The sequence below is a fragment of the Pseudomonas sp. R5(2019) genome, assembly GCF_009905435.1.
Taxonomy (GTDB): Bacteria; Pseudomonadota; Gammaproteobacteria; order Pseudomonadales; family Pseudomonadaceae; genus Aquipseudomonas.
In genome coordinates, this window is sequence record NZ_JAAAMT010000002.1 from 170,409 (window position 1) to 228,079 (window position 57,671).

At 60.6% G+C, this 57,671-nt stretch carries 48 protein-coding genes and 2 pseudogenes (2 of these 50 cut by a window edge); 29 read left to right on the plus strand and 21 right to left on the minus strand.

What is annotated here, in order from left to right:
• Nucleotides 1-425: the 5' portion of a transporter substrate-binding domain-containing protein gene (locus GUY40_RS02420; protein WP_166567337.1), read on the minus strand. It extends 418 nt beyond the left edge of the window; 425 of the gene's 843 nt are visible here — the first part of the coding sequence; it begins with the start codon at nt 423-425; its stop codon lies beyond the left edge, outside the window.
• Between the two features lie 314 nt (nt 426-739).
• Here GUY40_RS02420 and GUY40_RS02425 point away from each other — a divergent pair, with 314 nt between their 5' ends.
• A complete protein-coding gene (locus tag GUY40_RS02425) occupies nt 740-1,108 on the plus strand; it encodes a glycine zipper domain-containing protein (RefSeq protein ID WP_166567338.1) in 369 nt (122 codons plus the stop codon).
• A 562-nt stretch (nt 1,109-1,670) separates the two neighbouring features.
• On the opposite strand, the gene GUY40_RS02430 is transcribed toward GUY40_RS02425, so the two are convergent.
• The 8 genes from GUY40_RS02430 to GUY40_RS02465 form a co-directional block, all read right to left on the minus strand.
• Nucleotides 1,671-3,263: a malate:quinone oxidoreductase gene (locus GUY40_RS02430; protein WP_166567339.1), complete on the minus strand. Its 1,593-nt coding sequence runs from the start codon at nt 3,261-3,263 to the stop codon at nt 1,671-1,673.
• Nucleotides 3,264-3,460: 197 nt separating this feature from the next.
• Entirely contained in the window at nt 3,461-4,354 is an 894-nt protein-coding gene (locus tag GUY40_RS02435) for a pseudouridine synthase (RefSeq protein WP_166567340.1), read from the minus strand.
• Nucleotides 4,355-4,462: 108 nt separating this feature from the next.
• Nucleotides 4,463-4,894 (minus strand): D-Ala-D-Ala carboxypeptidase family metallohydrolase, encoded by a 432-nt coding sequence (locus GUY40_RS02440; RefSeq protein WP_166567341.1) that lies wholly within the window; start codon nt 4,892-4,894, stop codon nt 4,463-4,465.
• Nucleotides 4,895-5,046: 152 nt separating this feature from the next.
• Entirely contained in the window at nt 5,047-5,283 is a 237-nt protein-coding gene (locus GUY40_RS02445) for a glutaredoxin family protein (RefSeq protein ID WP_166567342.1), read from the minus strand.
• A 108-nt stretch (nt 5,284-5,391) separates the two neighbouring features.
• On the minus strand, nt 5,392-7,749 hold the full coding sequence (gene ligA, locus GUY40_RS02450; RefSeq protein WP_166567343.1) for an NAD-dependent DNA ligase LigA: 2,358 nt from the start codon (nt 7,747-7,749) through the stop codon (nt 5,392-5,394).
• Nucleotides 7,750-7,996: 247 nt separating this feature from the next.
• A complete protein-coding gene (gene zipA, locus GUY40_RS02455) occupies nt 7,997-8,851 on the minus strand; it encodes a cell division protein ZipA (protein ID WP_166567344.1) in 855 nt (284 codons plus the stop codon).
• A 202-nt stretch (nt 8,852-9,053) separates the two neighbouring features.
• Nucleotides 9,054-12,542: a chromosome segregation protein SMC gene (gene smc, locus GUY40_RS02460; RefSeq protein WP_166567345.1), complete on the minus strand. Its 3,489-nt coding sequence runs from the start codon at nt 12,540-12,542 to the stop codon at nt 9,054-9,056.
• Between the two features lie 2 nt (nt 12,543-12,544).
• Nucleotides 12,545-13,198 (minus strand): GntR family transcriptional regulator, encoded by a 654-nt coding sequence (locus GUY40_RS02465; RefSeq protein WP_166567346.1) that lies wholly within the window; start codon nt 13,196-13,198, stop codon nt 12,545-12,547.
• 289 nt (nt 13,199-13,487) lie between these two features.
• On the opposite strand from GUY40_RS02465, the gene xdhA reads away from it, so the two are divergent.
• Genes xdhA through guaD form a run of 4 tightly spaced genes read left to right on the plus strand, consistent with a single transcriptional unit; the run spans nt 13,488 to nt 19,499 of the window.
• Nucleotides 13,488-14,942: a xanthine dehydrogenase small subunit gene (gene xdhA / locus GUY40_RS02470; protein ID WP_166567347.1), complete on the plus strand. Its 1,455-nt coding sequence runs from the start codon at nt 13,488-13,490 to the stop codon at nt 14,940-14,942.
• A complete protein-coding gene (xdhB, locus tag GUY40_RS02475; RefSeq protein WP_166567348.1) occupies nt 14,935-17,331 on the plus strand; it encodes a xanthine dehydrogenase molybdopterin binding subunit in 2,397 nt (798 codons plus the stop codon). Before xdhA ends, xdhB begins: the two co-directional genes overlap by 8 nt.
• A 10-nt stretch (nt 17,332-17,341) precedes the next feature.
• Entirely contained in the window at nt 17,342-18,187 is an 846-nt protein-coding gene (gene xdhC / locus GUY40_RS02480; protein WP_166567349.1) for a xanthine dehydrogenase accessory protein XdhC, read from the plus strand.
• Between the two features lie 7 nt (nt 18,188-18,194).
• Complete coding sequence (gene guaD, locus GUY40_RS02485; protein WP_166567350.1) at nt 18,195-19,499, plus strand: guanine deaminase; 1,305 nt, start codon at nt 18,195-18,197, stop codon at nt 19,497-19,499.
• Here the strand turns inward: guaD and aqpZ are convergent.
• Complete coding sequence (gene aqpZ, locus GUY40_RS02490) at nt 19,458-20,198, minus strand: aquaporin Z (protein WP_371924692.1); 741 nt, start codon at nt 20,196-20,198, stop codon at nt 19,458-19,460. The genes guaD and aqpZ overlap by 42 nt on opposite strands.
• A gap of 257 nt (nt 20,199-20,455) precedes the next feature.
• Entirely contained in the window at nt 20,456-21,208 is a 753-nt protein-coding gene (locus GUY40_RS02495; RefSeq protein WP_166567352.1) for a GntR family transcriptional regulator, read from the minus strand.
• Between the two features lie 349 nt (nt 21,209-21,557).
• On the opposite strand from GUY40_RS02495, the gene GUY40_RS02500 reads away from it, so the two are divergent.
• Both GUY40_RS02500 and GUY40_RS02505 read left to right on the plus strand, forming a co-directional pair.
• Nucleotides 21,558-22,907, plus strand: coding sequence for an NCS2 family permease (locus tag GUY40_RS02500; RefSeq protein WP_166567353.1), 1,350 nt, complete (start codon nt 21,558-21,560; stop codon nt 22,905-22,907).
• Nucleotides 22,908-22,981: 74 nt separating this feature from the next.
• On the plus strand, nt 22,982-23,611 hold the full coding sequence (locus tag GUY40_RS02505) for a LysE family translocator (protein WP_166567354.1): 630 nt from the start codon (nt 22,982-22,984) through the stop codon (nt 23,609-23,611).
• Nucleotides 23,612-23,709: 98 nt separating this feature from the next.
• On the opposite strand, the gene GUY40_RS02510 is transcribed toward GUY40_RS02505, so the two are convergent.
• Together GUY40_RS02510 and uraH are read right to left on the minus strand one after the other, a co-directional pair.
• Nucleotides 23,710-26,124 carry a hypothetical protein gene (locus GUY40_RS02510; protein ID WP_166567355.1) on the minus strand — a complete coding sequence of 805 codons (2,415 nt, stop codon included), beginning with the start codon at nt 26,122-26,124 and terminating at the stop codon, nt 23,710-23,712.
• 262 nt (nt 26,125-26,386) lie between these two features.
• Entirely contained in the window at nt 26,387-26,740 is a 354-nt protein-coding gene (gene uraH, locus GUY40_RS02515; protein ID WP_166567356.1) for a hydroxyisourate hydrolase, read from the minus strand.
• Between the two features lie 385 nt (nt 26,741-27,125).
• On the opposite strand from uraH, the gene puuE reads away from it, so the two are divergent.
• From puuE to GUY40_RS02555, 8 genes are all read left to right on the plus strand, one after another.
• Nucleotides 27,126-28,055: an allantoinase PuuE gene (puuE, locus tag GUY40_RS02520; protein WP_166567357.1), complete on the plus strand. Its 930-nt coding sequence runs from the start codon at nt 27,126-27,128 to the stop codon at nt 28,053-28,055.
• On the plus strand, nt 28,052-28,567 hold the full coding sequence (uraD, locus tag GUY40_RS02525; protein ID WP_166567358.1) for a 2-oxo-4-hydroxy-4-carboxy-5-ureidoimidazoline decarboxylase: 516 nt from the start codon (nt 28,052-28,054) through the stop codon (nt 28,565-28,567). Before puuE ends, uraD begins: the two co-directional genes overlap by 4 nt.
• An 88-nt stretch (nt 28,568-28,655) precedes the next feature.
• Nucleotides 28,656-29,651 (plus strand): allantoicase, encoded by a 996-nt coding sequence (gene alc, locus GUY40_RS02530; protein ID WP_166567359.1) that lies wholly within the window; start codon nt 28,656-28,658, stop codon nt 29,649-29,651.
• Between the two features lie 73 nt (nt 29,652-29,724).
• Nucleotides 29,725-30,228 carry an ureidoglycolate lyase gene (locus GUY40_RS02535; protein WP_166567360.1) on the plus strand — a complete coding sequence of 168 codons (504 nt, stop codon included), beginning with the start codon at nt 29,725-29,727 and terminating at the stop codon, nt 30,226-30,228.
• 47 nt (nt 30,229-30,275) lie between these two features.
• Complete coding sequence (locus tag GUY40_RS02540) at nt 30,276-31,586, plus strand: urate hydroxylase PuuD (RefSeq protein WP_166567361.1); 1,311 nt, start codon at nt 30,276-30,278, stop codon at nt 31,584-31,586.
• Nucleotides 31,587-31,714: 128 nt separating this feature from the next.
• Nucleotides 31,715-33,064, plus strand: coding sequence for a nucleobase:cation symporter-2 family protein (locus tag GUY40_RS02545; RefSeq protein WP_166567362.1), 1,350 nt, complete (start codon nt 31,715-31,717; stop codon nt 33,062-33,064).
• A 136-nt stretch (nt 33,065-33,200) separates the two neighbouring features.
• A complete protein-coding gene (locus tag GUY40_RS02550; RefSeq protein ID WP_166567363.1) occupies nt 33,201-33,986 on the plus strand; it encodes an outer membrane protein OmpK in 786 nt (261 codons plus the stop codon).
• 363 nt (nt 33,987-34,349) lie between these two features.
• Nucleotides 34,350-35,135 (plus strand): outer membrane protein OmpK, encoded by a 786-nt coding sequence (locus GUY40_RS02555; RefSeq protein WP_166567364.1) that lies wholly within the window; start codon nt 34,350-34,352, stop codon nt 35,133-35,135.
• A gap of 42 nt (nt 35,136-35,177) precedes the next feature.
• Here the strand turns inward: GUY40_RS02555 and GUY40_RS02560 are convergent, their stop codons facing one another.
• On the minus strand, nt 35,178-36,089 hold the full coding sequence (locus GUY40_RS02560) for a DUF808 domain-containing protein (RefSeq protein WP_166567365.1): 912 nt from the start codon (nt 36,087-36,089) through the stop codon (nt 35,178-35,180).
• A 156-nt stretch (nt 36,090-36,245) separates the two neighbouring features.
• On the opposite strand from GUY40_RS02560, the gene GUY40_RS02565 reads away from it, so the two are divergent.
• Complete coding sequence (locus GUY40_RS02565) at nt 36,246-36,857, plus strand: TetR/AcrR family transcriptional regulator (RefSeq protein WP_166567366.1); 612 nt, start codon at nt 36,246-36,248, stop codon at nt 36,855-36,857.
• A gap of 98 nt (nt 36,858-36,955) precedes the next feature.
• On the opposite strand, the gene GUY40_RS02570 is transcribed toward GUY40_RS02565, so the two are convergent.
• Nucleotides 36,956-37,399, minus strand: coding sequence for a heme-binding protein (locus GUY40_RS02570; RefSeq protein ID WP_166567367.1), 444 nt, complete (start codon nt 37,397-37,399; stop codon nt 36,956-36,958).
• A gap of 254 nt (nt 37,400-37,653) precedes the next feature.
• Between GUY40_RS02570 and gcl the strand changes: the two genes are divergently transcribed.
• The 9 genes from gcl (at nt 37,654) to GUY40_RS02615 (ending at nt 47,468) form a co-directional block, all read left to right on the plus strand.
• On the plus strand, nt 37,654-39,429 hold the full coding sequence (gcl, locus tag GUY40_RS02575) for a glyoxylate carboligase (protein WP_166567368.1): 1,776 nt from the start codon (nt 37,654-37,656) through the stop codon (nt 39,427-39,429).
• Nucleotides 39,430-39,485: 56 nt separating this feature from the next.
• On the plus strand, nt 39,486-40,268 hold the full coding sequence (gene hyi / locus GUY40_RS02580; RefSeq protein ID WP_166567369.1) for a hydroxypyruvate isomerase: 783 nt from the start codon (nt 39,486-39,488) through the stop codon (nt 40,266-40,268).
• A 13-nt stretch (nt 40,269-40,281) separates the two neighbouring features.
• A complete protein-coding gene (locus GUY40_RS02585) occupies nt 40,282-41,175 on the plus strand; it encodes a 2-hydroxy-3-oxopropionate reductase (protein ID WP_166567370.1) in 894 nt (297 codons plus the stop codon).
• A 160-nt stretch (nt 41,176-41,335) separates the two neighbouring features.
• Entirely contained in the window at nt 41,336-42,616 is a 1,281-nt protein-coding gene (locus tag GUY40_RS02590; protein ID WP_166567371.1) for a glycerate kinase, read from the plus strand.
• Entirely contained in the window at nt 42,606-44,021 is a 1,416-nt protein-coding gene (pyk, locus tag GUY40_RS02595) for a pyruvate kinase (RefSeq protein ID WP_166567372.1), read from the plus strand. The genes GUY40_RS02590 and pyk overlap by 11 nt, the downstream gene beginning before the upstream one ends.
• 206 nt (nt 44,022-44,227) lie before the next feature.
• A complete protein-coding gene (locus GUY40_RS02600; protein WP_166567373.1) occupies nt 44,228-45,136 on the plus strand; it encodes an urea transporter in 909 nt (302 codons plus the stop codon).
• A gap of 79 nt (nt 45,137-45,215) precedes the next feature.
• On the plus strand, nt 45,216-45,518 hold the full coding sequence (locus GUY40_RS02605; protein ID WP_166567374.1) for a DUF3077 domain-containing protein: 303 nt from the start codon (nt 45,216-45,218) through the stop codon (nt 45,516-45,518).
• A gap of 178 nt (nt 45,519-45,696) precedes the next feature.
• Nucleotides 45,697-47,085, plus strand: a complete 1,389-nt coding sequence (locus tag GUY40_RS02610) for a Fic family protein (RefSeq protein ID WP_166567375.1) — start codon at nt 45,697-45,699, stop codon at nt 47,083-47,085.
• A gap of 80 nt (nt 47,086-47,165) precedes the next feature.
• Nucleotides 47,166-47,468, plus strand: a complete 303-nt coding sequence (locus GUY40_RS02615; RefSeq protein ID WP_166567376.1) for a DUF3077 domain-containing protein — start codon at nt 47,166-47,168, stop codon at nt 47,466-47,468.
• A gap of 240 nt (nt 47,469-47,708) precedes the next feature.
• Here the strand turns inward: GUY40_RS02615 and GUY40_RS28145 are convergent, their stop codons facing one another.
• The 3 genes and pseudogenes from GUY40_RS28145 to GUY40_RS28155 form a co-directional block, all read right to left on the minus strand.
• On the minus strand, nt 47,709-48,044 hold the full coding sequence (locus GUY40_RS28145) for a hypothetical protein (RefSeq protein WP_256675635.1): 336 nt from the start codon (nt 48,042-48,044) through the stop codon (nt 47,709-47,711).
• A gap of 141 nt (nt 48,045-48,185) precedes the next feature.
• Nucleotides 48,186-48,233: pseudogene (locus GUY40_RS28150) on the minus strand (hypothetical protein); the annotation flags it as partial.
• Nucleotides 48,233-48,463 carry a hypothetical protein gene (locus tag GUY40_RS28155; RefSeq protein WP_256675629.1) on the minus strand — a complete coding sequence of 77 codons (231 nt, stop codon included), beginning with the start codon at nt 48,461-48,463 and terminating at the stop codon, nt 48,233-48,235. The pseudogene GUY40_RS28150 and the gene GUY40_RS28155, both read right to left, overlap by 1 nt.
• A gap of 249 nt (nt 48,464-48,712) precedes the next feature.
• On the opposite strand from GUY40_RS28155, the pseudogene GUY40_RS28160 reads away from it, so the two are divergent.
• Nucleotides 48,713-48,802 (plus strand): annotated as a pseudogene (locus GUY40_RS28160) (ion transporter); the annotation flags it as partial.
• Nucleotides 48,803-48,846: 44 nt separating this feature from the next.
• Here GUY40_RS28160 and GUY40_RS02630 read toward each other — a convergent pair.
• Nucleotides 48,847-49,701 (minus strand): RHS repeat-associated core domain-containing protein, encoded by an 855-nt coding sequence (locus GUY40_RS02630; RefSeq protein ID WP_166567377.1) that lies wholly within the window; start codon nt 49,699-49,701, stop codon nt 48,847-48,849.
• Nucleotides 49,702-49,983: 282 nt separating this feature from the next.
• Here GUY40_RS02630 and GUY40_RS02635 point away from each other — a divergent pair, with 282 nt between their 5' ends.
• Together GUY40_RS02635 and GUY40_RS02640 are read left to right on the plus strand one after the other, a co-directional pair.
• Nucleotides 49,984-50,808 carry an ion transporter gene (locus GUY40_RS02635; protein WP_166567378.1) on the plus strand — a complete coding sequence of 275 codons (825 nt, stop codon included), beginning with the start codon at nt 49,984-49,986 and terminating at the stop codon, nt 50,806-50,808.
• Nucleotides 50,809-50,902: 94 nt separating this feature from the next.
• A complete protein-coding gene (locus tag GUY40_RS02640) occupies nt 50,903-51,901 on the plus strand; it encodes a sulfate ABC transporter substrate-binding protein (RefSeq protein ID WP_166567379.1) in 999 nt (332 codons plus the stop codon).
• Between the two features lie 268 nt (nt 51,902-52,169).
• On the opposite strand, the gene GUY40_RS02645 is transcribed toward GUY40_RS02640, so the two are convergent.
• Both GUY40_RS02645 and GUY40_RS02650 read right to left on the minus strand, forming a co-directional pair.
• The gene (locus GUY40_RS02645; protein WP_166567380.1) at nt 52,170-53,663 is read right to left on the minus strand and encodes an aldehyde dehydrogenase; all 1,494 of its coding nucleotides are present in this window, start codon (nt 53,661-53,663) and stop codon (nt 52,170-52,172) included.
• A 316-nt stretch (nt 53,664-53,979) separates the two neighbouring features.
• Nucleotides 53,980-57,006, minus strand: a complete 3,027-nt coding sequence (locus GUY40_RS02650; RefSeq protein WP_166567381.1) for an FAD-binding and (Fe-S)-binding domain-containing protein — start codon at nt 57,004-57,006, stop codon at nt 53,980-53,982.
• 161 nt (nt 57,007-57,167) lie between these two features.
• Here GUY40_RS02650 and GUY40_RS02655 point away from each other — a divergent pair, with 161 nt between their 5' ends.
• Nucleotides 57,168-57,671: the 5' portion of a LysR substrate-binding domain-containing protein gene (locus GUY40_RS02655; protein ID WP_166567382.1), read on the plus strand. It continues 381 nt past the right edge of the window; only the first 504 of its 885 coding nucleotides appear in the window; its start codon is at nt 57,168-57,170; its stop codon lies off the right edge, out of view.

Consider the following 57,671-nt stretch of genomic DNA (forward strand, 5'->3'; position numbering starts at 1 on the left):
AACTTGGGGTTGCTTTTGTTGACCAGCAATGAGACCTGATAGTCGGTGGCCGGTACCGAGAAACTCACCGCCAGGGCGCGCTCGGGCGTCTGGTTCAGGGCCATGGCCATGTCCCATTTGCCGCCTTGCAGCCCCGCCACCAGGTTGTCCCAGTTGGTGTCGACGAACTCGACCTTGACCTTGAGCACCTTCTCGCCGAAGTCACGGCACAGGTCCACGAAGTAACCGCTGTATTCCCCCGACCGTGCGTCGCGCATCACGTAGGGTGCCGCGACAGCCGCGCCGCAGCGCAGCACGCCTTGCTTCTGAACATCTTTCCACAGCGAGACATCCGCCGCCTGGGCTGGAACCTGGGCCAGCAACGCCCCAACGGCGGAGACACACACGAGCATGTTGCGAATGGAGCGAGGAAGGAACCGAGCCATTTTGACCTCTCCAATAATTCGTTCTTGTAGGCAGGAAGGTACAAATTACATCGTTGTGCGCCGTCATGTGTGCAGCGCTGTATGCAGATTAGATTTGAACGCAGCAGACTGTCAACAGGCGTCGAGATCAAATTTGGTGAAGGTGACACCGAGCGGTCGGGCGACCGCTGCTGGAAGGGAAGGCCTGGAGAGCTTGAGTGGCACAAAAAATTTTGTGTGCCCGCGAATAGAAGCGATTTCGCATTGTCTGAGGTTTGCTCCAAGCGTTTTCACCACTCACAATGCGCGCTCTTTCTATTTCGAGGTTCAGCAATATGCGTAAGACTCTTGCCGCTCTGGCTCTTGGCCTGCTGGTCGCACAAGGCGCAGTCGCCGGTGACGGCACTACCGCTATCGGTGGCGGTTTGGGCGGGGTACTGGGTAACGTCGTCGGCAAACAGTTGGGTGGCAGCACGGGCGCCGCCATTGGTGCCGGTATCGGCGGTGCTGCAGGCAGCGCCGTTGCCGCCAAGAAAGGCAACAAGACCAAGGCCGCCATCGGCGGTGGCCTGGGCTCGGCCGGCGGCTCGCTGATCGGCAACAAGCTGGGCGGCAGCACCGGTTCCACCATCGGCGCAGGCCTGGGTGGCGCAGCGGGCGGCGCGCTGGGCAACAACCTGGCAGACAAGCAAAGGCGTCACTGATCTACGCCGCTCAACCGGGCCTGGTGCCCAGGCCCCAAAGGCCAACAAAAAAGCCCCGACTCAACCGAGCCGGGGCTTTTTTGCCCCTGCACCACCGCGATCTCCCGCCCTACAAGCAAGGCTGACAACCCCAATCTCACAGACCATGGCACGTTGCAACAAATGTGGGAGCGGATTCATCCGCGATGCGCCGCGCGGGCGGCGCGCGGTCTCAAGAACAATGGAAAAACCAAGGTAGGCACCTCCCACGGCTCATGCGATCTGCTGGCAGCCCCCTCGCCTCCCCCATCAGGATGAAGAGGTTGCCTGAGGACCGTATCAAGGCTTCCAGGTGCTTGCCTTGGGTTTTGCGGCGCTGCCGAAATCGAGCGCCGCCCGCGCGGCGCATCGCGGATAAATCCGCTCCCACATTTGTTGCAACGTGCCATGGCCTATGAGATTGGAGTTGCCAGCCTTGTTTGTTCGGCTTTAGATCTGTGTGGTTTTCGCAATTGCGCGATGAACCACAAAAAAGCCCCGGCTCAACCGAGTCGGGGCTTTTTGTTTATTGCGCGGGGTTCGCTTAGTGAACCACCGCAGCCTGCGCAACGTCTTCCGGCAATACCGGTACGTAGGTCAGTTGCAGGCGCGAGCTGCTCCATTCGCGAACCTGGTTGGTCAGCTCCAGGTCGTTGTTCAGCTTGCGACCGTAGGACGGTACGATCTCCTTGAGCCTGGCTTGCCACTCAGGGGTCTTGATGCGGTCCTTGAAGGTTTTTTCCAGCACGCTGAGCATGATCGGCGCAGCGGTCGAGGCACCTGGGGATGCGCCCAGCAGGGCGGCGATAGTGCCGTCAGCCGAGGCAACGACTTCGGTACCGAACTGCAGAACACCGCCCTTCTCGGCATCCTTCTTGATGACCTGAACGCGCTGGCCAGCATTGATCAGCGACCAGTCTTCGTTTTTGGCTTCAGGGAAGTACTCACGCAGGGACGCCATGCGCTCGTCCATGCTCAACATCAACTGGCCCATCAGGTAGGTGCTCAGGTCCAGGTTGTCGATGCCAGCGTGGGTCATCGGCAGGATATTGTGGGTGGTCAAGGCGCTGAACATATCCAGCAGCGAACCGTGTTTCAGGAACTTGGTGGAGAAGGTCGCGAACGGACCGAACAGCAGGACTTCCTTGCCATCGATCACTCGGGTGTCCAGGTGAGGAACCGACATCGGCGGTGCGCCAACCGAGGCTTTGCCGTACAGCTTGGCCTTGTGACGAGCCACCACTTCAGGGTTGCGGGTGACCAGGAACTGGCCGCCAACCGGGAAGCCGGCATAGCCGTCAGCTTCCGGAATGCCGGACTTCTGCAGCAGTTTCAGGGCTCCACCGCCCGCGCCGATAAACACGAACCTGGCCTTGACGCTGGTTTCCACGCCTTTGTTGGCCAGGTCAGCGACGACCACGGTCCAGGTGTTGTCAGCATTGCGCACGATGTCGCGCACTTCGTGCTGTACATGCAGTTTTACGTTGTCGTTGCGGGTCAGCGAACCCACCAGCTGACGGGTGATTTCACCGAAGTTGACGTCGGTGCCGATCGACATGCGCGTGGCGGCGATTTTCTGGTCGGCAGCGCGGCCTTCCATGACCAGCGGCACCCACTTCTGGATCTGCGCGTGGTCTTCGGAATACTCCATGCCGCGGAACAGCGAGCTGTGCTGCAGGGCAGCATGACGCTTCTTGAGGAACTCGACGTTCTCGTCGCCCCAGACGAAGCTCATGTGCGGCACGTTGTTGATGAAGGTTTTCGGGTTGTTCAGAACCTTCCGATCGACCTGGTAGGCCCAGAACTGCTTGGAGATCTCGAACTGCTCGTTGACCGCCACCGCCTTGCTGATGTCGATGCCGCCATCGGCGGTTTCCGGCGTGTAGTTCAGTTCGCAGAACGCGGAGTGACCGGTACCGGCGTTGTTCCAGGCGTTGGAGCTTTCTTCGGCGACCTTGTCCAGGCGCTCGTAGATATCGATGGACCAGCTCGGTTCGAGCTCATTGAGGTAGGTACCCAGGCTTGCACTCATGATGCCGCCGCCGATCAGCAGCACATCCACGGTTTTTTCAGGCGCATTGGGTTTGGAGCAGCCAACGACACTCAGGCAGACGAGCATCAGCAGGAATTTTTTCATTGAATCGGTCCAATTAAGAAAGCTGTGGCGTGCTTAGCAAACAGTGTGCCGACTTGCCTGCGACCAACGGACGCTTGCCTTTGAGGCCGGCTCGTGGCAACCGAATGGCGGGTTTCCGCCAAAAATGAACAATATTTCATCTTCAGGTGGCGGATTTCCCCACTGCTGGCGTCGGGTGTGACCCGCTTAGTCACACTTCACGGCCAATCCAGTTCCAGCCGGCTTTCAAAACACCTCGACTCACCGGTCAACGGGTCGTTGAACGCCAGACGCTTGGCCAACAGCTTCAAGGGCCTTGAGTAATCGTCGTCGCCGGGCGGACTGACATCGGGGTAGAAGGGATCGTTGCAGATACTCGCCCCCAGGGCGGTCATGTGCACGCGCAGCTGGTGTGTTTTGCCCGTGACCGGCGAAAGCCCGTAACGCCACCAGCGGGGGGTTTTCTCCAACACTTGGGCAATGGTTTCACTGTTGCTGGGACCGTCCACTTCCTGCATGCGGAAAAATGGCTCGCCATGGACCAGGCGGCTCTTGTGTATCAATGGAAAGTCCAGATGCGGCAAGGGTGCGGCGATGGCTTGGTAGTGCTTGTCGATTTGCCGGCTGGGAAACAGTGACTGATAGGCCGAGCGCGTCTGCGGGTTGGCGGAGAACAACACCAGGCCGGCGGTGTGCCGATCGATACGGTGCAGGGGCACCAGGTGCGGGTTGTCGAGACGACGAATCAAGCGGCGCAGCAAGGTGTGCTCAACGTATTCACCGGTGGGCGTGACCGGCAAAAAGTGCGGTTTGTCCGCCACCACCAGATGCTCATCCACATGCAGGATGTTTTCCAGCACCGGGATGGCTTTTTCGTTGGGGACTTCGCGAAAGTAATGAATGCGCAACCCGACCTTGTAGGGTTGCGCAACATCAATCGGCTGCCCGGCGGCATCCAGCACCCGCCCACGGGCAATACGGTCGAGCCATTGTTCCCGGCCGATGGCCTTGAAATGATCACACAGGCAGTCCAGCACCGTTGCCCATTGCCCGGGCGGCAGGCAAACAGTGCTGGCCTGAAGACGGGCCGGATCGAAAGGAAGGCTGGACATGGACACACTCGCAAGGCAATTGCGCGCCATTATCCAGCAAGCGCCGACCCTCAGCCAGCCTGGACGACAATCGTCAATGCCCACGCCGTCCGGCAGGGCACACCCGGCTCACACCAGCCCCGCGCGATAGCCAAGACCCTTGCGTGCGGTAAGCACCTGCCGGCGCGCAGTGCCCTCGGCCAGGCCGACATGCACCCAGCGGTCAAACTCAAGAATGACCTGGTCGAATTCAAGGTCGCTATCGGCAATCAGCGCCGCCAACTCCCGGGGGCTGACGCCCGGGGCGCTGATATCGGCAGCCAGCCCGCTCATGTGCGCGCTTCTGGCAGCGCCGCCGATCAGGCGATTGAGTGAGGGTGATCGATAACCGCTGCTGACCAGGATGGGGCGCTTGACCAGCCCCCGGATCTCCTCGAGAAAGGCTGCCAGGCGCTTGAGCCGGGCAAGCACAAGGGCATCGGGTTGGTTGTCGATACCTTTTCGGGCCGCCGTTTCCGACACGGTCAGCTCATCGAGGGTAAAAAATTTCGTCAGATACATGGTCGCCACTCCTTGGCGCAGGCTGGGTTGAATGTTCGTCGTTGGCCGGCCTTGCAGGGAGCCAAGGCCGGCGCGAATCATTTTCCACAAACCGTTTGCGCGCGCAGCGACAGAAATGCTTCAACAGATGACACCAACAGCCAGAAGCGGCGTCAGCGCAAAAAAGCCACGACCTGGTCGCCATTGAATGGCCAGCTCAATTCCGCCCCGTTGTCGACCCGTCGCAACACGGGGATGCGTAAGGAGTAGGCGGCAAAATGGTGATCATCGTCGGCAATATCCACCAGTTCGACCAGCAATCCATGCTCGACCATCGGTATTAATTCGGCTTCCGCCAACTCGCAAAGATGGCAACCGAGGGTACCGAACAGTTGGCATTCAGGCAGCATGTTCAGGGTCCGTCCAGTGCAAGGGGAGGGAAAATATTCTAGGGCCAGAAAACAGCATCGTCGAGTCGGATAGGGCACCTGTCGATCGTCCAGGTGCCCTGCGTGCCATCAGACGTCGATACCCTGCTCTGCCAGGAAGCCGACAAACTGATCCTCATCCAACACCTTGAGCCCCAGCTCATTGGCCTTGGCGAGTTTCGACCCGGCACCGGGACCGGCCACCACGCAGTGGGTCTTGGCCGAGACGGAACCTGCGACCTTGGCCCCCAGGCCTTCGAGTTTTTCCTTGGCGACATCGCGACTCATGCGCTCCAGCGACCCGGTCAGCACCCAGGTCTGACCGGCCAGCGGCAAGCCTTCGACCACTTTCTTCTCGCTGCCCCAGTGCATGCCGAACTCACGCAGTTGCGCTTCGACCGCCCTCGCCCGCTCGGTGTTTTCAGGCACCGCGAAGAACTCCCGCACGGCGGTGGCTTGCTTGGTACTCAAGGCCTGGCGCAGGTCGATGCCATCGGCGGCGATGATCTTGTCGAGGCTGTCGAGCTTGTCCACCAGCTTCTGCGCGCCGGTCGGGCCAACAAAAGGAATATCGAGCTTGGCGATCATGCCCGCAAAGGTGGTGCTGGCAGCGAATTCGGCGCCCAGCTCACCCTGGTCCTGCAAGACCAGCCCACGCGCCAGCAATTGCTGGATGACGTTACGGTTGTGGTCATCCTCGAAGAACGCGTGAATTTCCGACGCCACTTCCAGGCCCACATCCGGCAGGTAGGTCAGCACCGCTGGCAGCGCCGCCATGATCCGCTCCAGCGAGCCCAGCGAGCGGGCCAGCACCTTGGCGGTTTCTTCGCCGACATCCGGGATACCCAGGGCATAGATAAAGCGCGCCAGCGTCGGCTGCTTGCTGTCCTCGATGGCCTTGAGCAGGTTGTTGCTCGAAAGCTCGGCGAAGCCTTCCAGCGCCACGACCTGTTCGAAGCGCAGCGTATAGAGATCGGCCGGTGAGCGGACCAGGCCTTCATCCACCAACTGCTCGACGCTCTTCTCGCCCAGCCCTTCGATATCCATCGCGCGGCGCGAGACAAAGTGGATGATCGCCTGCTTGAGCTGTGCGGCACAGGCCAGGCGACCGACGCAACGGTACACGGCACCTTCGCTGACGGTTTCCTTGCCCTTGCTGCGCTTGACCAGTTGCGTGCGCTCGACCTGCGAACCGCACACCGGGCACTGCTCGGGGATATGCACAGGCCGCGCATCATCAGGGCGACGCTCGAGCACCACCTGCATGACCTGCGGGATGACGTCACCCGCACGGCGGATAATCACGCTGTCGCCAATCATCAGCCCCAGGCGCGCCACTTCATCCATGTTATGCAGGGTCGCATTGGCGACCGTCACGCCGGCGACCTTGACCGGCTTGAGCCGCGCAACCGGCGTGACTGCCCCGGTGCGTCCGACCTGAAACTCCACATCCAGCAGCTCGGTGACTTCTTCCATGGCCGGGAATTTATGAGCGATGGCCCAGCGTGGCTCGCGGGCACGAAAGCCCAGTTCGCGCTGGGACGCCAGGTTGTCGACCTTGAACACCACGCCGTCGATTTCATAGGGCAAATCGTTGCGCCGTGCGCCGATATCCCGGTAGTAATCCAGGCAGTCTTGGATGCCGTCGGCGCGCTTGAGCTCACGGCTGATCGGCAAGCCCCAGGCCTTGAGTTGTTCCAGGGTGCCGATATGGGTGTCGGCGATGGCTGCCGACACTTGCCCCAGGCCATAGCAGCAAAACTCCAGCGGGCGGCTGGCGGTGATTTTCGAATCCAGCTGGCGCAGGCTGCCGGCCGCTGCGTTGCGCGGGTTGGCGAAGGTCTTGCCGCCGACTTCGATCTGCGTGGCGTTCAGGCGTTCGAAGCCGGCCTTGGACATGAACACTTCACCGCGCACTTCCAGTACTTCAGGCCAGCCACTGCCCTGCAGCTTGAGCGGAATATTGCGCACCGTGCGCACGTTGACGCTGATGTCTTCGCCGGTGGTGCCATCGCCACGGGTAGCGCCCTGCACCAGCTGGCCGTCACGGTACAGCAGGCTGACTGCCAGGCCGTCGAGCTTGGGCTCACAGCTATAGTTCACCGCCGCGCCAGCGCCAAACAGATCACCGGCCGGCAGGTCCAGGCCCTCGACCACACGGCGATCGAATTCGCGCAGGTCGGTCTCTTCGAAGGCGTTGCCAAGGCTGAGCATCGGTACTTCGTGACGCACCTGGGTAAAGGCGCTGAGCGCCGCGCCGCCGACCCGCTGGGTGGGCGAGTCGCTGCTGATCAGCTCGGGGTGCTGCGCTTCCAGGTCCTTGAGCTCGCGAAACAGGCGGTCGTACTCGGCATCCGGAATGCTCGGCTCGTCGAGCACGTAGTAGCGATAATTGTGCAGGTTGAGTTCAGCACGCAGCTCGAGGATCCGGTTCTGGGGGGCGGTCATGGTGATAGTCTCTCGAAAAGCAAGAGAGCAGCCTGGACTGCTCAGGTTGCTGACAACCCCTGTAGGAGCAAGGCTTGCCCGCGATGCAGGCGCCGCTGTGCTCCTGATACAACGCGGCGCCTGCATCGCGGGCAAGCCCGGCTCCTACAGTCGAATCCAGCAGGGAGATTTGGGTTTGTCAGCAGCCTGAGCAGCCTGGGCTGCTCTCTGTTGTGTCGGCGAACCGCGGGGCTGCAAGCCCCTGCGGTCAGCGTTTCTGAGTCAGGGCGCGGCGTTCGAATTCGACAATGCGCTGACGGTAGTGTTCGATGGTCTGGGCGGTCAGCACGCTGCGCTGGTCGTCCTTGAGCTCGCCGTTGAGCTCGTGGGACAGCTTGCGCGCCGCCGCCACCATGATGTCGAAGGCTTGCTTGGGATTGCGCGGCCCCGGCAGGCCAAGGAAGAAACTGACCGCACGGGTGCTGAAGTGGTCGATGTCGTCCAGGTCGAACACTCCAGGCTTGACCGCGTTGGCCATGGAGAACAGCACTTCGCCGTTGCCGGCCATGCTTTCGTGGCGGTGGAAAATGTCCATCTCGCCGAAGCGCAGGCCGCTTTCCAGAATGTTCTGCAGCAATGCCGGGCCCTTGAAGCCGCCTTCGTCGCGAGAGATGACGCTGATGACCAGGACTTCTTCGACCGGTGGCAAATCCTTGCTTTCGGTGACTGCACCGGTCGCGCTGAATGCAGGGGCCTTGTCATCCGGGAAGTCGTCGTTTCCAAGGCCCGAGAACAGGTCCGGCTCTCGGCTGGCCTTCATGCTCGATTCTTTCCTGGCGGTTTCGCCCTGGCGCTTGTCGCGCTTGGTCAGCGGCTCGCGCTCTGCGGACATCGACGGCAGGTCGTGCTCGTCCAGGCCCGGTTCCTTTTGGTCTTCCAGTACGCGCGGGGTGCCCAGTACTTCAGTGTTGGGCTCGTCGTCCGGAGCATTGGAAAAACTGCGGTCCAGACGGAACTTCAACTTGCCCTTGCCGCCACGCATGCGGCGCCAGCCGTCGAACAGTATCCCGGCAATGACAATAATGCCGATGACAATCAGCCACTCGCGCAGACCGATATCCATGTAATCCTGTGCCTCTATTCGAAAATTCTAAAAAAGAAGGGTCAAAAACCCCTTTAAAACGTGGCGCCAACTGTATGTTCTGTCAGGCGTTTCCCACGCACACGATAATGGGACACTAAGCTAGCACGACCTTGGTGAACTTTACACCGTCTGTCGCATCTGTCCCGGCCAATCCGTCCGATAGCGTGCCTGGGTTATCAGCTCAGGATTCGACCATCGCCAGCGCCTCTTCTACATCCACCGCCACCAACCGTGAGCAGCCGGGCTCATGCATGGTCACCCCCATCAGTTGATCGGCCATTTCCATGGCAATCTTGTTGTGGGTGATATAGATGAACTGCACAGTTTGTGACATTTCCTTCACCAACCGGGCATACCGTCCAACGTTAGCATCATCCAGTGGCGCATCCACTTCATCGAGCATGCAAAACGGCGCCGGATTCAATTTGAAGATGGCAAATACCAATGCCAACGCCGTCAGTGCCTTCTCGCCCCCCGAGAGCAAATGAATGGTGCTGTTCTTCTTCCCCGGCGGGCGCGCCATAATGGTTACCCCTGTATCGAGTAAATCTTCGCCCGTCAGTTCCAAATAAGCGCTGCCGCCACCGAAAACTTTTGGAAACAAGGCCTGCAAACCACCGTTTATCTGATCAAAGGTGTCCTTGAAGCGTGTTCGGGTTTCCTTGTCGATCTTGCGGATAACGTTTTCCAGGGTGTCCAGGGCTTCGACCAGGTCGGCATCCTGGGCATCAAGGTAACGCTTGCGCTCCGATTGCTGCTGGTACTCGTCGATAGCGGCCAGGTTGATGGCGCCCAGGCGCTGGATACGACCATCGATGCGTTCGAGTTCGAGTTCGGCCTCCTGTTCATTGGCCTCACCGCTGAGCGTCGCGAGGACGCCGTGCAGGTCATAACCGTCTTCGTGCAATTGGTCTTGCAGGGCCTTGCGTCGCACGCTCAAGGCCTGCCATTCCATCCGGTGCTGTTCCAGCTGGCCACGCAAGAGCTGGCTTTGCTGTTCGGCCTGGGTGCGGCGTTTTTCGGCCTCGCGCAATTCGCGGTCGGCTTCTTCCATGGTCATGCGTGCCTGGCGCATTTCTTCATCGACGACCATGCGCCGTTCAAGCAACTCTTCGAGCTTGATGCGCAACTCTTCCAGCGGCGCTGCGCCCTCCTCCAGGCTCAGACTCAACTGCTCCTGCTTTTCATTCAAACGGTCCGATTGCAACGCCAGCCGTTCCAGCGCCTGGCGGGTGGAGTCGTGCTGGGCGCGCAGGGAGCCCAGCCGGACCGCCAGCTGGTGAGCATGGTCCTTGTGCTGGCGGGCTTCCTGGCGGACCCGGTCCAGCCGCTCGCGCAGGCTGTCACGTCGGGCCAGCAGGGCTTCGCGCAGCGAAGTGTCCTGCGCCATGAGGTCCAGGGCGTCTTGCAGCACCAGCCGTGATTCGCCGAGTTGTTCCTGTTCCAGGGCACGCTGCTCGGCCAGTTCGGCCAGCTCTTCATCCAGGCGACGACGGCGCAAGGTCAGTTGCTCGACCTTGGCCTTGCCCGCCGAGAGCTGGGCCTTGAGCTCACCCTGCTGGCGCGACTCATCCTGGAGCCGTCGGCGCAATTGCTCGCGGTTGTCTTCCTGCAACAGCTGTTGCTCGCGCAACTGCTGCAACTGTTCGTCCAGCCCCGCAAGCGTGGCCTCACGGGCTTCGCGGTCCAGCTCCAACTGTTGCATCTCCTGACCGCGCGCGAGCATGCCGCTGTGGGCATCGCTGGCGCGGCAGACCCGCAGAAAATGGCGGCCGACCCAATAGCCGTCACGGCTGATCAGGCTTTGACCGAGGCTGAGTTGGCCGCGACGAGCCAGAGCGGTATCCAAATCTTCGACCGGGCTGACGGCCGCCAGCCAAGGCGCGAGATCGAAATGGCTCTGCACCTTGTCCAGCAGGCTACCGGGCGCGCGGGCCGAGTCGCGCCCCGGGTCGACCAGACGCAAGTCGCCCTGAGTGAAGCCCGCCAGGTCCAGCGGGCCGAAATCATCCACCAGCACGGCCTGCAAATCAGCGCCCAGCACCGTTTCGACCGCCAGTTCCCAACCCGGCTCAACCCGCAGCCCTTCGGCCAAGCGTGGCTTGTGCTCAAGGCCTTGCTCGCGCAACCACTGGGCGGTGCCGGTGCCAGGGTCGAGCGCGGCCTGCTGCAAGGCCTCAAGCGAAGCCAGGCGGCCGCTCAAGCGTTGCAGCTCACCCTGAGCCTGCTGTTGCGCCTGTGTGGCAGCCTGCAGATCGGTGCGCAGCTGCTCGAGTTTCTCGACCAGCTCAGCTTCACCCGCTTGCCATTCGTCAATGAGCAATTCGCTGCTCAGTACTTGCTCGCTGAGTTCGAGGATCGCGGCATCTTCCGGATCGGCCGCCAGCAACGCCAGCTCATCGCCCAGCCGGCGCTGGCGCTCGCTGAGTTTTTCAAGGCTCAGTTCCAGCTGCGCAATGCGCGACTGCTGCACTTCGGCCTGACGCCTGGGTTCGGCCGAACGGGTGTTGAAGCTGTCCCATTCCTCCTGCCAGCTGTGCATGGTGGTTTCCGACTCTTCCAGCGCGACGGCGGACTCCTCGGCCGAGGCGCTGGTGAGCGCCTGTTCCGGTTCCAGCATTGCCAACTCTTCGCCCAGGGTGGCGAGCAAGGTGCGGTCATGGCCCAGGTGGGATTCGGTTTCCAGCCGCGAGCGCTCGGCTTCCTTGAGGTCGTCTTGTAACTGGCGCAGACGCTGCTGGCCATGCTGAATGCTTTGTTCAACCCGGGCGATATCGCCGCCGACCGAATAGAAACGCCCCTGCACCAGATTGAAGCGCTCGGACAAATCATGATGACCGTCGCGCAGCCGCTCGATACTGGCATCGGCATTGCGCTGCTCGGCCACCAAGGCTTCGAAGCCGACCTCCTGATCGCCGATCACCGCCTCGCGCTGGGCGACCTGCTCGTTCAGCGCCTGCCAGCGCAGGGCCGACAGCTGGGCCTTGAGCTGGCGCTCCTCAGCCTTGTACTGCTGATACTTTTCGGCCGCCTGGGCCTGGCGGTGCAGGCGCTCGAGCTGACGCTCCAGCTCTTCACGCAGGTCGGTCAGGCGCTCGAGGTTTTCGTGAGTGCGGCGAATACGGTTTTCGGTTTCGCGACGGCGCTCCTTGTACTTGGAGATGCCGGCGGCTTCTTCGATGAAGTTGCGCAGCTCCTCTGGCTTGGCCTCGATCAGCTTGGAGATCATCCCCTGCTCGATGATCGAGTAGCTGCGCGGCCCAAGGCCGGTGCCAAGGAAAATATCGGTGATGTCCCGCCGACGGCACTTGGCGCCATTGAGGAAATAGCTGTTCTGGCCGTCGCGGGTCACCTTGCGGCGGATCGAAATCTCGGCGTAGCTGGCGTATTCGCCCACCAGCGTGGTTTCAGCATTATCGAAGATCAGTTCGATGCTCGCCTGGCTGACCGGTTTACGGCTGGTGGAGCCGTTGAAGATGACGTCGGTCATCGATTCGCCGCGCAGGTTCTTGGCCGAGCTTTCGCCCATCACCCAGCGCACCGCATCGATGATGTTGGACTTGCCGCAGCCATTGGGGCCGACCACGGCGGCCATGTTACTGGGGAAGTTCACGGTCGTCGGGTCGACGAAGGACTTGAACCCCGCCAGCTTGATGCATTTGAGGCGCATGTTTAAACCAGTGCCGCCAGCACTTGTTCGCAGCTGCGCTGTGCGTACTCGGCCAGCACGCTGCGGATGCGCGCCGGGTCGCGCGCCACCACTGCCTCAAGCAGTTTGGCGAACAGCGCCAGGTACTCGCTCATGTCCGCCTTGCGTTGGTCCAGCGCCAGATAATAGGTACGGCTCATGGCCGGCTGCAGGTTCTCGACGGTTTCCTGCAGGTACGGGTTATCGGCAAACGGATAGGCCGCGCGCATCACGTTGAAGCTGTCTTCGACAAAGGCCTTGATATCGCCACGGCCAAGGCTGTCGGTCAGGCGTTGCTGGATGTCGAGAAACGGGGCGAGATCAGCCGGTGTTTTCCAGTTCTGAGCAACGGCATTGCCGAGCAGGATGTACAACTCGCTCATCAACCCGCACAGGCTGCGCACGTTGTGCTCGTTAAGCTCGGTCACGTGGGCGCCACGGCGCGGCAGGATGGTCACCAGATGACGGCGCTCAAGGATCAGCAAGGCTTCGCGCACCGAACCGCGGCTGACATTCAGGGCGGCAGTGACCTTTTGCTCTTGTATGCGCTCGGCCGGCTGTAACTCGCCACGAATGATACGTTCGGCAAGGTAATGGGCGATTTGCTCGCAGAGGCTGTCCGGCGCCTTGAACGTCATGGTTTTCCTTCAAAAATCTCGAACTGTGCAGGCGGCGCAGTGTAACGCAATTGGCTTGTGCAAGCGCAGGGGCCAATGTGTCGAAACTGGCACGATTTACGCAAAAACATCCATCAACGCGAATCAAAGCGAAAGGTTCTACCCTTAACGTACCAGCTAGTTACACAGCCAGAACCACCGCCGGGGATTTTCTTGACCCATAAGTCAGAAAACCATTGACCCAAAAGTCAGAGCTGACTACATTCTGCACATGTCCGCTCAACAACAATAATTCGCTGTGAGGCCTTCCGTGATCCAGTTCTTACTTAACCAGACGTTGCGCACCGAGCACGCCCTGGACCCGAATCTGACGGTACTCGAGTATCTGCGCTCGCAGTGCGCCAAACCTGGCACCAAGGAAGGCTGCGCCAGTGGCGACTGCGGTGCCTGCACCGTGGTGGTCGGCGAGCTTGGCCAGGATGAAAACGGCCGCGACCGCATCCGCTATCGCAGCCTGAACTCCTGCCTGACCTTTGTGGCGTCGCTGCACGGCAAACAACTGATCAGCGTCGAAGACCTCAAGCATCAAGGCAAGCTGCACAGCGTCCAGCAGGCCATGGTCGAGTGTCACGGCTCCCAGTGCGGCTTCTGCACACCGGGCTTTGTGATGTCGCTGTTCGCCCTGCAAAAGAACAGCGATGCACCGGATCTGCACAAGGCCCAGGAAGCCCTGGCCGGTAACCTCTGCCGCTGCACCGGTTACCGCCCGATTCTGGCGGCTGCCGAACAGGCCTGCTGCCAGCGTGGCGGCGACCAGTTCGATGCCCGCGAAAGTGAAACCATCGCCCGCCTGAAGGCCATTGCCCCGCAAGAGATCGCCGAACTCAACAGCGGCGACAAACGCTGCATGGTGCCGCTGACCATCGCTGATCTGGCCGACCTGTACAGCTCGCACCCCGAAGCCCGGCTGCTGGCCGGTGGTACCGACCTGGCGCTGGAAGTCACCCAGTTCCACCGCGCCCTGCCGGTGATGATCTACGTCGGCAATGTGTCGGAAATGAAGCGCATCGAGCGCTTCGACGATCGCCTGGAGATTGGCGCCGCGACACCGCTGACCGATTGCTACGACGCCCTAAACGAACACTACCCCGATTTCGGCGAACTGCTTCACCGCTTCGCCTCGTTGCAGATTCGCAATCAGGGCACCCTGGGCGGCAACATCGGCAACGCCTCGCCGATCGGCGACTCACCGCCCCTGCTGATTGCCCTGGGCGCGCAGATCGTCCTGCGCCAGGGCAACCAAACCCGCACACTGGCACTCGAAGACTACTTCATCGACTACCGCATCACGGCGCGCCAGGAAAGCGAGTTCATCGAGAAGATCATCGTGCCGCTGCCCCAGGCCAACACTCGCTTTCGCGCCTACAAGGTTTCCAAGCGCCTGGACGACGACATTTCGGCCGTGTGCGCCGCCTTCAATCTGCGGATAGAGAACGGCATCGTTACGGACGCGCGAGTCGCGTTCGGCGGTATGGCCGCCATTCCAAAACGCGCCAAGGCCTGTGAAACCGCGTTGCTCGGCAATGCCTGGAACCAGGCCAGCGTTGACCGCGCGGTGGCCGCGCTGGCTGAAGACTTCACCCCGCTGTCGGATTTCCGGGCCAGCAAGGAATACCGCCTGCTGAGCGCGCAGAACCTGCTGCGCAAATACTTCATCGAACTGCAAACGCCGCACATCGAAACCCGGGTGACCGCTTATGTCTAACCACAACCACACGCCCAAAACCCAGGCGGAACTGGCAGCCCTGTTCAGCCAGGACCTGACCACCGGCGTCGGTCGCAGCGTCAAGCACGACAGCGCCGAAAAACATGTATCCGGCGAAGCGGTGTACATCGACGACCGCCTGGATTTTCCCAACCAGTTGCACGTGTATGCGCGCCTGTCCGACCGCGCCCACGCGCGTATCCTGAAGATCGACACCAGCCCCTGCTACGCCTTCGAGGGTGTGCGCATCGCCATCACCCATGAAGACATCCCCGGGCTCAAGGACATTGGCCCGCTGCTGCCGGGCGACCCGCTGCTGGCGATCGACACCGTCGAGTTCGTTGGCCAGCCGGTGATCGCCGTCGCCGCCCGCGACCTGGACACCGCCCGCCAGGCGGCCATGGCTGCGATCATCGAATACGAAGACCTGGAGCCGGTGCTGGACGTGGTCGAAGCCCTGCGCAAACGCCACTTCGTACTCGACAGCCACACTCACAAGCGCGGTGACTCGGCCACCGCACTGGCCAGCGCGCCGCACCGGGTACAGGGCACCTTGCACATCGGCGGCCAGGAACACTTTTATCTGGAAACCCAGATCTCCTCGGTGATGCCCACCGAAGACGGCGGCATGATCGTGTACTGCTCCACCCAGAACCCGACCGAAGTGCAAAAACTGGTGGCTGAAGTACTTGACGTGCCGATGAACAAGATTGTCGTCGACATGCGCCGCATGGGCGGTGGCTTCGGCGGCAAGGAAACCCAGGCCGCCAGCCCCGCGTGCCTGTGCGCCGTGGTCGCGCGCCTGACCGGGCAGCCGACCAAGATGCGCCTGCCGCGGGTCGAAGACATGCTGATGACCGGCAAGCGCCACCCCTTCTATGTGGAGTACGACGTCGGTTTCGACGACACCGGCCGCCTGCACGGCATCAACCTGGAGCTGGCCGGCAACTGCGGTTGCTCGCCAGACCTCTCGGCGTCGATCGTCGACCGCGCCATGTTCCATTCCGACAACGCCTATTACCTGGGCGACGCCACGGTCAACGGCCACCGCTGCAAGACCAACACCGCCTCGAACACCGCCTACCGGGGTTTCGGTGGCCCACAGGGCATGGTCGCGATTGAAGAAGTCATGGACAGCATCGCCCGCCACCTGGGCCTAGACCCGCTGGCCGTGCGCAAGGCCAACTACTACGGCAAGACCGAGCGCAATGTCACGCACTACTACCAGACCGTCGAGCACAACATGCTCGAGGAAATCACCGCGCAACTGGAAGCCAGCTGCGACTATAAGGAGCGTCGCGAGTCGATCCGACTTTTCAATGCCCACAGCCCGATCCTGAAAAAGGGCCTGGCGCTGACACCGGTCAAGTTCGGCATTTCCTTCACTGCCAGCTTCCTCAACCAGGCCGGCGCGCTGGTGCATATCTACACCGATGGCAGCATCCACCTGAACCACGGCGGCACCGAGATGGGCCAGGGCTTGAACACCAAGGTCGCGCAGGTGGTGGCCGAGGTCTTCCAAGTGGATTTCAACCGCATCCAGATCACCGCCACCAACACCGACAAGGTGCCCAACACCTCGCCGACCGCCGCTTCCAGTGGTGCCGACCTGAACGGCAAAGCCGCCCAGAATGCCGCTGAAATCCTCAAGCATCGCTTGGTGGAATTCGCCGCGCGCCAATACAAGGTCAGCGAGGAAGACGTCGAGTTCCGTAACGGTCACGTGCGCATCCGCGACCAGATCCTGACCTTCGAAGCGCTGGTGCAACAGGCCTATTTCGCCCAGGTTTCGCTGTCGAGCACCGGCTTCTACAAAACCCCGAAAATCTACTACGACCGCGCCCAGGCCCGTGGCCGGCCGTTCTATTACTTTGCCTTTGGCGCAGCCTGCGCCGAGGTGATCGTCGACACCCTGACGGGCGAATACAAGATGCTGCGCACCGACATCCTGCACGACGTCGGCGCCTCGCTGAACCCGGCCATCGACATCGGCCAGGTCGAAGGCGGCTTTATTCAGGGCATGGGCTGGCTGACCACCGAAGAACTGGTCTGGAACGCCAAGGGCAAGCTGATGACCAATGGCCCGGCCAGCTACAAGATCCCGGCCGTGGCCGACATGCCGATCGATTTGCGCGTGCACCTGGTGGAAAACCGCAAGAACCCGGAAGACACGGTGTTCCACTCCAAGGCCGTCGGCGAGCCGCCGTTCATGCTCGGGATTGCCCCATGGTGCGCGATCAAGGATGCCGTGGCGAGCCTGGCCGACTATCGCCGGCAGCCGAGCATCGACGCCCCGGCGACCCCGGAACGGGTGCTGTGGGGCTGCGAGCAAATGCGCAAGGCGGTGGCCGAGCGTACAGAGCCACAGGTTGCGGAAGTGGAAGCATAAGGAGCCTGTCATGAACAACTGGATCAGCGCCCTGGCCGAACTGCAGGAACGTGGCGAACCCTGCGTGCTGGTCACCATCATCGAGGAGCGCGGCTCGACGCCGCGCAACGCCGGCTCGAAGATGGTGGTCAGTGCCGACCACCTGTACGACACCATCGGTGGCGGGCATCTGGAATTCAAGGCCATGCGCATCGCCCGCGAGATGATTGCCAGCCGTCGTCACGACACGCACCTGGAGCGCTTCAGCCTGGGCGCGAGCCTGGGCCAATGCTGCGGCGGCGCCACGGTGCTGTTGTTCGAGCCGATGGTGCAGGTGCAGGCGCAGATCGCGGTGTTCGGCGCGGGCCATGTCGGCCGCGCGCTGGTCCCCCTGCTCGCCGCCCTGCCCTGCCGGATCCGCTGGATCGATTCGCGCGAGCAGGAGTTTCCCGAGGTCATTCCCGCCGGCGTGAGCAAAATCATCAGCGAAGAGCCGGTGGACGAAGTTGCCGAGCTTGTGCCCGGCAGCTACTGCATTGTGATGACCCACAACCATCAGCTCGACCTGGAGCTGACCGCCGCGATTCTCAAGCGCAATGACTTTACCTGGTTCGGCCTGATCGGCTCGCAAACCAAGCGGGTGAAGTTCGAGCATCGTCTGCGTGAACGCGGTTTCGATGATCAGCACCTGCAGCGCATGCGCTGCCCGATGGGCCTGGCGGAAGTCAAAGGCAAGCTGCCCATCGAGATCGCGGTGTCGATCGCCGCTGAAATCATCGCCACTTACAACGCCACCTTCGGCCAGCAAACCAAAGCCGGAGCCGGCCCCATTGCCCAACTGCTGCCTGCTTCGCGCCGCAGCCAAGCCCTTCAATGAGACTGCTATGAGCCTGACCCGAAAAGCCTATCGCGCTGCGATCCTGCACAGCCTTGCCGACCCTGCCGACGTGGGTGTGGAGGCGTCCTATGAATATTTCGCCGACGGCCTGCTGGTGGTCGACGGCGGCCGCATCGAAGCGGTGGGCGCAGCCGAACAGCTGCTGCCGACCCTGCCTGCTGATATCGAGATCGTCCACTATCAGGACGCCTTGATCACCCCGGGCTTTATCGATACCCACATTCATTTGCCGCAAACCGGCATGGTCGGCTCCTACGGCGAACAGCTGCTGGACTGGCTGAACACCTACACCTTCCCGTGCGAGCGCCAGTTCAAGGATCAGGCCCACGCCGACAAGGTGGCGAAGATTTTCGTCGAAGAACTGCTGCGTAACGGCACCACCACCGCGCTGGTGTTCGGCAGCGTGCACCCCGAGTCGGTCAATGCCTTCTTTGAAGAAGCCGAGCGCCTGGACCTGCGCATGATCGCCGGCAAGGTGATGATGGACCGCAACGCCCCGGATTACCTGACTGACACCGCCGAATCCAGCTATATCGAGAGCAAGGCGCTGATCGACCGCTGGCACGGCAAGGGCCGCCTGCACTACGCCGTCACCCCGCGCTTTGCCCCGACCAGCACGCCGGAACAGTTGACCCTGGCCGGGCAGTTGCTCAGCGAATACCCGGACCTGTACATGCAGACCCACCTGAGCGAGAACCTCAAGGAGATCGACTGGGTCAAGGAGCTGTTCCCCGAGCGTTCGGGGTATCTGGATGTCTACGACCACTTCCAGTTGCTCGGCGAGCGCTCGGTGTTCGCGCACGGCGTGCACCTGTGCGACGACGAGTGCAAGCGCCTGGCCGAAACCGGTTCGGCGATCGCCTTCTGCCCGACCTCGAACCTGTTTCTGGGTAGCGGCCTGTTCAACCTGCCACAGGCCGAAAAGTACAAGGTCAATGTCGGCCTGGGCACCGACGTGGGCGGCGGCACCAGCTTCTCGCTACTGCAGACACTGAACGAAGCCTACAAGGTCATGCAATTGCAGGGCGCGCGCCTGAGCCCGTTCAAGTCGCTGTACCTGGCGACCCTGGGGGGCGCGCGGGCATTGCGCCTGGAAGATCGGATCGGCACCCTGCAACCGGGCACCGATGCCGACTTCGTGGTGCTGGACTATAACGCCACGCCCCTGCTGTCATACCGCATCCAGCAGTCGCGCAGTATTGAAGAGACGCTGTTCGTGCTGATGACCCTGGGCGACGATCGCACCGTACTACAGACCTTCGCCGCCGGCAGCCGGGTGCACCAGCGCTGAAGCAGTCGGGTGTTCCCGGCCCAGCCAGCGATACAAGCCGCCGCCGATGATCGCCCCGATCATCGGCGCCACCCAGAACAGCCACAACTGCTGCAACGCCCAACCGCCGACAAACAGCGCCGGCCCCGTGCTGCGCGCAGGGTTCACGGATGTGTTGGTGACCGGAATCGACACCAGGTGGATCAGCGTCAGGGCCAGGCCGATGGCGATCGGCGCAAAGCCTGCCGGCACCCGGCTGTCGGTGGCGCCCATGATGATTACCAGGAACATCCCCGTCATGACCAGCTCACTGACAAACCCTGCCGCCAGCGAATACTGCCCCGGCGAATGCTCGCCGTAACCGTTGGAAGCCAGCCCCGCCGACAATTCAAACCCGGCCTTGCCGCTGGCGATGAAGTAGATCACCCCGGCCGCGAGGATGCCGCCAATTACCTGCGAGACGATATAGGCCGGCAATTCCTTGGCCGGAAACCGCCCGCCCGCCACCAGGCCCACCGAAACCGCGGGATTGAGATGACAACCGGAGATATGACCCAAGGCGAATGCCATGGTCAGCAGCGTCAGGCCGAAGGCGAAGGAAACGCCGACCAGACCGATGCCAATCGGAGATGAAGCCGCAATCACTGCGCTGCCGCAACCGCCCAGTACCAGCCAGAAGGTACCGATCAGTTCTGCTGCCATACGTTTGCTCAAAGGCATAGACATGAACCTGTCCTCAAGTGAGTTGAATGCCAACGTCGTAAGCGCAAGCCCAACTGCTTGATGAAGGTTTGCTGTACTGCTCAGTGCAATTTAGCAGAAGCGGCACTTCCCGCCACTTGCGCAGTTGTAGCTGATAGGGGGGGTTTTGGTTCGGTAGGAGCCAGGCTTGCCTGCGATGAACGATGACGCGCAAGTCCAGAAATACGCGGCGCCTTCATCGCGGGCAAGCCCTGCTCCTACCGGGGCAGTGTCGGTCAGGCCTTGGCGGGCTTCTTGACTTGAAGCAGGTGCGAGAACACCGCATGCAGGTCGTCCGACGCGCTTTCCTCGTCGAGGTTGAGCTTGCTGTCGATATGGTCCATGTGATGCATCATCAGGCTGACCGCGAGCGCCGCGTCGCGGGCTTCGATGGCATCGATCAGTTGGGTGTGTTCGTCGTACGAGCAGTGCGAGCGATTGCCGCTTTCGTACTGGGCGATGATCAGCGAGGTCTGGGAGACCAGGCTGCGCTGGAAGCTGATCAACGGCGCGTTCATGGCCGCTTCAGCCAGCTTGAGGTGAAACTCCCCGGAAAGTCGGATACCCGCGCCGCGATCGCCACGGGAGAAGCTCTCGCGCTCCTCATGGACCATCTGCCGCAGCTCGGCCAGTTGCTCGGCGGTGGCGTGCTCGACGGCCAATTCAGTAATGGCGCGCTCGACCATGCGCCGAGCGAAGAACACCTGCCGTGCCTCCTCAACGCTTGGGCTGGCGACGACCGCGCCACGGTTGGGCCGCAGCAGCACCACACCCTCGTGGGCCAGGCGCGACAGGGCGCGACGAATGATGGTGCGGCTGACGCCGAAAATCTCGCCCAGGGCTTCCTCGCTCAATTTGGTCCCTGGCGCCAGGCGTTGTTCGAGGATCGCCTCGAAAATATGCGCGTAGACGATGTCGTCCTGGGTGCCGCTGCGCCCGGCCTTGCCGGCACGCGCGGGTTTCTTGAGGGGTTGCAGCTGATCGTTCATGGGCACTCGAGAGCAGGGTTGGCAGGGATACCGCGACTGTAATACCAGGCAGTAGGTCCCTGGCAAGTAAAAACACAAGGAAAACTGCGCACATTGTACACAGTGGCGCCCGATTCTGCAGGGCCGCATGACAGTTATAGCGTTCTAGCCGGTTATCCTGTCAACAAAACATAAAACAGTATTTGCATTATTTGTATACAACAGCATAATCCACACGTGCAGTTCCTGACCTAGCGGTCAACTAAATGACTTGATCAGCTGCATCATCCCATCCGCCTCACAGAACCCCCTAGTGCCCTGTCTCAGGAACGGTTCTGCAAAACAAAAAGAGTCTTGAGGAGTACACGCTGTGGAAAGCAACAAATCCGAAGCCCCTACGCTGGATCTCGCACCACCGCTCAACCCGAGCTGGCTGGAACGGATTTTCAAACTCAAGCTGCATGGCACCACCGTCAAGACCGAAATGATCGCCGGGGTGACCACCTTCATCACCATGGCCTATATCATTTTCGTCAACCCGAACATCATGGCCGACGCAGGGATTGACCACGGCGCGGCATTCGTCGCTACCTGCATCGCCGCCGCGCTCGGCTGCCTGCTGATGGGCCTGTACGCCAACTGGCCAGTCGGCCTGGCGCCGGGCATGGGTTTGAATGCCTTCTTTACCTACACCGTGGTCGGCACCATGGGCTACTCCTGGGAAACCGCACTGGGCGCAGTATTCGTCTCGGGTGTGCTGTTCATGTTCCTGACCCTGTCGCGAGTGCGCGAGTGGCTGCTCAACAGCATCCCGGTCAGCCTGCGACATGCCATGGGCGCCGGCGTCGGACTGTTTCTCGGACTGATCGGCCTCAAGACTGCGGGTATCGTTGTGGACAGCCCGGCGACGTTGATCAAGCTGGGCCACCTGAGTGAACCAGGCCCTCTGCTGGCCGGCATCTGCTTCCTGATGATCGCCGTGCTCAGCTACCACCGCGTGTTCGGCGCCATTCTGATCAGCATCATTACCGTGACCCTGGCCGGCTGGGGCCTGGGGCTGGTCGAATACGGCGGAGTCTTCTCGCTGCCGCCGAGCCTGGCCCCGACCTGGATGGCCATGGACGTGGCAGGTGTATTCAATATCAGCATGATAAGCGTAGTATTGGCCTTTCTTTTTGTGCACATGTTTGACACCGCTGGTACTCTGATGGGCGTCGCGCAACGGGCCAATCTGGTCAATGCCGATGGCCGGATCGAAAACCTCTCCCGCGCCCTCAAGGCCGACAGTGCCTCAAGCGTATTCGGCGCGGTGGTCGGCGTGCCACCGGTCACCAGTTATGTAGAAAGCGCGGCCGGCGTTGCCGCCGGTGGCCGCACCGGCCTGACCGCTGTAGTGGTGGGAGTCCTGTTCGTCGCGGCCATGTTCTTTGCCCCACTGGCCGGCATGATTCCCGCTTACGCCACCGCGGGTGCACTGATTTATGTAGCCATGCTGATGATGGGCAGCATGGCCCACATCGAGTGGGACGAAGCCACCGACAGCATCCCGGCGATTGTCACCTTGATCATGATGCCGCTGACCTTCTCGGTCGCCGACGGGATTGCGCTGGGCTTTATCACTTACGTGGTGCTGAAAGCCGGCACCGGCAAGCACAAGGAGATTTCGGCGAGCCTGTGGGTGCTGTGCGCCATCTTCATCGCCAAGTTCGTATTTTTGTAAATGCGGTAATGAGGTAATGCGGTAAAAACAGCCTCACCCCTTGGGTGGGGCTTTCGCACATAAGGAGAAATGTAATGAGTGTGGAAACCTGGCTGTTGTTCTGTGGCGCGGCGTTGGTCGTGATTGCGATCCCGGGGCCACTGTCGTTGCTGATGATCAGCAACAGCCTGAACTATGGGCTGCGCAAATCCTACCCGGCCTTCCTCGGCGGGGTCAGCGCCTCGATCTGCCTGCTCAGCGCCTCGGCCCTGGGCCTGGGCGCATTGCTGATGGCCTCGGAGCAATTGTTCAGCGTCCTGAAAATCGTCGGCGGCGTATACCTGTTCTACCTCGCCTGGCAGAGCTGGCAGCAGTCTCGTCAACCGGCCCAGGCCGCCAACGTGCCCGAGGCGCAGCCAGTACCGCGCTTTCGCGCACTGTTCTGGCGTGCCTTTGCGCTGGGCGCCAGCAACCCGAAAGACATTCTGTTTTTCGCCGCCTTCTTGCCGCAGTTTCTCAGCGCCGAGCGGCCGCTGCTCGGCCAATTGCTGATCATGATCGCTTCCTGGGCCGTGCTGGACCTGAGCTGCAAACTGACCTACGGCCTGGGCGCCCATGGCGCCGCGCACTATCTGCGCAGCGGCAAAGGCCAGAGCTGGTTCAATCGGGTGAGTGCGGGGCTGTTTGGCGGGGCGGGCGCGGCTTCGTTGCTTAGCCGCAGCTGAAAACCGGTCACGTCCAGGACCACCCACGCGATCTACATAGTGGGCGCCCTGGCCGTGATGGCTCTACTCGTGAACAGAGTGTCCGCTAGTCATTTCTGTTAATTGGACGCTTCGGACAACAGCTTCATGACTTGTGCAGACTCGCTCAACGGCAGGGGCAACACAATGTGCCCTTCAAACTCGCGGTTATCGTAGTCTGCAAAAATCAACACGTAAGAGTCGTTGGAAGCTGGATCGGGTCGATACACTCCCTCGGTATCTATCGTGCCTGAACTTCCGGGTGCCAATTTCCAGTCCGGCTTATATTCCCTGTCTCTACGGGTAGCCTTCAACTTAACTTCAGTTGCCGATTGCTCTAGAACCTCAACCGTCAAATCCGGCTGATAGAGCTGGTTCAGTATCTGGGCTGACCGCTTCTGCCCATTAACCTCGACCTGAATGATTTCGGACGCATACACCGAGACAAACTCCCCACTCGCCCTCCCTGCCGTGTAGACGCATTCCAGGCCATTGGGCTGGAACTGCCCCGCTCCGTGAGCGGCCGGGTGCGGAATCGACCATTTCGGGGTGCCGGCCAGCAAAGTGCCCGCCTTGAGCGTGACAGTATCTTCAGCAGTACAGACCTGCAGTAACATGTTCATATTGATCGCGTTACGTGCCACGGTCACCAGCGCCGAGCTTGAAAATCCAGGTTTACTGGCAGTCACCCGCACACGTGTGAATTCACCGTTGATATGTTGCGCACTTGGCGCTTGGTAACGGCCGGTCCGAGGATCAATGGTACCGACATCACCTGAGGCCCCAACCACATTCTCAACAGTCCAGGTCAATCCCGTTTGCGCAGGGACTGCATCGAACTGTTGGATTGCTTGGGCTGCGATTACCGGGGATAGCGGGGCGATGACAAACGAGGTGCTACTTGAGTCTAATCGACCAAAACCAACCGCGTCGTGAGTCGCGCGGTGATCAGTAAGCTGAATGGTTTCGCCGAAATTGAATTTGATAACGTCGTTGAACACTTCACTTGCGCTACTGGCGCATGGCAATTCCTCCTTGATGACCTCTTTGAGCGCATCCAGCACGCCAATATTTTCAACTGCATTCTTAATGGATCTTCGAATTCCCAAATCTATAGCATTCCCCAAGTCCTCCAACCACTCCCTCGAAGCAATGAAGGCTTCATGCTTGCCACTTAGTAGAGGTTGGCTTTGGGAAAGCATATCGAACGACGCTCGCTTTAGAACAAGGTCGCTTTTATCTGAATCCACCTCGTATTCGACGCGAACCCTATTCTCAACATCATATGTAAATGTCCAACTTATGGAATCATCAGGAAATTCGACCAAATAGAACTCCACGACCGTGTCGTCCCCTGTAACAGAAATACCACCTTCCATTCGGCCGGAAACATTCCATTCCATGGTTAGCCTGCCCCCTTCAGCTTCGACAACAATGTCTGATACTGAAAGCGGCACCGAATTCACCGACAGGTTGCCAATCAGCTCCGGCAGAGAGGAGGGCGGAAGAGGTAAGTCTATCAAAGGCTCGCTAAAGTCAGCGACGAACGCTTCTAAGAACAAGTTCCCCGAGGCTGATCGAGCAGTGATTTTTCCATTATCTGAAGTGATGTCAAAACTAAATGCTGAAGGCTTAAATAATTTCTCCAGCATTCGAGTACCATGCACCATCACCAACCGATTCAGGTCCAGTAGAGCAGTGGCGGAAAACTCCTTCTCAGGGTCATTTGGGATAAGGTAGCGATAACTGTCTCCCGGTAGGCTGGTTTCACTGCTTCCGCTTCCTCGTACTCTGACGCATGTCAATACGGCACCGTCGCCAAACTCCTTGGAATTCGGGTCGCGCGCTGATGCACCGCTGGATTGGGTACGCAAACGGAAGGATTGCGGCTTAAACAGTTCATGACCACCGATCTGGACCTGGCCCAACGGGTAAACGCGCTTTTCGTCTGGCAAACGCCTGAACAATTCCCTGAAAAAATCCCCCCCCAAGCGTTGTTCGTGAAGCGTTTGTGCAAAGTCCAGCAGAAAATCTTCGCTGTTACTTAAGTCCAAAAGGATCTTGCCGCCTTCAGTCACATTTCCGGGAGCCGCGGCCAAAAGAAGCTTCAAATATAGCTTCGGCCCTTGGAGTGGGTCGAAACTGCTCAACTTCATTATTTTCCAACCGCTGCTTTCCTTTTCCATAGAAAACTGAACACCGCCCATGACATCCATGGCCAACTGAGCTTTGGAATCATTAACATTGACATTCTCAAACGACAATCTGGGGACGGAAAGCACGAAATCGTGGATGACTTCTTTCCACCGATTTTCGTTTGTGTCCACTTCACCACTGATCGGTGGCAAGTAACTATTTTCAGAAAACTTTTCAATATAAGCTTGCGTCAACAACTGGTTGGTTTTATTTCGATCTGTAGCAACAACCAGATCCCATCCCAGGCGCCGGGATTCCGCACGCATCCAAGTTAACAGTTCATCCATTGGATAGGACATCAATCAATACTCCATCGTGGTATCAGTGAGCACCGCGCCATGGAGCGGCGCATTCGAGCCGTTCTTGGCCGACGGGGCCTGGCTAGCCAGAAGTGAATATGAATTGAGGCGCTATGGGTACTATCAGAACTGTCAGCTGGTATTTGGCCAACGGCGGGCGTATAAGCGCAGGTTTCTCGCTCAAGCGCCAACGCGCACAATAAAAAAAGCCCGCAGTGTGAGCGGGCAAAATACCTACGAAGATTCGGACCAGGAATCGAGGCTAGCTACCCCGGTAGGTGGAGTAGCTGTACGGCGAAATCAACAGCGGCACATGGTAGTGATCCTGCTCGGCGCTGATGCCGAAACGCAGCACCACCACATCCAGAAACGCCTGCTCGGGCAACGCCACACCCTTGCTGCGGTAGTAGTCGCCAGCGGCGAATTGCAGCTGGTAGACACCACTGCGGTAATCATCGCCCTGCAACAGCGGCGCGTCGCAACGACCGTCGCTGTTGGTCAGGGCCGTGGCCACCAGCTCAAGCTGCTGGCCTTCGACGCGATAAAGCTCGACCTTGATCGAGCTGCCAGGGCAGCCATGGGCTGCATCCAGTACGTGCGTGGTCAAACGTCCCATTGCATTGCTCGCTTTATCAAATCGGTTGCAAAAATACCCACGCCGCACCGTTGCAGGGCACGAGCGCGTGCGGCAGCAGGAACATTAAGACACTTTATTGAAAAATTGTACACAATAATTCTCGCATCCGATGCCGTTCGGCCGATTCCCTTAGCCAAAGGTCCAATAGGGCGCAAAATCAGGCCAGATAGGATGCGCAGCAAGATTATCTGACCAATCAGGCAAGTTTTTTGCAGCTTTCATGGGCAGAGGCCGTGCAGAAGAAATGCAAAAAACAGGCTTACAAAACGAATATAAAGTTGTATACAATCAGCTCATCGCTGTGGACAACCCCCGCCAGACGGGACGCCACACCTCGTTATCACGAACAAGAAGGAAGACTGCAGTGAGCGCTGACTATCCTCGCGACCTGATCGGTTATGGCAACAACCCACCTCACCCGCGCTGGCCGGGGAATGCCCGCATCGCCCTGTCGTTCGTGCTCAATTACGAGGAAGGCGGCGAGCGCAACATCCTGCACGGTGACAAGGAGTCCGAAGCTTTCCTGTCGGAAATGGTCTCGGCCCAGCCGCTGCAGGGCGAGCGCAACATGTCGATGGAATCGCTCTACGAATATGGTAGCCGCGCTGGCGTCTGGCGCCTGCTCAAGTTATTCAAGGACCAGGGCGTACCGCTGACCGTCTTCGCCGTCGCCATGGCCGCCCAGCGTCACCCCGATGTGATCCGCGCCATGGTCGAAGCCGGCCACGAAATCTGCAGCCACGGCTACCGCTGGATCGACTACCAATACATGGATGAGAGCCAGGAGCGCGAGCACATGCTCGAAGCCATCCGCATTCTCACCGAGATCACCGGCGAGCGCCCGCTGGGCTGGTACACCGGCCGCACCGGCCCGAACACCCGTCGGTTGGTGATGGAGGAAGGCGGCTTCCTCTATGACTCCGACACCTACGACGACGACCTGCCCTACTGGGAAAGCAACAACCCGACCGGCAAGGCGCACCTGGTGATCCCCTACACCCTGGACACCAACGACATGCGCTTCACCCAGGTTCAGGGTTTCAACAACGGCGAACAGTTCTACCAGTATCTGAAAGACGCTTTTGATGTGCTGTACGCCGAAGGCGCTGAAGCCCCGAAAATGCTGTCGATCGGCCTGCACTGCCGCCTGGTCGGCCGCCCTGCCCGCCTGGCTGCACTCAAGCGCTTTATCGAATACGCCAAGAGCCATGAGCAGGTCTGGTTCACCCGCCGCGTCGATATCGCCCGTCACTGGCACGCCACACACCCTTTCAACGCCGAGACTGCGAAATGAGCCAGTTCAAGACTGTCACACCTTCGTCCCTGGACCGCGATGCCTTTGTGGCCGCGTTCGCGGACATCTACGAACACTCGCCATGGGTTGCCGAAAAGGCCTTCGACCTGGGCCAGCTCAGCGAGCTGGACGTGATCGAAAACCTGCACCAGCGCATGAGCGATATCCTGTTGAGCGCCGATCATGACAGCCAACTGGCCCTGATCAACGCTCACCCGGACCTGGCCGGCAAAGCCGCCGTCCAGGGCCAACTGACCGAAGCCAGCACCAATGAACAGGCTGGCGCCGGTATTCACCAATGCACGGCCGAAGAGTTCGCACGCTTCACCGAGCTGAACGACGCCTACAAAGCCAAGTTCAAGTTTCCCTTCATCATGGCGGTAAAAGGCAGCAACCGGCATCAGATCCTTGCCGCGTTCGAAACGCGCATCCACAACTCGGCAGAAGCAGAGTTCAAGGAAGCGCTGGCACAGATCAACCTGATCGCCCTGTTCCGATTACTGCAGCTTTAGTGAGCCCGGCAAGGGCCCGCTCAAGAACGCCGAGCGGCCTGCGCCAGGCAAGCATCCCCAGCCACCTATTCAAGGCAGACAAGAAAAAATGAAAGCATACGCCGTACCCTTCGAGAAATTCGTCAACCTGGCCGACGCGCGCCTGGGCACCAAAGCCATCTCCGTCACCGACGACTGGTTCGCCGACGTCAACCGCCTGTTCCAGCCGACCCCTGCGGTCTGGAAAGAAGGCGTGTTCGATGACAACGGCAAGTGGATGGACGGCTGGGAATCGCGCCGCAAGCGCTTCGAAGGCTTCGACAGTGCGGTCATCCGCCTGGGCGTACCGGGTTCGATCAAGGGCGTAGACATCGACACTTCGCACTTCACCGGCAACTTCCCGCCATCGGCGTCCCTGGAAGGCTGCTTCGTGGCTGAAGGCGACCCAAGCGAGAACACCCAGTGGGTTGAAGTGCTGTCGGCCGTGGAGCTGCAAGGCAACAGCCATCACTACCACGAAATCAACAACGACCAGGCCTTCACCCACCTGCGTTTCAACATCTACCCGGACGGCGGCGTCGCTCGCCTGCGCGTCTACGGCGTGCCGTTCCGCGACTGGTCGGCCATCGGCGACAACGAGCAGATTGACCTGGCCGCAGCCCTGAACGGCGGCCGTGCGCTGGCCTGCTCCGACGAGCACTTCGGCCGCATGAGCAACATCCTCAACCCGGGCCGCGGCATCAACATGGGCGATGGCTGGGAAACCGCCCGCCGCCGCACCCCGGGCAATGACTGGGTGATCGTCGCCCTGGGCCATGCCGGTATCGTTGAAAAAGTCGTCGTCGACACCCTGCACTTCAAAGGCAACTACCCGGACAGCTGCTCGATCCAGGGCGCGTTCGTGAAGGGCGGTACCGACAGCCAGATCGAAACCCAGAGCCTGTTCTGGCGTGAACTGCTGCCGAGCCAGAAGCTGGAAATGCACGCCGAACACACCTTCGCCGAGCAGATCAAGGCACTGGGCCCGATCACCCACATTCGTATCAACGTATTCCCTGACGGTGGCATCAGCCGTCTGCGCGTACTGGGCAAGGTAGCGAAGTAAGACCCTCGGGGCCGGCCGCGCGCATCGCGGCCGGCCTTGAGTTTCTACCCACATTGAATAAAGAAGAATCCGCATGCGCACTTTAGTGATTGAGCCCCTGACCAAAGAAGCTTTCGCCCCCTTCGGTGATGTGATTGAAACCGACGGCAGCGATCACTTCATGATCAACAATGGCTCGACCATGCGCTTCCATCGTCTGGCCGAGGTCGAAACGGCCCAGCCAGAAGACAAGGCGATCATCAGCATCTTCCGCGCCGACGCGCAGGACATGCCGCTGACCATTCGCATGCTGGAGCGCCATCCGCAGGGCAGCCAGGCTTTCATACCGCTGCTCGGCAACCCCTTTCTGATCGTGGTCGCGCCACTTGACGATGCACCTGTATCAGGTTTGGTCCGCGCCTTCGTCACCAACGGCAGGCAGGGCATTAATTACCATCGCGGCGTCTGGCACCACCCGGTGCTGACGATCGAAAAGCGGGATGACTTCCTGGTGGTTGATCGCAGTGGTTCTGGCAACAACTGCGATGAGCATTTTTTCAATGAGGACGAGCTGCTGGTCCTCGCCCCCCACCAATAAGAGAAGGCTGGCCATCGACGTTCGAAGGCCGGCAAGAGGTACATACTGTGGAAGCACATCTGTTCGAATGGCTGAACCTGAGCGTGCGCTGGGTTCACATGATCACCGGTATCGCCTGGATCGGTGCCTCGTTCTACTTCGTCTGGCTGGAAAACAACCTCAACCGTGTCAACCCGCGCGACGGACTGTCGGGTGACCTTTGGGCGATCCACGGTGGCGGTATCTACCACCTGGAAAAATACAAGCTGGCTCCGCCAAAAATGCCGGAGAACCTGCACTGGTTCAAATGGGAAGCCTACTTCACCTGGATGTCGGGTATCGCGCTGATGTGCGTGGTGTTCTATTCCAACCCGACGCTCTACCTGCTGGCCCCCGGCAGCACCCTGAGCGGCCCGGAAGGCGTGGCCATCGGTCTCGGCTCGCTGTTCGCCGGCTGGTTCATTTACTCCTTCCTGTGTGACTCGGCCCTGGGCAAACGCCCTGCGTTGCTGGGTGGCATCCTGTTCGTGCTGATCATTGGCGCCGCCTACGGCTTCAGCCAAGTGTTCAGCGGTCGTGGCGCGTACCTGCATGTGGGCGCCATCATCGGCACCATCATGGTCGGTAACGTGTTCCGCATCATCATGCCGGCCCAGCGTGCGCTGGTGGCGGCGATCGAGCAGAACCGCACCCCGGACCCGAAGCTGCCCGCCAAAGGCCTGCTGCGTTCGCGTCACAACAACTATTTCACCCTGCCGGTGCTGTTCATCATGATCAGCAACCACTTCCCGAGCACCTACGGCAGCCAGTACAACTGGTTGATCCTGGCCGGTATCGCGATCGCAGCGGTGTTGGTACGTCACTACTTCAACACCCGCCACGAGAGCAACAAGTACGCCTGGACCCTGCCAGTCGGCGCCCTGGCGATGATCTGCCTGGCCTACGTCACCGGCCCTGCACCGATGCCGTCTGCGCCTGAGCAAGCGGCGGCGAAAATCGAGTACCAACCCCTGCCGGAAACCGCAGTGGGCGGCAAGACCGCTGCCGAGAAAGCCGCTGAGCCTGCACCTGCCGCTGTAGCGGCCGAGAAGCCAGCCGCTGTCGCTGCTCTGGACGATGCCGGTTTCGAGAAGATTCACAGCGTTATCCAGGAGCGGTGCACGGTCTGCCATTCGGCCAAACCGACCAGCCCGCTGTTCAGCACTGCGCCCGGCGGCGTGATGCTCGACACCCCGCAGCAAATCCAGCAACTGGCACCGCGTATCCAGGCCCAGGCCGTCGCCACCCAGATCATGCCACTGGGCAACATCACCCAGATGACCCAGCAGGAACGTGACCTCATTGGCGCCTGGATCGCCAAGGGTGCACCGACCCATTGACCCACCCTGCGGCCGGCAACGGCCGCACTGAATAACTGCCCACGGTTCGCCCTGGGCAGTGTTCCTATGGCGCCGTGCCTGACGCCAGACCAAAAGCTTGACAATAAAAACAATATCCGAGGTGTTGCATGTCCGAGTCCCTCAAGGCGCACATCCCCCCTGCGCCACCACGACAGCCCCTTCCGTTGATGCAACTGATTCTGGTGGGTTTGCAACATGTATTGCTGATGTACGGGGGCGCGATTGCCGTGCCGCTGATCATCGGACAAGCCGCCGGTCTTTCCCGTGAAGAAATTGCCTTTTTGATCAATGCCGACCTGCTGGTCGCCGGCATTGCCACCCTGGTGCAGTCGCTGGGCATCGGCCCGCTCGGCATTCGCATGCCGGTGATGATGGGCGCCAGCTTTGCCGCTGTCGGTAGCATGGTGGCCATGGCCGGCATGCCGGGCGTGGGTTTGTCGGGCATCTTCGGTGCAACCATCGCCGCCGGGTTCTTCGGCATGATCATCGCGCCGTTCATGTCCAGGATCGTGCGCTTCTTCCCGCCGCTGGTGACCGGTACGGTCATCACCTCCATTGGCCTGTCGCTGTTTCCGGTGGCGGTCAACTGGGCCGGTGGCGGACAGGATGCCAGCCATTTTGGCGCACCGGTTTATCTGGCGGTCGCCGGCCTGGTACTGGCGACCGTATTGCTGATCAACCGTTTCATGCGCGGTTTCTGGGTCAACGTTTCGGTGCTGATCGCCATGGGCCTGGGTTATGGCGTGGCGGGCATGATCGGCATGGTTGACCTGAGCGGCCTGGAGGATGCGCCCTGGTTGCGCATCGTCACGCCGCTGCACTTTGGCATGCCGACCTTCAGCCTGGCGCCGATCCTGTCCATGTGCCTGGTGGTGGTGATCATTTTCGTCGAGTCCACCGGTATGTTCCTGGCGCTGGGCAAGGTCACCGACCGTGAAGTTACCCCGGGCATGTTGCGCCGTGGCCTGATGTGCGATGCGGCCGCCTCGTTTTTTGCAGGCTTTCTCAACACCTTCACCCACTCCTCGTTTGCCCAGAACATCGGCCTGGTGCAAATGACCGGCGTACGCTGCCGCTACGTCACCGTGGTCGCCGGCGGCCTGTTGATCGCCTTGAGCCTGTTGCCCAAGGCGGCCTTTCTGGTGGCTTCGATTCCAGCGGCGGTACTGGGCGGCGCGGCCATTGCCATGTTCGGCATGGTCACCGCCACCGGCATCAACATTCTCCAGGAAGCCGACATCGTCGATCGCCGTAACCAGTTGCTGGTGGCCGTCAGCGTCGGCATGGGGTTGATCCCCGTGGTGCGTCCGGAGTTCTTCGCGCACCTGCCGCACTGGATGGAGCCGATTACCCACAGCGGTATCGCCATGGCAACCGTCAGCGCCCTGTTGTTGAACCTGCTGTTCAACATTCTGGGCGGTGCCGGGCGTGAGGCGATGAACGCGCACTCGCACTAAGCCAGCAAGGGAGCCTGCTCAGGCTCCCTTTTTTAGTTTCACCGTTGAAAAACGACCTGAAAGACTCAGGCCGACGGGCACCTGCGTGCCCGAGATCTGCCAATGACCGACAATAACAACAATCGGGAACCCTCATATGACGCGCATTTGCACCTCCCTGCTCCTCGGCGCCGGGCTGCTGGCGGCCGTACCGGCCATGGCGGGGGACGTTCTGCTGTGGCAAACCAACAGCCTCACGTACCTGTACGGCAAGAACTTTTCGGTCAACCCCGAGATCCAGCAGACGGTGACCTTCGAACACGCCGACAAATGGAAGTACGGCGATAACTTCCTGTTCGTCGACAAGATTTTCTTCAACGGCAAAGACGACCGGAACAAAGGCTCGAACACCTACTACAGCGAGTTCAGCCCGCGCCTGTCGTTCGGCAAGATACTGGGCAGCGACCTGTCGTTCGGGCCGATCAAGGACGTGCTGCTGGCCATGACCTATGAGTACGGCGAAGGCGATACCGAGTCGTACCTGATCGGCCCGGGCTTCGACCTGGCGGTGCCGGGGTTCAACTACTTCACCCTCAACTTCTACCAGCGCCACACCGAAGGCAGCCGCCCCGGCGATCGGGTATGGCAGATCACTCCGGCGTTCTCCTACACCATCCCGGCTGGCAAGTCCGACGTGCTGATCGACGGCTACATGGACTGGGTGGTCGACAACGACGAAACCCGCCGTGGCACCTACCACGCCAACCTGCACTTCAACCCGCAGGTGAAATACGACCTGGGCAAGGCTTTGAATATGGGCGCCAGGCAGCTGTATGTGGGCTTTGAGTACAGCTACTGGAAGGACAAATACGGCATTCAGGACAATCCCAACCTGGACACCAACGAGAGCGTCGCCAGCTTTCTGGTGAAGGCCCACTTCTAATTGATGTGGGAGCGGATTTATCCGCGAATAGATTCAACGCGGTTCGGCTGACACACCGTGGTGATGCTATTCGCGGATAAATCCGCTCCCACCGATTCAAAACGTCTCGCTTGTAGTGTTTCCCAATTCGCGCTTGAGCCTTGCAGCGCGAGTCTGTACTCTGCGCGCCCGCTCGAAAACCCTCGAATTTTCTCTGTCTCGATCAGGATTTCTGTTGCCGATTTTCACGCTCGGCGCAGCGCTTGCTGAATAGCTTCGACTTGAAGAAAAAAGTTGACCAGCAGGACAAGATTTTGAGACAAAGGGTGCCGTTTCAGGCGCCAAATCCAACAAGAACTGAAACCTTAAAACTGGGAGCAACCGATGAAACGCACTCTCTCGAGCCTCGCGCTCGCTGGCGGCCTGCTGGCCGGCGGACAAGCCCTGGCCGGTGACCTGCTGCAGTGGCAGAACAACAGCCTGACCTACCTCTACGGCAAGGACTTCGCCGTCAACCCCGAGATCCAGCAAACCTTCACCTTCGAGCACGCCGACGGCTGGAAGTACGGGGACAACTTCCTGTTCATCGACAAAATTTTCTACAACGGCGAGAAGGACGCATTCGTAGGCCCGAACACCTACTACGGCGAATTCAGCCCGCGTCTGTCGTTCGGCAAGATCTTCGACCAGAAACTGGCCTTCGGCCCGGTCAAGGACGTACTGCTGGCCATGACCTACGAGTCTGGTGAAGGCGACGTCGATTCTTACCTGATCGGCCCGGGCTTCGACCTGGACATCCCGGGCTTCGACTGGTTCCAGCTGAACTTCTACCAGCGCCATACCGAAGGCGACCGCGCCGGTGACAACGTCTGGCAGATCACCCCGGCATGGTCCTACACCATTGCTGTGGGCAAATCCGACGTGCTGATCGATGGGTTCATGGACTGGGTCGTCGACAACGACGAGAACGGCCGTGGCACCTACCACGCCAACCTGCACTTCAACCCGCAGATCAAATACGACCTGGGCAAGGCGCTGAGCTGGGGCGAGAAGCAGTTGTACGTCGGTATCGAGTACGACTACTGGAAGGACAAATACGGCATCGAAGACACCCCGTTCTTCGACACCAATCAGAACACCGCGAGCCTGCTGGTCAAGGTGCACTTCTAAGCGTGGCCCGGCGTCGCCAGCGTGCGACGCCGGGGTTCACCGTCAACCGGCAACCGCCTTGCGTGCCTTGCCGATCAGCGTCCACACCGCCACCACCAGCCCGCCCGCCACGATGCCCACCGCGGCATTGAGCAAGGTCGACAGCAGCAGCGGCACCGACGTGCTCGCCGCCACGCCTTCAATGGCATGGAGCAATGCCGGGACGCCGTGCACCAGAATCCCGCCACCGACCAGAAACATCGCCGCCGTACCGATCACCGACAGGCTCTTCATCATGTAGGGCGCCGCGCGCAGGATACCGTTACCCATCGACTTGGCCGCAGCGGAGCCTTTCTGCGTCAGCCACAGCCCCAGGTCATCAAGCTTGACGATGCCCGCCACCAGCCCATACACACCAACCGTCATGACAATCGCAATACCCGACAGCACGAGGATCTGTTGCGTCAGCGGTGCACCGGCGACGGTGCCCAGGGTGATGGCGATGATCTCGGCCGACAGGATGAAGTCGGTGCGCACCGCGCCCTTGATCTTGTCCTTTTCGAACGCCACCAGATCCACTTCAGGGTCCGCCACGGCCTGCGTCAATTGTGCGTGCTCCGCCTGATCTTCGGCTTCGCTGTGCAGAAACTTGTGCGCGAGCTTTTCAAAGCCCTCAAAACAAAGAAACGCACCGCCGATCATCAACAGCGGCGTCACCGCCCAGGGCGCGAAGGCGCTGATCGCCAGTGCCGCGGGCACCAGGATCAGCTTGTTCAGAAACGATCCCTTGGCCACCGCCCACACCACCGGTATCTCGCGCTCGGCGCGCACACCGGTGACCTGCTGGGCATTGAGGGCCAAATCATCACCCAAAACACCAGCGGTTTTCTTGGCCGCCAGTTTTGTCATCAACGCGACGTCATCAAGCACGGTGGCGATGTCATCGATGAGCACCAACAAGCTGCTTCCTGCCATCGGTACGGCTCCACAGAATAATTCGAGTGCAGAGCATAGCGTGCCAGACGCCACGGCGCGCGGCCTTGAGCGCCGCGCAAGCGCGGTGCTACCATGCGCAACCGCCCGACCAGGCCCCGCGCCACTTGCGGCGAGATACAAGGACTTCCCCGAACGATGAGCAGCATTCGCGAGCGCAACAAAGAACTGATTCTGCGCGCGGCCAGTGAAGAATTTGCCGACAAGGGCTTCGCCGCCACCAAGACCAGCGACATCGCCGCCAAGGCCGGGCTGCCCAAGCCGAATGTCTACTACTACTTCAAGTCCAAGGAAAACCTCTACCGCGAGGTCCTTGAGAGCATCATCGAGCCGATCCTGCAGGCCTCCACGCCGTTCAACGCCGAGGGCGAACCCAAGGAAGTGCTCAGCGCCTATATCCGCTCCAAAATCCGCATTTCCCGCGATGTGCCCTTTGCTTCGAAGGTATTTGCCAGCGAGATCATGCACGGCGCCCCGCACCTGAGCCCCGAGCAGGTCGAACAGCTCAACGGCCAGGCCCGGCACAACATCGAATGCATCCAGACCTGGATCGACCGCGGCCAGATCGCGCCCATTGACCCGCACCACCTGATGTTCAGCATCTGGGCGGCAACGCAGACCTATGCGGATTTCGATTGGCAGATTTCGACGGTGACGGGGAAGGCGAAGCTTGAGGATGCTGATTATGAAGCGGCGGCGCAGACCATTATTCGGTTGGTACTGAAGGGGTGTGAACCTGACGGCCAGTAAACACTTTTCGCGGATAAATCCGCTCCCACAACGGCCTTTTCACATAACGTGAGCGGGGAATGTGGGAGCGGATTTATCCGCGAAGCTTTCACTGCCTATCAGCCAACCTGAATCCCGGCATCCGCCCGCAAGCCCAGCGCTTCAATCGCACTGATCGCGCACTGCTCGTCAATATCCGACGTATCCCCGCTGATCCCCACCGCTCCCAGCACATTCCCAGCCTGATCACGCACCAGCACGCCGCCTGGCGCCGGCACCACCGACGTCTGCCCCAAGCCGTTCAACGCCGCAAAAAACGCCGGCCGCTTGGCCGCATCTTCCGCCAACAGCCGTGAACCCTTGCCCAAAGCAATCGCACCCCAGGCCTTGCCGATGGCGACCTGTGGGCGCATCACGCTGGCGCCGTCCTCCCGTTGCAGGGCAAGCACGTGGCCACCTGCGTCCAGCACCACCACCGCCAGCGGTGCCGCATTGATTTCCCGGCCGGTGGCAATCGCCCGGGTGATCAGTTCAACCGCGGTTTTCAAGGTCAGAGCGTTCATGGGTACGTCCTCTTGTGATGAGAAGCCCGAAGGGCAACTGAAAAATCTCTGCGACAAATAGAACACAATGAGATATTTTTTTGTATACAATAATTCGAGCAAGTGAAAACTAATCGAGCCAAAGGCAGTTTTAGCAGGCTTTCTGGCAAATCCAAGGCAGCAGACGAAAATGGATTGACCGATCGCGTCAGCCGTGAATACACTCTGCGCAAAGCCATTTGTATACAATTACAAAACACAAGAGGCACAAAACCATGAGCAAAATGAGAGCAATTGATGCAGCCGTTCTGGTGATGCGCCGCGAAGGTGTTGAGACCGCGTTTGGCATCCCGGGTGCAGCGATTAACCCGCTGTATTCGGCCCTGAAGAAAGTCGGCGGTATCGATCACGTCCTCGCTCGCCACGTTGAAGGCGCCTCGCACATGGCCGAGGGTTATACCCGCACCAAGGCCGGTAACATCGGCGTGTGCATCGGCACCTCCGGCCCTGCCGGCACCGACATGGTCACTGGTCTCTACAGTGCCTCGGCCGACTCCATCCCGATCCTGTGCATCACCGGCCAAGCGCCGCGTGCCCGCCTGCACAAGGAAGATTTCCAGGCCGTCGACATCACCAGCATCGTCAAGCCGGTGACCAAGTGGGCCACCACCGTTCTGGAGCCGGGCCAGGTGCCGTACGCCTTCCAGAAAGCCTTCTATGAAATGCGCTCCGGCCGCCCAGGCCCGGTGCTGATCGACCTGCCGTTCGACGTGCAGATGGCTGAGATCGAATTCGACATCGACGCCTACCAGCCGCTGCCGGTGCACAAGCCACAAGCCAACCGCATCCAGGCTGAAAAAACCCTGGCCATGCTCGACACTGCCGAGCGCCCACTGCTGGTGGCCGGTGGCGGCATCATCAACGCCGACGCCAGCGAGAAGCTGGTCGAGTTCGCCGAGCTGACCGGTATCCCGGTGGTACCGACCCTGATGGGCTGGGGCATCATCCCGGACGATCACCCGCAAATGGTCGGCATGGTCGGCTTGCAAACCTCGCACCGCTACGGCAACGCGACGATGCTCAAATCCGACATGGTGCTGGGCATCGGTAACCGCTGGGCTAACCGCCACACCGGTTCCGTTGACGTCTACACCGAAGGTCGTCGCTTTATCCACGTCGATATCGAAGGCACCCAGATCGGCCGCGTTTTCACGCCAGACCTGGGCATCGTCTCCGACGCCGGTTCCGCCCTGGACGTGTTCCTGGAAGTGGCCCGCGAGTGGAAAGCCGCCGGCAAACTCAAGTGCCGTGGCGCCTGGCTGAAAGATTGCCAACAGCGCAAGGCCAGCCTGCAGCGCAAGACCCATTTCGACAACGTGCCGGTCAAGCCGCAGCGCGTTTACCAGGAAATGAACCAGGTATTCGGCAAGGACACCTGCTACGTCAGCACCATCGGTCTGTCGCAGATCGCCGGCGCCCAGTTCCTGCACGTCTACAAGCCTCGCCACTGGATCAACTGCGGCCAGGCCGGCCCACTGGGCTGGACCATTCCGGCAGCCCTGGGCGTGGTCAAGGCCGATCCGTCGCGCAAAGTCGTGGCGCTGTCGGGCGACTATGACTTCCAGTTCATGATCGAAGAACTGGCCGTGGGCGCGCAGTTCAACCTGCCGTACATCCACGTGGTGGTGAACAACTCCTACCTGGGCTTGATCCGTCAGTCACAGCGCGGTTTCGAGATGGACTACTGCGTGCAGCTGGCCTTCGAAAACCTCAATGCCCCAGAGCTCAACGGCTATGGCGTCGACCACGTCGCCGTCGCCGAAGGCCTGGGTTGCAAGGCGCTGCGCGTATTCGAACCGAAAGACATCCAGCCGGCGCTGCGCAAGGCCCAGCAAATGATCGAAGAGTTCAAGGTACCGGTGGTGGTCGAGATCATCCTGGAACGCGTGACCAACATTTCCATGGGCACCGAGATCAACGCCGTCAACGAGTTCGAAGACCTGGCCCTGGTCGGCGGCGACGCCCCCACCGCCATCTCGCTGCTGGACTGACCTGCTGATGCCCTCCCCCGCACGGGGTGAGGGCGCACTTTCGCAAGGAGACATTCATGCCACGTTTCGCCGCCAACCTGTCCATGCTGTTCACCGAGCAGGACTTTCTCGCCCGTTTCAAGGCTGCAGCCGATGCCGGCTTCAGCGGGGTCGAATATCTGTTCCCGTACGATTTCACCTCGACTGAAATCAAACAACAGCTGGACGACAACGGCCTGACCCAGGTGCTGTTCAACCTGCCGGCCGGTGACTGGGCCAAGGGCGAGCGCGGTATCGCCTGCCACCCGGACCGCATCGAGGAGTTCCGCTCCGGCGTCGATCTGGCCATTGCCTACGCACAAGTTCTGGGCAACACCCAGATCAACTGCCTGGCCGGCATCCGCCCACAAGGCCCGGATTGCGCCACCGTCGAGCAGACCTTCGTCGACAACCTGAAATACGCCGCCGACAATCTGCAAGCGGCCGGCATCAAACTGGTGATGGAAGCGATCAACACCCGCGACATCCCCGGCTTCTACCTGAACAACACCCGCCAGGCCCTGGCGATCCAGGAAAAGGTCGGCAGCGCCAACCTGTTCCTGCAGTACGACATCTACCACATGCAAATCATGGAAGGTGACCTGGCTCGAACCCTGGCCACGCACCTGCCACAGATCAACCACGTTCAGCTGGCCGACAACCCCGGCCGCAACGAGCCTGGCACCGGCGAAATCAACTATCGCTTCCTCTTCGAACATCTGGACCGCATCGGCTACCAGGGCTGGGTCGGCTGTGAATACAAGCCGCTGACCACCACCGAAGCGGGCCTCGGCTGGCTGAAAACCCACAACGCAATCTGATCAGGTATTTCTCATGGCTAAAATCGGTTTTATCGGCACCGGCATCATGGGCCACCCCATGGCTTCGAACCTGCAAAAAGCAGGTCACAGCCTGTTCCTGACGACGCACCACGACCCCGCCCCGGCTGACCTGGTCGCCGCCGGCGCCGTCGCCCTGGCCAACCCGAAAGAAGTGGTCCAGGAAGCTGAATTCATCATCATCATGGTGCCCGACACCCCGCACGTCGAAGACGTGCTGCAGCGCGAAAACGGCGTAATCGCGGGCCTGGGTCCGAACAAGATCGTGATCGACATGAGCTCGATCTCACCGACCGCCACCAAAGCCTTCGCGGCCAAGGTCAACGCCACCGGCGCGCAATACCTCGACGCCCCGGTATCGGGCGGTGAAGTCGGCGCCAAGGCAGCCACCCTGAGCATCATGGTCGGTGGCGACAGCCAGGCGTTCGAACGCGCCCTGCCGCTGTTCCAGTCCATGGGCAAGAACATCACCCTGGTCGGTGGCAATGGCGATGGCCAGACCGCCAAGGTGGCTAACCAGATCATCGTTGCGCTGAACATCCAGGCCGTTGCCGAAGCGCTGCTGTTCGCCGCCAAGAACGGCGCAGACCCGGCCAAGGTGCGTGAAGCGCTGATGGGTGGCTTTGCTTCGTCCAAGATCCTGGAAGTGCACGGCGAGCGCATGATCAAGGGCACCTTCGACCCGGGCTTCCGCATCAGCCTGCACCAGAAGGACCTGAACCTGGCCCTGCAAGGCGCCAAGGAGCTGTCGATCAACCTGCCCAACACCGCCAACGCCCAGCAAGTGTTCAGCACCTGCGCAGCCATCGGCGGCGCCAACTGGGACCACTCGGCGCTGATCAAGGGCCTGGAACACATGGCCAACTTCTCGATCCGCGACGACAAGTAAGGCTTTGCATTGCCTGTGACACCGATTCGCGGATAAATCCGCTCCCACATTGCTCACTCACATTATGTGCAAGGGCTGTTGTGGGAGCGGATTTATCCGCGAATAGCCGCACCAAAATTACAAAGCCGAACCCCGAACAACAATAAAACGGGAGCCTGCCATGTCGCTCGATCCGCAACTCTTTCTGCGCGAGCTGTTCGCCACGGCCATTGACGCCGCGCACCCCCGCCAGGTCCTCGAAGCTCATCTGCCTACCGATCGCACTGGCCGCGTCATCGTCATCGGCGCCGGCAAGGCCGCCGCCGCCATGGCCGAAGTGGTCGAACGCTGCTGGCAAGGCGAGGTCTCGGGCCTGGTCGTGACCCGCTACGGCCACGGCGCCAACTGCTCGAAAATCGAAGTCGTCGAAGCCGCTCACCCTGTCCCTGATGCCGCCGGCCTGGCCGTTGCCCAGCGCGTGCTGGAGCTGGTCAGCAACCTCAGCGAAGACGACCGAGTGATCTTCCTGCTGTCCGGCGGCGGTTCTGCGCTGCTCGCCCTGCCCGCTGCCGGAATCACCCTGGCCGACAAGCAAGCGATCAACAAAGCCCTGCTCAAATCCGGCGCCACCATTGGCGAGATGAACTGCGTGCGCAAGCACCTCTCGGCGATCAAGGGCGGCCGCCTGGCCAAGGCCTGCTGGCCTGCCAGCGTCTACACCTATGCGATATCCGATGTGCCGGGCGATCTGGCCACGGTCATCGCCTCCGGCCCCACCGTGGCCGACCCCAGCACCTCGGCCGAGGCACTGGCGATTCTCAAACGCTACAACATCGAGGCGCCCGCCGCTGTTGTCGCCTGGCTGCAGAACCCGGCCTCTGAAACCGTCAAGGCCGACGATCCGTGCCTGGCCCGCAGCCACTTCCAGCTGATCGCCAAGCCACAACAATCCCTGGAGGCCGCCGCCGTCAAAGCGCGCCAGGCCGGATTCAGTCCGCTGATCCTCGGCGATCTGGAAGGCGAATCGCGCGAAGTGGCCAAGGTCCATGCCGGCATCGTCCGTCAGATCGTCCAGCACGGCCAGCCACTGGCAGCGCCGTGCGTGATCCTCTCCGGTGGCGAAACCACCGTGACCGTGCGCGGCAACGGCCGCGGCGGGCGCAATGCCGAGTTTTTGCTCAGCCTGACCGAAAGCCTCAAGGGGTTGCCCGGCGTCTATGCCCTGGCTGGCGACACCGACGGCATCGACGGCTCGGAAGAAAACGCCGGTGCAATCATGACCCCGCACAGCTACGCCCGCGCCGAGGCCCTGGGCCTGTCGGCCAGCGATGAGCTGGACAACAACAACGGCTACGGCTACTTCGCCGCCCTCGACGCCTTGATCGTGACATCGCCTACGCGCACCAACGTCAACGATTTGCGCGCCATCCTGATCCTCGAGAGTTCATCTCATGACGCCTGATAAGAAAGTCAAAATCCTTGCGACCCTGGGCCCAGCCATCAAGGGCATCGACGACATCCGCCAGCTGGTTGAAGCCGGGGTGAACATCTTTCGCCTGAACTTCAGCCACGGCGAACATGCCGACCACGCCATGCGCTACCAGTGGATTCGCGACGTCGAAGCCCAGCTCAACTACCCGCTCGGCATCCTGATGGACCTGCAAGGGCCGAAGCTGCGCGTCGGCCGCTTTGCCGACGGCAAAGTCCAGCTGTACCGTGGCCAGGCGCTGCGCCTGGACCTGGACGCCACCCCGGGTGATCAGCGCCGGGTCAACCTGCCCCACCCGGAAATCATCGCCGCGCTGGAGCCGGGGATGGACCTCTTGCTGGACGACGGCAAGCTGCGACTGCGCGTCACTGCCAAGCACGCCGATGCCATCGACACCGAAGTGCTCAACGGCGGCGAGCTGTCCGACCGCAAAGGCGTGAACGTGCCGCAAGCGGTGCTGGAACTCAGCCCGCTGACCGCCAAGGACCGCCGCGACCTGAGCTTCGGCCTGGAGCTGGGCGTGGACTGGGTGGCGCTGTCGTTTGTGCAGCGCCCGCAAGACATCCTCGAAGCCCGCGAGCTGATCGGCGACCGCGCGTTCCTGATGGCCAAGATCGAGAAGCCCACCGCCGTCACTCAACTGCGTGAAATCGCCGAACTGAGCGACGCGATCATGGTCGCTCGGGGTGACCTGGGCGTGGAAGTGCCGGCCGAAAGCGTACCGCAGATCCAGAAAAGCATCATTGGCACCTGCCGCCAGCTGGGCAAACCGGTGGTGGTGGCAACCCAGATGCTTGAATCGATGCGCTTCTCGCCAGCCCCGACCCGTGCCGAAGTCACCGACGTCGCCAACGCCGTGGCCGAAGGCGCCGATGCGGTGATGCTGTCCGCTGAAACCGCCTCGGGCGACTATCCGCTCGAAGCCGTGCAGATGATGAGCAAGATCATCCGCCAGGTCGAAAGCGGCCCGGACTACCAGACCCAACTCGACGCCGGCCGGCCACAAGCCGAAGCCACCGTGTCGGACGCCATCAGCTGCGCGATCCGCCGGATCAGCGGCATCCTGCCGGTGGCGGCGCTGGTCAACTACAGCGAGTCCGGCAGCTCCAGCCTGCGCGCGGCGCGCGAGCGGCCCCGGGCACCGATCCTCAACCTGACCCCGAACCTCTCCACCGCCCGGCGCCTGACCGTGGCCTGGGGCGTTCATTCGGTGGTCAACGACCGCCTGCGGCAAGTAGACGAAGTCTGCTCAACGGCCCTGGAAATCGCCCAGGCCCAAGGCATGGCCAGCCGTGGCGACACCCTGCTGATCACCGCCGGTGTGCCTTTCGGCAAGCCGGGATCGACTAATTCACTGCGGATTGAAACACTGATCTAAAGCTTGTTTGAGATTTGAATGTAGGAGCGGACCTGGCCGCGATGGGCTGCGCAGCAGACCCCGGGGCCGCTGCGCGCCCCATCGCGGCCAGGTCCGCTCCTACAAAATCCGCGCAACACCCAGAGGTCTATTGGTTATACCCAACTCCCGGAAGAACCGCGCTCGCACGAAGCGCCTCCGGTCCCACCCACTTTCCAACTGCCATCATGTCCACCAAAAAACTGATCCACTGCCCCGACTGGGCCACGGCCTTGCTCAACGGCTTCAGCCAGGTCCTGCTGCAGCGCAACCCGCTGTGCGGCCTGTTTTGCCTGGCGGCCATCCTCTTCACCGCCCCCGACCTGCTCGGCGGCGCATTGCTGGGCGCCCTCTCGGGCCTGCTCACCGCCCAACGCCGAAGCTACGCCCGCAGTGACCGGCAAAGCGGCCTGTACAGCTACAACGGCGTACTGCTGGGCCTTTTGATCTGCCATCAACTGCCCTGGTCCGCCCTCGTCCCGCCACTGATCATCGCCGCCAGCGGCCTGAGCAGCATCTTCGTGCACCAGTGGATCAAGCGCGCAGATCGGCCGGTGCTATTGCCCGCCTATACCAGCCCGTTTGTATTGCTTGGCTGGGCGTTGTTGCTGGCGGTCGAACCTGCCGCTTCCAGCCCCATCGTGGTTGACCACAATCCACTGTCGGCACTGGCCCGAGGCTTGGGACAAATTTTCCTGCTAGACCACCCATTCGCCGGCGTGCTGATTGCCATCGGCCTGCTGATCGCTAATCGCTACGCCGCTGCATGGGCATTGGTAGGTTCGGCCATCGGCGGCAGCGTTGCGCTGTTCAACGGCGAAGCCAACGCGGCGTTCTATGGTCTGTACGGATTCAACGCCGCGCTGGCCGCCCTCGCCTTCAGCCACACTCGCCAACAACCGTGGCGGCCGTTGCTGGCCATCGCTTTGGCGATCGTGCTGCAACCCGCGCTTACCCTGCTACCGGTGCCAATACTGACAGCGCCGTTCATCCTGGCTTGCTGGCTGTTACATATCGGCAGCCGCTGGGCGACCCACCACACAACCCCGCCGGACCAAGCATTGCGCAACCTTGCACGGCGTTCACGTGCACGGTAGGCTTGCCCGGTCTCTGCACATCAGAGATCGGGCTTGGTCGCCCGATGAACAAGGAGCTCTTTCAAAAGGAGCTTTACCCGTGACAACAATTCATTCCAAAACCGCCACAGCCACCTTCACCACCTGCAACGGCAGTCACGACCCGCTGTTCGCCGTCCGCGAAGGCGTTGCCCTTGAAGATGCCCTCGTCCACATCACCAACCTGCTGACCGGCATCGAAGCCGTCTCTCATAAAGCCTGCGAACACACCAGCGACAGCGAACTCAAGGGTCTGCTCTGGTCGAACCTGCACAGCGCCGAAGCGGCCAGAAGCCTGGCCGAGGCGTTGTTGGATGGGATGGAGGAGAAGGCGTTGAAACAACCGTGCGGTTTGGCCGAATAAATGGCGAATCGTGAGTAAATAGACAAAATGGCCGAATTATCGAGTATTCGGCCATTTTCTCATCCGGAAATGGCCGAATAAGCCAAGCTGATGGCCGAATCTGGCCGAATAACCTAAAATTTGGCCGAATCAATGGCCGCTTGATCTGGCCACCCACCCCAGCTGAACGGACGCAATCATGGCCGAAATGTCCAATCCGAATCGCGACAGCCTGATCAGCCTGTTCCGCGCCCAGCCGGATCAATGGCTGACGATTGCTGAGCTCCTACCCAAACTTGGCATTCCTGAGCGCACCTTACGCAACTGGCTGAAAGCGTCAGTCGTGGAAGGTGATCTGCAAGCACGTGGAAACACGAAGGGACGCGCATACCACCTCGCCATTCCCGTCACACCGCGTTTACCTGAGGAGACAGTGCCTGCGATAAAAGCAGGCAGCGGGCCTTTGCCCGTGTTCTCCGAGCAAAGCGCAGAAATCATTGCCCGCGTGCGCGCGCCACTGTTCACTCGAACCCCATGCTCCTATCGAGAAGATTGGCTGCGGTCATACAAACCGAACGAGACTGCCTACCTCCCTACCGAGCACTTGGCATTGCTGCAAGAGCATGGTCAGCGTGCGAACGACGAAATGCCCGCAGGCACTTACGCGCGGAAGATCTATAACCGACTTCTGGTGGATCTTTCCTATAACTCTTCACGGCTCGAGGGAAACACCTACTCGTTGGTGGACACCGAGAAGCTGCTCCTCGAAGGCATTCCTGCTGACGGCAAGTTGGATATGGAAAAAGTGATGATCCTCAACCACCGGGAAGCCATCCGGTTTCTGGTTGACGGTATTCACCAGTTGCAGATAACCAGCGACAACATCAGGACGCTTCACTACCTGTTGGCCGACGGCCTGGTCACCACTGGCATGGCCGGGAACCTTCGGGACGAGGGAGTTCGCATTTCCTCCACTGTCTATATGCCACTGGAGGGAAAGGAGCGTCTGGAACGCCTTCTGGAGCTTATATCCACCAAGGCGGCGCAGATCCGGAACCCGTTCGAACAGAGCCTGTTCTTGTTGGCGCACGTCGCCTACCTGCAAGGCTTCATCGACGTGAACAAGCGCACATCTCGTATGTCCGCCAATATTCCGCTGGTGCGTTACAACCTGGTCCCCTTGTCGTTTGGTGACATCAGCTCAGAGGACTACACCAGCGCAGTCATCGCCGTGTATGAGCTCAACGAAATCGGCCCGTTGGCTGACCTGTATGTCTGGTCGTACATCCGCAGTTGCCACCGCTATGGCGCCGTCGCTGAATCCGTGGGTATCGACACGCTGCGCGTGCTCCACCGCCAGCAGCGTCGGGCACTTGTCGCTCGAATCGTGAGTGAACAAAGACACGGTGATGCACTTGAAACATTGTTGTCAGAGAGCGTGGAGAAGATCCCGGTGGAGCAGCAAGCCAAGTTCATCGAAGACACTCGCTACGATCTGGAGCATCTGTCGAACGTCAGCATTGGCGGCATGGGCATCACCAAAGCCGAATTGGAGCAGTGGCTTGAAGGGCGTTCGCACACAGGATAGGCTTCCCCGGTCTCTGCACATCAGAGACCGGGCTTGGTCGCCCGAAGAAAAAGGAGCTCTTTCAATAAGGAGCTTCACCCATGACAACGAATCATTCCAAAACCGCCACGTCCACCTTCACCACCTGCAACGGCAGCCACGACCCTCTGTTCGCCGTCCGCGAAGGCGTAGCCCTTGAAGACGCCCTCGTCCACATCACCAACCTGCTGACCGGCATCGAAGCCGTCTCTCACAAAGCCTGCGAACACACCAGCGACAGCGAACTCAAGGGCCTGCTCTGGTCGAACCTGCACAGCGCCGAAGCGGCTAGAAGCCTGGCCGAGGCGTTGTTGGATGAGATGGAGGAGAAGGCGTTGAAACAACCGTGCGATTTGGCCGAATAAATGGCCGAATAGAGGGAAAATGGCCGAATACTCAATTATTCGGCCATTCAAGTGGCCGAATCTGGCCGAATAACCAGCTCACTGACTCTTTACACCGACGCTGAGCGGGGTATGTAGGAGCCGAGCTTGCTCGCGATGACGTCAGCACAGGCGACAGAAATTTCGCGGGGTTAACGTGAACAATAACGCTTTACGAGACGCGGACCTTGGATGAAACCAAGGCCCGTTCCCGAGAGCCAATTACTGATAATCATTGTCCACTGCGCTTCTCCTGGGTGTCCTGATACCCGCTGCTTTTTCGACGAAGTTATAGCCGTCGTTTCCGGCATGTTTCACCAATTCCGGCGCATCGTGGCTAAAGAACATCTGCGCGAGCGGCTTGTGGAGCATGTTGCTGGAACGCGCATCCCTCACTTGGAATGGTGTCGTTGAATCGATTTGAAGAGACCTATCCTGCCCTACCGAAGCATTAAAATGCTTCCAGACAGATTCGCCTTTTTCAGGCACAAACCGCAATTTGACTGCTCCCTGCGCAAATTCACCAGCCTCGTACGACCGATTGATAGCATGGGCCATACTTTTACTCGCTCCCAAATTTCTTAATTGCCGATACACAGGCGGTTTAGTGCTTCGCGAAAAGAAAGTCAGCTTCAGCATATGGCCTGTGGGATCTGTCCCATTAACGGGGTCCCTTTGGCAGTAGGCATAGGCATTCATCCCCCCTTTACCAAAAGGGCTCCAACTGTCAGGGCTGTGAAAGCACATCAATATCGGGTTAAACACCCGATAGCCGCCCCCAGCACATAGCCAATCATTCCTCTTTCCTTAAATTGCCCATTGAATCCGAGCATCGGCTTGGCCTCACCCGGCAGCCGATAGCCATACGGCGTATAGGAAATGACTCTCGACTTCGCCGCCTGCTGCTCCCTCACAACCGAACCGGATCGATCAGTCTGCAGCAACCCCAAATACTGAATATTGAATTGTAATGTCATCGCCAAAGCGCCTGTCGCCACGAATAAAAGAGCCCAGTATCCTCCAACTACTTTGCGCGGACACCTGACAGAACTGCCAGGTATCTGGTTGCCCAACCAGATGCAGGAGCCGGCTTGCCCGCGAGGCGTCGTACCTGGCACACCGCGGTGCGCCTATCGCTGGCAAGCCATGCTCCTACAGGCGCTTGCCCGGAACTTGCCTTACCCGCCCCCTAGACTGTCGCCCATCTCCAACGGAACCCGCCCCTCATGCGACACGCCCAGACCTGGCGCGAACAGCTTTACGTCATCATCTTCCAGACCGATACCGTGGCCGGCCGGCGCTTCGACAGTGCTATACGACAAAGGAGATCAATAATATTCATCTCCTTATCCCACGCCAATCAACGGCGTACAAATAAATTCCTCCATACAGACAACTCAACTCTGGGGTAGGCCTTCACGCCTCTATAATCATCACGACTCCTATCGATATAAACTTCATTTGGATAATTGGAGAATTCAGAGCCATTTTTAAACCGCCCTTTTGTGAAGTCATAAAATTTAGAAAACTCATCAGCCGAGGGCGAGAGGGCAATCTCATTTTCGTACCCCTTAACTATCTTTGAGGACACATTAGCAAACCCCTCGATAAACGGTTTTTTTCCGGCAGCACTATGGCATGCCAAAACATCTACCAAGTCGTATTTATCGACCTGCACACCCGCCTTCGACAAGAGCCTCATGACATCCTTCGGATACTGCTTTTTACCGTCTATATCTAAATAACCCCGACCTTTACGATCCACATTCCCATGTGAGTTAATATACAACCGCCTACCAGACTCATCTGTAAAACTCGTACCCCCTTCACCTATACGCCGAATATTGAACATGCCTCCAATTTTTATCGACTTAGCCATAAACCCCGTGGAGTCTGTGAAATTGATCGGATCACCAGAGCAATAGCAGTACGGATTAATACCTCCCTTACCAAAAGGGCTCCAACCATCAGGGCTATTGAAGCGCATCAATACTACGTTGAAAGCACGATACCCATTCCCCAGCATGTAGCCTGTTATCTGCCTCTCCTCAAGCTGGCCATTGAAGCCTATTAGCGAAGAGGCCTCATCCGCTAGACGATGTCCATAAGGGGGATAGGCAAACTTGAGCGCCCCTACATGCCTTGCGCCCAAGACCGTTCCTGAACGATCAGTCTGCAACAGCATTGCAAAGGAAGTAGAAAGCTGAGTGTTCATGGCTGAGTCGCTCACTCTGTAGAAAATAACGTCCAGTATCCTCCACTCACAAAAGCTGAACACCTGACAGAACAGCTAGGTATTTTCCACTTTCAAAGGTTCATACCGATGGCGAGCAAGCCCATGCAGGAGCCGCCGGCTTGCCCGCGAGGCGTCGTACCTGGCACACCGCGGTGCGCCTATCGCTGGCAAGCCATGCTCCTACAGGCGCTTGCCCGGAACTTGCCTAACCCGCCCCCCGCCACCTAGTCTGTCGCCCATCTCCACCGGAACCCGCCCCTCATGCGACACGCCCAGACCTGGCGCGAACAGCTTTACGTCATCATCTTCCAGACCGATACCGTGGCCGGCCGGCGCTTCGACAGTGCGCTGCTACTGATCATCCTCGCAAGCCTTGTCACGGTGATCCTCGACAGCATCGACACCGTGCACCGCGATTACGCAGGGCTGTTGGCCGGGATCGAGTGGGGATTTACCGGGATATTTCTGATCGAGTATCTGCTGCGCCTGTATTGCTCGCCCAAGCCGCTGCGCTACGCCTTCAGCTTTTACGGACTGGTGGATTTGCTGGCGATCGTGCCGGGCGTGATCGCCCTGTATTACGCCGATGCCCAGTACCTGCTGATCATCCGGATCATCCGGATGCTGCGGATTTTCCGGGTGCTCAAGCTCAGCCCGTATCTGAAGCAAGCCAACTACTTGATGTCGGCCCTGCGCGGCAGCAAGCAGAAGATCATTGTGTTTCTGCTCACGGTCTCGACGCTGGTGACGGTGTTCGGCACGATGATGTATGTGGTCGAAGGCCCCGAGCATGGCTTTACCAGTATTCCCAAGGGCATTTATTGGGCGATCGTGACCCTGACCACCGTGGGCTTTGGCGATATCGTGCCCAAGACACCGCTGGGCCAGGTGTTGTCGTCGCTGGTGATGATCACCGGTTATTCGATCATCGCCGTGCCCACCGGGATTTTCACTGCCGAATTGGCCAACGCCATGCGCGGCGAGCAGCTGCAACATGATTGCCCGGTGTGCCGCAAAAACACTCATGACCACGGCGCGGCGTTTTGTTCGCGGTGTGGCAATGCCTTGTTCAAGAAGCTGGAATAAGCGCCTCACTTTTTGATCTTTTAGTCAGCCCTCGCCGACCGTTATAGTCGCCGACACAATGCCTCACCCTAATAACCAACAAGGATCGCGTTCAGTGAAAAAACTCTTCAGCGCCTCGCTTCTGGCCGCAGGCCTGGCCTTTGGCAGCCTTGCCCAGGCTGCGCCTACCCTGCTCAACGTGTCGTACGACGTGATGCGGGACTTCTACAAGGACTACAACGCTGCCTTCCAGAAGCACTGGGAAAAAGAGCACAACGAGAAGATCAATCTGCAGATGTCGTTCGGCGGCTCGAGCAAGCAGGCCCGTTCGGTAATCGATGGTCTGCCCGCCGATGTCATCACCATGAACATGGCCACCGACATCAATGCCCTGGCTGACAATGGCAAGCTGGTGCCGGACAACTGGGTCACCCGCCTGCCGAACAACAGCGCACCGTTCACCTCGGCCACCGTATTTATCGTGCGCAAGGGCAACCCCAAGGCACTGAAGGACTGGCCGGACCTGCTCAAGGACGGTGTGCAAGTGATCGTGCCCAACCCCAAGACTTCGGGTAACGGCCGCTACACCTACCTGTCGGCCTGGGGTTATGTACTCAAGAACGGTGGCGATGAACCCAAGGCCAAGGACTTTGTCGGCAAGCTGTTCAAGCAGGCGCCGGTGCTGGACACCGGTGGCCGCGCCGCGACCACGACGTTCATGACCAACCAGATCGGCGACGTGCTGGTGACCTTCGAGAACGAAGCGGAGATGATTGCCCGCGAGTTCGGTCGCGACCAGTTCGAGGTGATCTACCCGAGTGTCTCGGCTGAAGCCGAGCCGCCGGTCAGCGTGGTCGACAAGGTGGTCGACAAGAAAGGCAGCCGCGCGGCCGCCGAGGAGTACTTGAAGTACCTGTGGTCGCCTGAAGCCCAGGAAATCGCCGCCAACAACTACCTGCGCCCACGCGATCCTGCCGTGCTGGCCAAGTACACCGACCGTTTCCCGAAAGTCGACTTCCTGTCGGTGGAGAAGACCTTTGGCGACTGGCGCACCGTGCAGAAGACCCACTTCAATGATGGCGGGATTTTCGATCAGATCTATAGCGGCCAGTAATCAGGTATAGACCGCGTTGACGCTATTCGCGGGACTTAATGTAAGAGCCAGGCTGCTCCAATGCCGGTCAGTTAAAGAGTGGAACGCCGAAAACCTGTGGGAGCGGATTTATCCGCGAATTCAGACACCGCGGTTTTTCAGGCATTACGCGGCGCCTTCATTCGCGGATAAATCCGCTCCCACATGGATCTCGCCTTAACTGACTGGCATTGGGGCAAGCCCGACTCCTACCGGTTTCGCGTTAGGCCTGCGAAGCTTTTACGTTCCGCTAAACCTTGATCAACACCGACTTCAATTCGGTGTAATGCTCAATCGCCGCCGCCCCCATCTCCCTTCCCAGCCCCGACATCTTGTAGCCGCCAAACGGCAGGCTCGGGTCCAGCGCGCTGTGGCAGTTCACCCACACCGAGCCTGACTTGATCCGCGGAATCATCCGGTGCACCGCCGCCAGGTCGTTCGACCAGATGCTCGCACCCAAGCCATAACGGTTGTCGTTGGCCAGCCGCACGGCATCCTCGATGTCATCGAACGGCACCGCCACCAGCACCGGTCCGAAGATTTCTTCCTGCACCAGCGGCCCGTGTTGCGACACGCCGGTCAGCACTGTCGGCTTGACGAAATACCCGGGGCCAAACATCTCGCCGCCACAGGCCACGGTGGCGCCCAGCTCACGCCCGCGCTCGATATAGCTGTACACCCGCTCTTGCTGGCGCGCCGAAATCAGCGGCCCCATGGCCACGCTCGGGTCCATGCCGCTGCCCAGCTTCATGCCATTGGCGATGTCGACGATATCGCCCACCACGTTGTCGAAATGCTTGCGCTGCACATACAGCCGGGAACCGGCGCAGCAGACCTGGCCCTGATTGAAGAAGATCGCACTGGCGGCACCGGCAGCGGCTTGCTTGAGGTCGGCATCGCCCATGACGATGGTCGGTGATTTACCGCCCAGCTCCAGGGTCACGCGGGTCATGGAATCCATCGCTGCCTTGCCGATCATCTTGCCGACTTCGGTGGAGCCGGTGAAGGTCAGCTTGTCCACGTCCGGATGCCGGGACAACGCCGCGCCGGCCACCGCGCCGGTGCCGGTCACGACGTTGAAGACTCCGGCCGGGTAGCCCGCCTCCAGCACCAGCTCGGCCAGTTTCAGCGCGCTGAGCGGGGTTTCGTCGGCCGGCTTGAGCACCACGGTGCAGCCGGTCGCCAGCGCAGGTCCCAGTTTCCAGCAGGCCAGCAATAGGGGGAAGTTCCAGGCGACGATGGCGCCGACCACGCCCACCGCTTCACGCCGCACAAAGGCGTGAAAGTCGCCCTCGGGCATCAGCGGTAGCGACGGGTCCACGGTACTGCCCTGGATCTTGGTCGCCCAGCCGGCCATGTAGCGCAGAAAATCGATCGACAGCTGCACGTCCATCACCTGGGCGACAGCGGCGCTCTTGCCGTTGTTCAGGCATTCGAGCTGGGCGAGGATTTGCGCGTCGCGTTCCAGCAGGTCAGCCAGCCGCCACAACAGGTTTTGCCGCTCGCGCGGGCGCATGCGGCTCCAGGCCGAGTCCTCAAAGGCCTGGCGGGCCACGGCAACGGCCAGGTCAACGTCTTCGTGGCTGGCTGCGGGCACTTCGGCCAGCGGCTGGCCGGTCGCGGGGTTGCGCAGGGTCAGGGTGCTGCCGTCACGTGCGGTCAGCCACTGCTCGCCGATCAGCATTTTCTGCGGGCGGGCAAGGAACGCCTCGGTTTGGGGGTTGAGCGCGAAGGTCGAATGCATGGGGGCGGGCTCTTGTTGTGATCTGATGCACTCATTGAGCAACCGCTGTGCCAATGGCCACAAAACAACTCAAGCCATTGATTTTTATTGATTTTATTTCGATAAAAACACGCTTCAAAAATCTTCGGTGTCGCAATCTGGAACAGCTGTCGCGCCTGTCGCCGAGACACGGCGTCTCAACAGCAAAGGGAAGCGGGTGGCGCCGGGGCTGCTTTGCAGCCCATCGCGCCCAGGTGCGCTCCTACATGCGTTACGCGATCTGTGTAGGAGCGCACCTGGGCGCGATGGGCCGTGCAACAGCCCCAACCCGCCTGAGTCAGGCTTTGAGCGCTTCGAGCACCACCTGCAACGGATGGCGCAGTTGCTGGTCAGCAAAGCGCTTCACCTGGCTGCGGCACGAATAGCCGGTCGCCAGCGCTTCGCCTTCCTTCTGCAATTGCCCGGCCCAGGACTGATCGAAGATGATCCGCGAGGTTTCCTGGTTGCGCGCTTCGTGGCCATAGGTGCCCGACATGCCGCAGCAACCGGTCGCCTGGGTCACCAGCTTGAGCCCCAGGCGGGCGAACACCTGTTCCCACTGGCGGGTGCTGGCCGGTACGTTGGTTTTCTCGGTGCAGTGCGCCAGCAGGCGGAACGGCACTGCGTGGGTCGGCTGGCCGGCATGCTCGGGCAGCACATCGAGCAGCCACTCCTGCGGCAGCTCCACCTGCGGGCATTTGCGCAGGTCCGGAACCTTTTGATATTCCTGGCGATACACCAGGGTCATGGCCGGGTCCAGGCCCACCAGCCGGACGCCGCAATCACTCAGCGCTTGCAGCTGGTTGGCGTTGCGAATGGCCGCCTTGTTGAACGCCGACAAAAAGCCCTGCACATGCAGCGGTTTGCCGTTGGCGCTGTAAGGCGCCAGGTAAACCCGGTAACCCAGCTGGGTCACCAGCTCGATAAACGCGGCCAGCAGCGGGGTTTCGAAGTAGCGGGTGAACGCATCCTGCACCAATACCACGCTGTGATCGCGCTGGGCCGGGGTCAGCCCGCGCAGGTTGGCCGGGGTCGCCACGCCCACGCGGCAACGGTTGAGCGTGGCCTGGAAATCGAAGCGGCTGATCAGCGGGCTGTCGATCATGCCGACCTGCTTGACCAGCAGGTTTTTCACCAGGTTCGAGCCCATCAGGCCGTTGTACAGCCCCGGCAAACGTGCCAGGTACGGAATGCTGAACTCCAGCGAGCCGATCAGGTAATCGCGGATCGGGCGCAGGTAGCGACCGTGGTAAAGCTCCAGGAAGCGCGAGCGAAACTCCGGCACATTGACCTTGATCGGGCACTGCCCGGCGCAGGACTTGCACGCCAGGCAACCGGCCATGGCGTCATAGACTTCATGGGAGAAGTCCGCCTGGCCCTGACGTTGCGCACGGCTGTTGCGCAACCGTTGCGCCAAGCCCTTGAGCCAGCCCACCGGGCGCTGCGCGGCCGCCAGCACATCCACGTTGGCCGCCCCTTGCAGCCGCAGCCATTCACGAATCAGCGACGCACGGCCCTTGGGCGAATGCTGGCGTTGGCGGGTGGCTTTCCACGAGGGGCACATGGCGTCGTTGGGGTCGAAGTTGTAGCAGGCGCCGTTGCCGTTGCAGTGCACGGCGCTGCCGAAGCTTTCCCAGACACGCTCATCGATCTGCCGGTCGAGGTCGCCGCGCATCGTCACTTCATCCACTTTCAGCAGCGCTTCGGTGCTGTTCAGCGGCGTGCAGATCTTGCCGGGGTTGAGTTGGTTGTGCGGGTCGAAGGCGCTTTTCAGGGCCTGCAGCGACGGGTACAGGTCGCCGAAGAATTTCGGCGCGTATTCCGAGCGCACGCCCTTGCCATGTTCGCCCCAGAGCAGGCCGCCGTAGCGCTGGGTCAGCTGCGCCACGCCATCGGAAATTGGTCGCACCAGTGCCGCCTGGGCGGGGTCTTTCATGTCCAGCGCCGGACGCACGTGCAGCACGCCGGCATCGACGTGGCCAAACATGCCGTACTGCAGGCCATAGCTGTCGAGCAAGGCGCGGAACTCAGCGATGTAGTCGGCCAGCTGCTCGGGCGGCACGGCGGTGTCTTCCACGAACGGCTGCGGGCGCACTTCGCCCTGCACGTTGCCCAGTAGACCGACCGAGCGCTTGCGCATGGTGTAGACGCGGGTCACGGCTTCCTGGCCGGCGGCCAGGGTGTGGCCCAGACGCTCGACCGCCTTGTCGTTCTGCAGGTGCTCGACAAACGCGCTCACCCGCGCGTTGACTTCCTCAGGGTCGTCGCCGCAGAACTCGACCAGGTTGATGCCCAGGGTCGGGCGCGCCGGATCTTCCGGGAAGTACTCCGAGACGCTGTGCCAGACGATGTCTTTCATCGCCAGCATCAGCACCTTGGAGTCGACCGTTTCGATCGACAGCGGCTTGAGCTCAAGCAAGGCGCGGGCATCGCGCAGGGCGTCCATGAAGCTGGCGTAGCGCACGTTCACCAGCACCGCGTACTTGGGAATCGGCAGCACATTGAGCTTGGCCTCGACCACAAAGCCCAGCGAGCCTTCGGCGCCGCAGAGCACGCTGTTGAGGTTGAAGCGGCCCTGTTCATCGCGCAGGTGCGCCAGGTCGTAGCCGGTCAGGCAGCGGTTGAGTTTGGGAAAGCAAGCGTCGATCAGTTCGGCTTTTTCAGCGTTGATCTGGCGTGCGATGCGATAGACCTCGCCGCTGCGATCCTGGCGAGCGCACTGGCGCTCAAGCTCTTCATCGCTGATCGGCTGGGTGTGCAGGTGCTCGCCGCCGAGCAGGACGCTGTCCAGCTCCAGCACGTGGTCGCGGGTTTTGCCGTAGGTGCAGCTGCCCTGGCCGCTGGCGTCGGTGTTGATCATGCCGCCGACGGTGGCGCGGTTGGAGGTGGACAGTTCCGGGGCGAAAAACAGGCCATGGGCCTTGAGGGCAACGTTGAGCTGGTCCTTCACCACACCGGCCTGCACCCGCACCCAGCGTTCTTCGGCATTGATTTCCAGGATCTTGTTCATGTGCCGCGACAGGTCGACGACAATCCCGTCGGTCAGCGACTGGCCGTTGGTGCCGGTGCCGCCACCGCGCGGGGTGAGCTTGACCTCACGGAACGCCGGCCTGGCCATCAGCGCGGCGACTCGCGCCACATCGTCGGCATCCAGCGGAAACACGGCCGCCTGCGGCAGGCGCTGGTAGATGGAGTTGTCGGTGGCCAGCACCGTACGGCTGGCGTAGTCGGCACTGATCTGGCCACGGAAGCCGCTGTTGCGCAGGGCCTCCAGAAAATCCTGGTAACTGGAAGCGGTCACGGCCGGTTGCAGCTGGGCGATCATCGGGGATGCCTCTTTATCATCTGAACTTGAAGAAAACGATCGGTGAAACTTGCCAACGTCGCATAAGTGCTCCAGCCTCTACTGCCGAGCTGTGCCAATGTTCCCGGTATTGAGCGCCTGGGGCAAACGGATAATCTTGCCGCTATCGATGACTTTTCTGAATGAATTACCGCCGCCTGACGCCGTCCATGTCCCTGCTGCTGGCTTTTGAGGCCGCCGCACGCCACGAAAGCTACACCCGCGCCGCCCAGGAGCTGTCGCTGACCCAGAGTGCGGTCAGCCGTCAGGTCCAGGCGCTGGAGCAACAATTGGGCCTGACCCTGTTCCGCCGCGAGGGCCGCCAGGTGCAGCTGACCGACGTCGGCCGGCTGTATCAGCGCGAGATGAGCGAGGCGCTGGGGCGCATTCGCAGTGCCACCTTGCAGGCGCTCGCCTATCAGTCCGGCGTCGGTACCTTGCGCCTGGCTACCCTGCCGACCTTCGGCTCGAAATGGCTGCTACCGCGCCTGCATGACTTTTATGCCGCCCACCCCGGCATGCTGGTGCATATCCATTCACGGATCGAAGCCATCGACTTTGAAACCAGCGAGATCGACGCCGCCATTGGCGTCGGCAGCGGCGATTTGCCCGGCCTGATCAGCCACCGCCTGCACGCCGAACAACTG

Bases quoted from the DNA above. Each gene is read 5' to 3' on its own strand.
- GUY40_RS02535 (WP_166567360.1), top strand. From the start codon at position 29,725: ATGCGCACTTTAGTGATTGAGCCCCTGACCAAAGAAGCTTTCGCCCCC.
- GUY40_RS02435 (WP_166567340.1), bottom strand. From the start codon at position 4,354: ATGTCCAGCCTTCCTTTCGATCCGGCCCGTCTTCAGGCCAGCACTGTT.
- ligA (WP_166567343.1), bottom strand. From the start codon at position 7,749: ATGACCGCCCCCCAGAACCGGATCCTCGAGCTGCGTGCTGAACTCAAC.
- smc (WP_166567345.1), bottom strand. From the start codon at position 12,542: ATGCGCCTCAAATGCATCAAGCTGGCGGGGTTCAAGTCCTTCGTCGAC.
- GUY40_RS02465 (WP_166567346.1), bottom strand. From the start codon at position 13,198: ATGACGTTCAAGGCGCCGGACAGCCTCTGCGAGCAAATCGCCCATTAC.
- GUY40_RS02570 (WP_166567367.1), bottom strand. From the start codon at position 37,399: ATGAACGCTCTGACCTTGAAAACCGCGGTTGAACTGATCACCCGGGCG.
- GUY40_RS02545 (WP_166567362.1), top strand. From the start codon at position 31,715: ATGTCCGAGTCCCTCAAGGCGCACATCCCCCCTGCGCCACCACGACAG.
- hyi (WP_166567369.1), top strand. From the start codon at position 39,486: ATGCCACGTTTCGCCGCCAACCTGTCCATGCTGTTCACCGAGCAGGAC.
- GUY40_RS02630 (WP_166567377.1), bottom strand. From the start codon at position 49,701: ATGAACACTCAGCTTTCTACTTCCTTTGCAATGCTGTTGCAGACTGAT.
- GUY40_RS02645 (WP_166567380.1), bottom strand. From the start codon at position 53,663: ATGCATTCGACCTTCGCGCTCAACCCCCAAACCGAGGCGTTCCTTGCC.
- GUY40_RS02565 (WP_166567366.1), top strand. From the start codon at position 36,246: ATGAGCAGCATTCGCGAGCGCAACAAAGAACTGATTCTGCGCGCGGCC.
- GUY40_RS02635 (WP_166567378.1), top strand. From the start codon at position 49,984: ATGCGACACGCCCAGACCTGGCGCGAACAGCTTTACGTCATCATCTTC.
- uraD (WP_166567358.1), top strand. From the start codon at position 28,052: ATGAGCCAGTTCAAGACTGTCACACCTTCGTCCCTGGACCGCGATGCC.
- GUY40_RS02600 (WP_166567373.1), top strand. From the start codon at position 44,228: ATGTCCACCAAAAAACTGATCCACTGCCCCGACTGGGCCACGGCCTTG.
- GUY40_RS02615 (WP_166567376.1), top strand. From the start codon at position 47,166: ATGACAACGAATCATTCCAAAACCGCCACGTCCACCTTCACCACCTGC.
- zipA (WP_166567344.1), bottom strand. From the start codon at position 8,851: ATGGATATCGGTCTGCGCGAGTGGCTGATTGTCATCGGCATTATTGTC.
- gcl (WP_166567368.1), top strand. From the start codon at position 37,654: ATGAGCAAAATGAGAGCAATTGATGCAGCCGTTCTGGTGATGCGCCGC.
- GUY40_RS02495 (WP_166567352.1), bottom strand. From the start codon at position 21,208: ATGAACGATCAGCTGCAACCCCTCAAGAAACCCGCGCGTGCCGGCAAG.
- xdhC (WP_166567349.1), top strand. From the start codon at position 17,342: ATGAACAACTGGATCAGCGCCCTGGCCGAACTGCAGGAACGTGGCGAA.
- alc (WP_166567359.1), top strand. From the start codon at position 28,656: ATGAAAGCATACGCCGTACCCTTCGAGAAATTCGTCAACCTGGCCGAC.
- GUY40_RS02555 (WP_166567364.1), top strand. From the start codon at position 34,350: ATGAAACGCACTCTCTCGAGCCTCGCGCTCGCTGGCGGCCTGCTGGCC.
- GUY40_RS02505 (WP_166567354.1), top strand. From the start codon at position 22,982: ATGAGTGTGGAAACCTGGCTGTTGTTCTGTGGCGCGGCGTTGGTCGTG.
- GUY40_RS02550 (WP_166567363.1), top strand. From the start codon at position 33,201: ATGACGCGCATTTGCACCTCCCTGCTCCTCGGCGCCGGGCTGCTGGCG.
- GUY40_RS28155 (WP_256675629.1), bottom strand. From the start codon at position 48,463: ATGACATTACAATTCAATATTCAGTATTTGGGGTTGCTGCAGACTGAT.
- uraH (WP_166567356.1), bottom strand. From the start codon at position 26,740: ATGGGACGTTTGACCACGCACGTACTGGATGCAGCCCATGGCTGCCCT.
- xdhB (WP_166567348.1), top strand. From the start codon at position 14,935: ATGTCTAACCACAACCACACGCCCAAAACCCAGGCGGAACTGGCAGCC.
- GUY40_RS02650 (WP_166567381.1), bottom strand. From the start codon at position 57,006: ATGATCGCCCAGCTGCAACCGGCCGTGACCGCTTCCAGTTACCAGGAT.
- GUY40_RS02610 (WP_166567375.1), top strand. From the start codon at position 45,697: ATGGCCGAAATGTCCAATCCGAATCGCGACAGCCTGATCAGCCTGTTC.
- GUY40_RS02510 (WP_166567355.1), bottom strand. From the start codon at position 26,124: ATGTCCTATCCAATGGATGAACTGTTAACTTGGATGCGTGCGGAATCC.
- GUY40_RS02430 (WP_166567339.1), bottom strand. From the start codon at position 3,263: ATGAAAAAATTCCTGCTGATGCTCGTCTGCCTGAGTGTCGTTGGCTGC.
- GUY40_RS02560 (WP_166567365.1), bottom strand. From the start codon at position 36,089: ATGGCAGGAAGCAGCTTGTTGGTGCTCATCGATGACATCGCCACCGTG.
- GUY40_RS02445 (WP_166567342.1), bottom strand. From the start codon at position 5,283: ATGCTGCCTGAATGCCAACTGTTCGGTACCCTCGGTTGCCATCTTTGC.
- GUY40_RS02425 (WP_166567338.1), top strand. From the start codon at position 740: ATGCGTAAGACTCTTGCCGCTCTGGCTCTTGGCCTGCTGGTCGCACAA.
- aqpZ (WP_371924692.1), bottom strand. From the start codon at position 20,198: ATGCCTTTGAGCAAACGTATGGCAGCAGAACTGATCGGTACCTTCTGG.
- GUY40_RS02440 (WP_166567341.1), bottom strand. From the start codon at position 4,894: ATGTATCTGACGAAATTTTTTACCCTCGATGAGCTGACCGTGTCGGAA.
- guaD (WP_166567350.1), top strand. From the start codon at position 18,195: ATGAGCCTGACCCGAAAAGCCTATCGCGCTGCGATCCTGCACAGCCTT.
- GUY40_RS02590 (WP_166567371.1), top strand. From the start codon at position 41,336: ATGTCGCTCGATCCGCAACTCTTTCTGCGCGAGCTGTTCGCCACGGCC.
- pyk (WP_166567372.1), top strand. From the start codon at position 42,606: ATGACGCCTGATAAGAAAGTCAAAATCCTTGCGACCCTGGGCCCAGCC.
- GUY40_RS02585 (WP_166567370.1), top strand. From the start codon at position 40,282: ATGGCTAAAATCGGTTTTATCGGCACCGGCATCATGGGCCACCCCATG.
- GUY40_RS28145 (WP_256675635.1), bottom strand. From the start codon at position 48,044: ATGGCCCATGCTATCAATCGGTCGTACGAGGCTGGTGAATTTGCGCAG.